Consider the following 48,584-nt stretch of genomic DNA (forward strand, 5'->3'; position numbering starts at 1 on the left):
ATCAAAAGCCCCTCACCCTAACCCTCTCCCAGAGGGAGAGGGGACTGATTGGGGGATGCTCAGGAGATGCATCGACCTGAGCGAATTCTGCCGAATCCAGAATCGATTTGGCGGGCTTCACCGAATCCATAATCGACTGGTTTTTTCAGGTCGGTGTATGGCGCCAGACACCTCGGTCGGCTCCCTCTCCCTCTGGGAGAGGGCTGGGGTGAGGGTTTGCTGTTAAAACTTCTCAATCGCTCGGAAATTCTGCTCGCGCACCACTTCTTTCGGCTTGTAAGCGCAATACCCCGGCCGCGGGCCGATTTTCGGGTGGTTGCGGCAGGTGTCCGGGCGCTTGTCATAAATGGTGCACAGGCGACTTTTACGATCGAGGTAATAGCAGTCGTTGTTGCTCATGCGCTGCAGGGTGAAGATCCCCGACTTCTGATTGAAGCGCTCGACCAGACCTTCCTTTTGCAGACGCTTGGCGATGTTCTTCGGCGGATCGCCCAGTTCGAACTCGTCGACCACACCGATGCGCACCAGATCCTTGATCTTGACCTCGACCGGCAGCGTGCAGCAGCTGGACATGCACGAGCCACACATCGGCGCAGAGTATTTGGCCCACGTATCGAGACGATCAATCTCGGCGGCGGCGATCAGGTTGGGCTTCATCATCGGGAGTTACCAGGGGTGTGTGCATCAGGGCGCGCGATCATACCGGGAGCGGTGGAATTTTGAACAACCTTTCGCCGGATATTTTCACCGCGATCGCATTTTGCCCGACAGGACGGCACGGCCCCTGCATTCATTGGCCCATCCGCCAAGGTTATGTCGCACCGGCGCACAGTCCGGGCAAATACTGCCGAACCAGAGCCGTAACCGCCGGTCAGACCGTCTAGGCTCAGAAATTTCCCGCTCGCTCGAGGTCCTGTTGATGACTCAAGAACCACTAGTTCGCGAAGCAGAGGTGGCCGCATTCCGCGACGCCGTCCTGACCAAACTCACCTATGCCGTGGGCAAAGACCCCGATCACGCCTTCGACCATGACTGGTTCGAAGCCATCGCTCTGGCGGCGCGTGATCACATGGTCGAACACTGGATGGACCACACCCGGCAGATCTACCGCAAAGGCCAGAAGCGCGTTTATTACCTCTCGCTGGAATTCCTGATCGGCCGCCTGCTCTACGACAGTCTGAGCAACCTCGGCCTGCTCGACGTCGCCCGTGAAGCGCTGACCGAACTGGGCGTCGACCTGGAGCGCATCCGCCTGCTGGAGCCCGACGCGGCGCTTGGTAACGGCGGCCTCGGTCGTCTGGCGGCGTGCTTCATGGAAAGCATGTCGACCCTCGGCATCGCCGGCCATGGCTATGGCATTCGTTATGAGCACGGCTTGTTCCGGCAGGCGATTGTCGATGGCTGGCAACAGGAACAGACCGAACACTGGCTGGATTTCGGCAACCCATGGGAGTTCGAACGGCCGGAAGTGGTGTACCCGATCGGTTTCGGCGGCAGCGTCGAAACCGTCACCGATGCCAACGGTAAAACCCGTCAGGTCTGGTCGCCGGCGGAAACCGTGCGTGCGATTGCCTACGACACGCCAGTGGTCGGCTGGCGCGGGGCGAGCGTCAACACCCTGCGTCTGTGGCGTGCCCGCGCCATGGAAGATCTGCACCTGGAGCGCTTCAACGCCGGTGACCACTTGGGCGCTGTGGCGGAAGTGGCCCGCGCCGAAAGTATCTCCCGTGTCCTCTACCCGGCAGACAGCACCGAAGCCGGCCAAGAGCTGCGTCTGCGCCAGGAATATTTCTTCGTTGCTGCTTCGCTGCAGGATCTGCTGCGCCGCCACCGCAATATGCACAGCTCGGTGCTGACCCTCGGTGATCACGCGGCGATCCAGCTCAACGACACTCACCCGTCGATCGCGGTGGCCGAACTGATGCGCCAACTGGTCGATGTCTACGACGTCGCATGGGACGCGGCGTGGCAAGTCACCGTCGATACTCTGTCGTACACCAACCACACGCTACTGCCGGAAGCGCTGGAAACCTGGCCGGTCGGCCTGATGGAGCGCATGCTGCCGCGGCACATGCAGATCATCTATCTGATCAACGCCCAGCACATCGACTCGCTGCGGGCCAAGGGCATTCACGACTTCGATGTATTGCGCGCCGTGTCGCTGATCGAAGAAGACAACGGCCGGCGGGTGCGCATGGGCAACCTCGCGTTCCTCGGTTCGCACAGCGTCAACGGCGTGTCCGGTCTGCATACGCAGCTGATGCGCAAAACCGTGTTCGCCGAACTGCACAAGCTCTATCCGGAGCGGATCAACAACAAAACCAACGGTATTACCTTCCGCCGCTGGCTGTATCAGGCCAACCCGGAACTGACCTCGATGCTGGTCGATGCCCTCGGCCCGGACGTGCTCGACCATCCCGAGGAGCGCCTGCTCGACCTTGAACCGTTCGCCGAGAAAACCGCGTTCCGCAAAGCCTTCGCCGAGCAGCGTTTGCACAGCAAGAAGGCGCTGGCCTATCTGATTCACGAGCGCCTGGGGATCGCAGTCAACCCGGCGGCGATGTTCGACGTGCAGGTCAAACGTATCCACGAATACAAACGCCAGTTGCTCAACCTGCTGCACACCGTGGCGCTGTACCAGGCGATTCGTGCCGAGCCGGAAGTCGACTGGGTGCCACGGGTGAAGATCTTCGCCGGTAAAGCGGCGGCGAGTTATCACCAGGCCAAACTGATCATCAAACTGACCAACGACATCGCTCGGGTGGTGAACAACGACCCGACCGTGCGCGGGCTGCTGAAAGTGGTGTTCCTGCCCAACTACAACGTCAGCCTGGCCGAGAGCATCATCCCGGCGGCGGACTTGTCCGAGCAGATTTCCACCGCCGGTTTCGAGGCGTCGGGCACCAGTAACATGAAGTTCGGCCTCAACGGCGCGCTGACCATCGGCACCCTCGACGGTGCCAACGTGGAAATGTGCGAGCGCATCGGAGCCGAGCACATGTTCATCTTCGGTCTCAGCGCGCAACAGGTTGAAGCGCGCAAGCAGAACCACGAGTTCAGCGCCGTGCCCGACATCGCCGCCTCGCATCGGTTGAACGATGTGCTGCAAGCGATTCGCAGCGGTGTGTTCTCGCCGGATGACACCTCGCGTTACACCGGCCTGATCGACTCGTTGATCGACTATGACCGCTTCCTGGTCTGCGCCGACTTCGACTCCTACTGGGAAGCGCAGAAGCGCGTCGATGCGCACTGGCATGACTCGCAGAACTGGTGGCGCTCGGCGGTGCTCAACACCTCGCGCATGGGCTGGTTCTCCTCGGACCGGACGATTCGCGAGTACGCCACGGATATCTGGAAAGCTTTGGAGTAACTTTCCCCGACAAATCTGCGCAAGGCCCGACGTTTGTTGGGCCGGATCGATATACTGAGCGCCGGTTACAAGGCATCAATCACCGCCGTACCCTGTGGGAGCGAGTCTGCTCGCGAAGCGATCGTCGACTTAAACAGAAATGTTGGCTGACAATCCGCCTTCGCGAGCAGGCTCGCTCCCACACGGTTTGTGCCTAGACTGAAGCCATCGCCGGACTCGCCTCGCCTCGGGGCTGCTTAGGGATATCGACCATGCAATGGATGTTCATGTTGATCGGGCTGGTGCTCGGTGGACTGTTTGACGAGTCATTCAGTGGCGCGCTGTTGGGGGCGCTGCTGGGACTGGTCATCGGCCAGACGCTACGCATTGCACGCCTTGGCGCGCAGGCGGCGGAGCAGCAGCGCCAACTCGAACAGGTGCGGGAAGCCTTGCAGGGCGTGGCTCAGCGGCTGTTTGTGCTGGAGGGCTCGCCCTCGCATGCGCCAACCCCGCCACCTGAAGTCGAGCCGGTCGCCGAACGCTTCGACGTGGCTGAGCAGGCCGCCCCGACCCCTGAGCTGATCTGGGAGCTGCCTCCCGAGCTCGAACCGATCCCAGCCGCCGCCCGCGAAACCAGTCAGCCGCTACCGGCTGATGTCTGGAGCGCCGAGCCGGCGCCTGCTGCCTCTCCGCAACAACCAGCCGAACCCCGTGGCCCTAACCTGATCGAACGCGGCATCAGCGCGGCGCGCAACTGGCTGTTCGGCGGCAATACCGTGCTGCGCGTCGGCGTGGTGCTGCTGTTTTTCGGTCTGGCGTTTTTGCTGCGTTACGCCACCGAAGGCATGGTGGTACCGATCGAGTTGCGTTACGCCGGGGTCGCGGCAGCGGCATTGGCCCTGCTGGCGCTGGGCTGGTGGCTGCGCCGGCGCAACAGCCACTATGCGTTGATGCTGCAAGGCACCGGGATCGCGGTGTTGTACCTGACGGTGTTTGCGGCGATGCGTCTGCATCCGTTGCTTGATCCCTCCGCCGCACTCGGCCTGCTGGTGGCCGTCACGGTGTTCTCGGCGATTCTGGCGATCACTCAGGATGCGCTGGGGCTGGCGGCAGCGGCGGCACTCGGCGGTTTCGCCGCGCCGATTCTGACGTCTACCGGCGAAGGCAATCACGTCGCGCTGTTCAGCTATTTCGCCTTGCTCAATGCCGGCATTCTCGCCATCGCCTGGTTCAAGGCCTGGCGCCTGCTCAACCTGATCGGCTTCGTCGGCACCTTCGGCATCGGTTTCGCCTGGGGCCTGCGTTCATACACCCCGGAACTGCTATGGAGCACCGAGCCGTTCCTGATTTTGTTTTTCCTCATGTACCTCGCCATTGGCCTGCTGTTCGCCCGGCGCAAATTGCGCGAGATGGCGGATGCCCCGGCGGATGCTGACCGTGAGGCGTTGCTGCAGTGGTCGGCACGCAAGGGCGATTACGTCGACGGAACGATGCTGTTCGGCCCGCCGATCATTGGCTTTGGTTTGCAGTTCGCGCTGGTCCAGCACCTCGAATTTGCCGCGGCTTTCAGCGCGTTGGCGCTGGGCATGATCTATATGGCGCTGGCCAGAGTGCTGATGGGCGGGCGGGCGATGCTGCTCGGTGAAACCTGCCTGGCCCTGGGGGTGATTTTTGCCAGCCTGGCGATTCCGCTGGGGCTCGATGCACGCTGGACGTCAGCGGCGTGGGCCGTCGAAGGCACGGGGATTTTCTGGCTGGGGTTGCGTCAGCATCGACCGTTCGCTCGGGCCTTTGCTTTGTTGTTGCAACTGGGATCGGCGTTGGCGTTTCTCGGTCAATTGCAGCTCGGCGAGAGCAGCCTGCTCGACGGCGCACCGCTGGGCGCGCTGATGCTCGGGATTGCGTTGCTGTTCAGCTTCCATCAATTGCGCAAAGCCACGCCGGAGCAAAGTTCGCCGTGGGAGCGCCAAGGTCTTCCGCTGCTGGCTTGTCTGGGCCTGACGTTCCTTTATCTGCTGGCACCGTTGTTCCTGTTCATCCAGGGCACGGCGATCAGTTGGGCCCTGGCCGGGTTGGCGACATTATTTGTCGGGCTGCGGATTCAATCGCGCACGTTCCTGTTTACCGCGTTCGCCGTGCAGTTGCTGGGCGGCGCGTTGTTCCTGTTGCGGCTGCAAGGCGCCGGTGAAGATTCGGCGGCGGTATTGAGCGCGGGCTGGAGTGGTTTGCTCAGTGCGTCCTTGATCGGTCTGGCGTTGATCGCCGGCATGCTCCTGGCGGCGCGGGATGAAATGGTGCGCGGCGATGTGCGCCTGCTGCGTGGCTTGTCGGTGGTGCTGCTGGCCGGGCTGGTGCTGATCAATCTGGCGGTGCTCTTTGTCTTGCCGTGGCAGACCGCGAGTGCGGTGTGGGCGGCCAGCGGCTTGCTGATCATCTGGCTGAGCCTGTACCTGCAGCAGCGTCTGAGTTTCGTCTTCGGGTTGCTGTTGCAGGTGATCGGCGGCGCCGCGTTTTTGCTCGCCGGTCCGGAATTGCTCGGGCCATTGTCCAGCGAAGGCCTACGGCCTCTGGGCCATTGCGGCTTCTGGACGCCGCTGGTGCTCGGGCTGGCGGCGCTGATCGGCGCGTGGCGCCTGCAACTGGGCAACCCTGCCAGTGCTTTCGATGCGTTGAGTTTGCAACGCTTGTCGCAAGTGCTGCTGGTCTGGGGCGCCGCGTGGTGGGCGCTGGCGTGGATCAGCGAAGTGCTGCGGTTTGCTTCGCCGAATCTGCAGGGCACGTTGTTGCTGTTGGTGGCGGCGATCAGTGTGGCGCTGTGGACGCTGTTGTCGTTGCGTCTGAGATGGCCGGCGCTGGGTTTGCTCTGCACCTTGCTGATTCCGGCGGCGGCGCTGGTCTTGCTCGGTGCGTGGCATGCGCGTTATCACCCGGCCGCCGACTTCGGCTGGCTGGCGTGGCCGCTGCTGTTCGCGGTGCATTTCTTCAGCCTGCGCCGCCTGGCGTCGATGTTGCCGGCGCGTGCGTTGAGCGCGGCCCATGTGCTGGGTTGCTGGCTGCTGATCGGCGTGCTGGCGCTGGAGTTGCGTTACGGCCTGCTGCTGATGTCCGAGCAATACAACGCCTGGCGCTGGCTGGGCTGGGCGATTCTGCCGAGCGTTTATCTGTTGCTGATGGCGGCACCGCGCGACTGGCCGTGGCCGGTCGCCGCGTTCACCCGCGAGTACCGCTTGTATGCGGCGGCACCGTTGGCGGTGCTGATGCTGGCGTGGTTCTGGCTGGCCAATGGCGTCAGCGATGGTAATCCCGAACCGTTGCCCTACGTGCCGCTGCTCAACCCATTGGAGTTGGGGCTGCTGTTTGCGTTGTTCGGTGTTTATGTCTGGTCGCGCAGCGCCGTTACGCAGTTGTCGGTCCGCCAGGATTACGCCGACCACGCCACGCAACTGATCGCCGGGGTCTCGCTGTTCGCTTTCTGTACCGCGCTGGTCACTCGCGCTGCGCATCACTGGGCCGGCATTCCGTTCGAGCTTGATCAACTGCTCGCTTCGATGCTGGTGCAGGCCGGTCTGTCGATCGTCTGGACGTTGATGGCGCTGGGGCTGATGATCGGCGGCCATCTGCGCCATCGCCGCGAAGTGTGGCTGATCGGCGCGGCCCTGATTGCGCTGGTGGTGGCCAAACTGATTTTTGTCGAACTGAGCAACCGTGGCGGCCTCGCCCGGATCGTCTCGTTTATCGGTGTTGGCGTGTTGCTGCTGGTGGTCGGCTACTTTGCACCGCTGCCGCCCAAACGCGTCGAGGCTGAACCGGCGGCGGACAAACCCGCGCCGGAAACCGAAGGAGTTGCATCTTGAGTCGCATGCTGAATCTGGGGTGGTTGGCGCTGGGCGTGGTGATGGTGGCCGGCGCTCAGGAAAAACCGGCGGACTTCGCCTCGCAGGTGCCATTGTCGGTGAGTGGCAACGGCCCGTGGTATCGCCTCGACCTGCCGCTGAGTGCGCAATTGCAGGCGCGCCAGACCGATCTCAGCGACCTGCGCGTATTCAACGCTGCCGGCGAAGCGCAGGCTTACGCCTTGGCTCGCGAGTCGGCGCAGACCCGCGACGACGGCAAGCTGCACGAGGTCAAGTGGTTCCCGCTGTACAACGCCGCCGACGCCAGCGAGCGTGCGCCGAATGTGCGCGTGCAGTCGACCACCAACGGCACGCTGGTGGAAGTGCAGCCGTCCTCGCAACTGGAAGCGGGCGAAGAAGTGCTGCGCGGCTGGTTGCTCGATGCCAGCGCGATCAAGGCGCCGTTGCAGCAACTCATCCTCGACTGGACCAGCGAACGCGACGGTTTCCAGCGTTTCAGCATCGAGGCCAGCGACGATCTGCAGCACTGGCAATCCTGGGGCGAGGGCCAGGTGGCACGCCTGACCTTTTCCGATGAGCGCATCGAACAGCACGAAGTAACCCTTCCGCGACAGACTGCGCGCTATGTGCGCCTGCTGTGGGAGTCGCCGGGCTCGGCACCGATCCTCACCTCGGCGCAACTGAAAAGCAACGACCCGCGCAACCTGCCGCTGCCCTTGGTCTGGTCGCCAAACGTGGCCGGCAGCAGCGCCAAATCAGGGGAATACAGCTGGCAGCTGCCGATGGGGCTGAATGTGGAGCGGGTGCAGGTGGAGCTGAAACAGCCGAACAGCCTGGCGCCGGTCACGTTGGCTGGCCGGCGCGAAAGCAACTTGCCCTGGCAGACAATCAGCAGTGGCTTGCTGTATCGCCTGACCCAGAACAATCAGGACGTGGTGCAGAACGAAATCGCGCTTTCCGGGCAGACCGTGCAGCAACTCAAGCTGACGGTGGATGAGCGCGGCGGCGGTCTGGGTGAGCAGGCGCCGGACCTGAAATATGCGGTGCGCGCCACGCAGGTGATTTTCCTCGCCCGGGGCGAAGGGCCGTACAGCCTGGCGCTGGGCAACTCCAATGTGAGAGCGGCGAACCTGCCGCTGGCAACGCTTATTCCGGATTTCAAACCGCAGATGCTGGCCACGCTGGGCAAGGCCACGGTGCAAGACGAGGCGCTGGTTACGCAGACCTCGACGGCGACGACGGCTGCGGTGGCCGGGACCAACTGGAAGAAGATCGGCTTGTGGGCGGTGTTGCTGCTCAGCGTGGTGTTTCTCGGGGCGATGGCGTTCAGCCTGTTGCGCAAGCCCCCGACCAGCACCTGACAAGGCGGATGCTGCGCATCCGATCGCGAGCAGGCTCACTCCTACAATGGACCGCATTTCCCCTGTAGGAGTGAGCCTGCTCGCGATAGCGGTCTGCCTGCCGACAAAAATCCTGAAACCGTCGCTTCGCCTAACCACCACCCGGCCCATTTCCAACTACGCTCAATCCGACACCTGAACTCTCCACCGACAATCACGTCTCATACAGGCAAATAAACCCAGGCGCACGTTAGCCGGCGTCTTTGCTCGCTAGGTTTTCAGACTCCCTGTAAACTGCGCGGGTTTTCCGCCCCCCATTCCACCGGAGCCGTCCATGTCCCGCGTTACCTTGAGTCGCTATTTGATTGAGCAGACCCGCAGCAACAACACTCCTGCCGATCTGCGCTTTTTGATCGAAGTGGTGGCGCGTGCCTGCAAGGAGATCAGCCACGCCGTATCCAAAGGCGCCCTTGGTGGTGTTCTGGGCAGCATGGGCACCGAGAACGTACAAGGCGAAGTGCAGAAGAAGCTCGACGTGCTGTCGAACGAAATCCTCCTTGAAGCCAACGAATGGGGCGGTCACCTGGCCGGCATGGCGTCCGAAGAAATGGACAATGCCTACCAGATCCCGGGCAAATATCCGAAGGGCGCCTATCTGCTGGTATTCGACCCACTGGACGGCTCGTCGAACATCGACATCAATGCCCCGGTTGGCACGATCTTCTCGGTATTGCGTTGCCCGAACGAATACCTCAGCCAGAACGAGCCGCTGAACGAAAAAGCTTTCCTGCAGCCAGGCACCCAGCAAGTGGCCGCCGGCTACGCGATCTACGGCCCGCAGACCATGCTGGTGCTGACCTTGGGCGACGGCGTCAAAGGCTTCACCCTGGATCGTGAAATGGGCAGCTTCGTCCTCACTCACGAAGACATCACCATTCCTGAAACCACTCAGGAATTCGCCATCAATATGTCCAACCAGCGTCACTGGGAAGCCCCGGTGCAGCGCTACGTCGGTGAACTGCTGGCCGGTGAAGAAGGCCCGTTGAAGAAGAACTACAACATGCGCTGGGTCGCGGCGATGGTCGCCGACGTGCATCGCATCCTGACCCGTGGCGGTCTGTTCATGTACCCGCGCGACAGCCGCGAGCCGTCCAAGCCGGGCAAGCTGCGCCTGATGTACGAAGCCAACCCGATGTCGTTCCTCGTTGAGCAAGCCGGCGGCGCGTCCACCGACGGTCATCAGCGCATTCTCGACATCCAGCCGGAAGGCCTGCACCAGCGCGTTGCGGTATTCCTCGGCTCGAAAGAAGAAGTCGCCCGCGCCACGGCCTACCACAAGGAATAAACCATGCACGCGCCCTGGCAGCCGTTGCTCGACTGGTGGTTCGGACACGCCGAATCAGCCAGCGCAGTAGCGGCCGAAAAGGGCAAGTTGTGGTTCGGTAAGCGAAACAGCCAGGACCTCGAAGCGCAGACGCGTTTCGGGGTCTTTGTCGATCAGGCCCTGGCCGGTGAATTGACCGAGTGGACGCAATGTCCCGAAGGTTGGCTGGCGGTTGTGCTGTTGCTCGATCAACTGCCGCGCATGATCTATCGCGACACCCCCAAAGCATTTTCCGGCGATTTACGTGCGCAGAAGCTTGTCGCGCAGGGCGTTTCGGCGGATTTTGATCGGCAGTTGAAGCCGGTTCAGCGCGTGTTCATTTATCTGGTGTTCGAACACTGCGAAAACCTCGCGGTGCAGAACGAAGCCGTATCGCGCTTCATGGCGCTGCTGGCTGAACAGCCGGAGGCGGAGCGCGCGGTGTTTGCCGATAACCTGGATTATGCCGAGCGGCATCGGAAGGTGATTGCGCAGTTTGGAAGGTTTCCGCATCGCAATGCGGTGTTGGGGCGGGAGTCTACGGATGGAGAGTTGGTATTTCTTTCCAAACCCGGGTCGCGGTTCTGACCGCAGAAAAGATCGCAGCCTTCGGCAGCTCCTACATGAGTAAAGCATTCATTCTGTAGGAGCTGCCGAAGGCTGCGATCTTTTGATCTTTATATACGGAAGCTACCAACCAGTTGCTTGAGACGTGCCGCCTGCTGCTCCAGATCCGAACACGCGCGCAACGTCGCCTGCAAGTTTTCCACGCCTTCCTGATTCAGTGTGTTGATCTCGTTGATATCAACGTTGATCGACTCGACCACGGCCGTTTGTTCCTCGGTCGCAGTGGCTACCGACTGGTTCATGCCGTCGATTTCGCCGATGCGCTGGGTCACGCTGCCCAGACGCTCGCCGGCCTGGTTGGCGATGCCGACGCTGCTTTCACTCTCGCGCTGGCTCTCGGTCATGATGGTCACCGCCTGGCGTGCGCCGACTTGCAGCTCTTCGATCATCTTCTGCACTTGCTGCGCCGAGTCCTGGGTGCGATGCGCGAGGTTGCGCACCTCGTCGGCCACCACGGCGAAACCGCGCCCAGCCTCACCGGCACGCGCAGCTTCGATGGCGGCGTTGAGTGCGAGCAGATTGGTCTGCTGGGAAATGCTGGTGATCACTTCGAGAATCTGGCCGATGTTCACCGTGTTGCTATTCAGCGTTTCGATGTTGCCACAGGAATCGCTGATCTTCGCCGACAGTTGCTGCATGGCTTGAATGGTTTTATCCACAACCTGCTGGCCGTCGACCGCAAGGCTGCGCGCATCGCTGGAATGCTGCGAGGCGAGGGCGGCGTTCTGTGCGATTTCCTGGGCGGCAGCGCCGAGCTGATTGATCGCGGCGGCGACGCTGTTGGTACGGTTGGCCTGCTGGTCGGAGTTGTACATCGAGGAGTTCGAGGCGGCGACCACGCGCAGGGCGACTTCGTTGACCTGGCCGGTGGCCGAGGACACTTCGCGGATCGAGGTGTGAATGCGTTCGACGAAGCGGTTGAACGAAGTGCCCAGTGCGCCGAATTCATCGTTGCCGTGGATCACCAGACGTTTGGTCAGGTCGCCTTCGCCTTCAGCGATGTCATGCATCGCACGGCCCATGGTCAGCAGCGGCTGCATCAGCACGCGAATGAGCATGCCGAGCAGGCCGATGATGATCAGCACGGCGATCACCATGGCGATCAGCGCCGAGGTGCGGAATTCGCTGAGCATAGAGAACGCGGTGTCTTTGTCGAGCACCAGCGCCACGTACCAGTCGGCCGACGGCACGCCGTTGACGCGAGTGAAGGAAATCAACTGGGTCTTGCCATCAAACTCGACTTCTTTCAGGCCCGGACTGACTTGAGGCGCACCGTTCGGATAGGCCTCGGCGAGGGTTTTGAGCACCAGTTTGCTGTCCGGGTGAATCAGGATCTTGCCTTCGGCGCTGACGATGAACGCGTGCCCGTGGCCGCCGAAGTTCAGCGAGTTGATGATTGCGCTGACACTGGTCAGGTCGATGTCAGCACCGGCGACGCCGAGCATCTGGCCCTGGCGCTGCACCGGCGTCGCTACTGTAATGACCAGTTTGCCCGACGAAGCGGCGATATACGGTTCGGTGACGATAGTCTGTTGCGCGCTGTTCGCCGCTTTGTACCAGCCACGCGCACGTGGATCGTAATCCGGCGCGCGGTTGCCGGCGGGCACGGAAAACATCACGCCGTCAGCGCCACCGAAATAGCTGAGCTGGAAATTGCCGGTGTAGGCGGGCAGGTCGATGATGCGTTTGAGGCTGGCGGGGGCATTGCCGTCAACGGCGACTTGCTGCGACAGCGATTGCAGCAATTGAATGCGGCTTTCCAGCCAGGTCTGGATGTTGCTGGTGGTCAGGCTTCCCAGTTCCTGCATGGTGGCTTCGGTGCTGCTGCTCAAGGCCTGACGCTGGCGATAGTCGTTGAACAAGATGAAACAGGCGAACGCAACGGCCACTACGAGGGCGGCAGCCAGCAGGATCTTGTGGCTGAATTTCATGTTTCTGGTCATCGAATGAACTACCGCGAAGGGGCTGGTCAGGAAAGGGCGGCAATTTGCCATATTCGGCAGCGTTGCGCTGCTCTTATTTCGACCGCGGCGCGCCAAAGATTAGGCGCTTGCGGGGAAAGTCGACGAAATGCTCGACAGTTTCACAAAGTTTTTGATTTACCGACAAAAGCCGGACGGGCGGGCTGATAAATAGGCGTTCGGCCACGGAACCAGATGACACTTTTCTCTTCTAAGCTTCTGGTTGGCACCATGCCATCCCCCCTCGTTCCAGGAGTTTCACCATGTCGCTGCGATCTATCGCCCTGCTGTCGTTTTGCGTGCTGTTGGCCGCATGCAGCAAGGTCAATCAGGAAAACTACTCGAAGCTCTCGGCCGGCATGGCCAAGTCCGACGTGGAAACCCTTCTCGGCAAGCCCACCGATTGCTCGGGCGCGCTCGGTATGTCCAGCTGCACCTGGGGCGACAAGAACAGCTTTATCAGCGTGCAATACGCCGGTGACAAAGTGCTGATGTTTTCCGGCCAAGGCCTGAAGTAAACCGGGGCTTCGCGCCCACGGAGAAAAAAATGAAGCGGTTATTGCTGATCCTTTTTGCTGGCCTGGTACTGGCTGGCTGCGCCACTTCCGGCGTCGACCCGTTGGCGCCGAGAACCGTCAACAGCGTCAACCTCAAGCGTTATCAGGGCACCTGGTATGAACTGGCACGCTTGCCGATGTACTTCCAGCGCCACTGCGCGCAATCCGAAGCCCACTACAGCCTCAAGCCGGACGGTAACGTCGGCGTGCTCAACCGCTGCCTGACCCCGGAGTGGCAGTGGGAAGAAGCCAAAGGCACGGCTTATCCACAGGTGCCGGGCAAGACCGACAAGCTCTGGGTCGAATTCGATAACTGGTTCTCGCGCCTGGTGCCAGGTGTGGCGAAGGGCGAGTACTGGGTGTTGTACGTCAGCGACGATTACAAGACCGCCATCGTCGGCGATCCGAGTCGCAAGTACCTGTGGCTGCTGTCACGCACGCCGACCGTCAACGGTGTAGTGCGTGAAGAATTGCTGAGCAAGGCGCGTCAACAGGGTTACGACACCACACGCCTGATCTGGCGCGCGTCGGATCGGCAGATGGCCAAGACCTCTAATTAAGTCTCGATACATATCAAATGTGGGAGCGAGCCTGCTCGCGAAGATGGTGTGTCAGTCGACATGAATATTGACTGATGCACCGCTTTCGCGAGCAGGCTCGCTCCCACAGTTTGTTTTGCGTCAGCCTAAAAGATCACGCAGTACCTGGGTGAACGCTCGGGCGCTTTGCTCTTCGCCGGCATGCCGGCCATCGCGCACCACCCACTGACCATTGACCAGCACATCGCGCACCTGCCGATCGCCGCCGGCGAACAGCCAGCGATTCAGAATCCCGTCCCCCGACGCTGTCGCCAGATACGGATCGTTGCCATCGAGCACGATCCAGTCCGCGCGCTTGCCCACTTTCAGCGCGCCGATCGGCTGCCCCAACGCCTGCGCGCCGCCGTCCAGCGCCGCGTCATACAGCGTGCGGCCGACCATCGGCTGGTCCGCGCCGTACAAGCGATTGCGCCGCTGATCGCGCAAACGCTGGCCGTATTCCAGCCAGCGTAATTCTTCCACCACGCTCAGCGACACATGGCTGTCGGAGCCAATGCCCATGCGCCCGCCCTGGGCGAGAAAATCAACCGCCGGGAAAATTCCGTCACCCAGATTCGCTTCAGTGGTCAGGCAAAGCCCGGCGATCGCGCGACTGTTGGCCATCAGCGAGACTTCTTCCGGGTTGGCGTGGGTCGCGTGAACCAGGCACCAGCGCTGATCTACTTGGGTATTTTCGTACAGCCATTGCAGCGGCCGCCGACCGCTCCAGCTCAGGCAGTCGTCGACTTCTTTCTGCTGTTCTGCGATGTGGATATGCACCGGAATCTGCTTGTCACTGGCGGCGAGCACTTCGCTGATCTGCTGCGGCGTCACCGCGCGTAGCGAGTGGAAACACAGGCCCAGCGATTGCGCCTTTTGCTGTGCCAGTAATGGCTGCAACCGCGCGTGCAGATTCAAGTAGTTTTCGGTGCTGTTGATAAACCGGCGCTGGCCGTCATTCGGCGTCTGCCCACCGAAACCGGAATGGCTGTAAAGCACCGGCAGCAGGGTCAGACCGATACCGCTTTCACTGGCGGCCTGGCTGATGCGCAAGGCCAGTTCGGCCGGATCGGCATACGGCTGGCCGCTGCTGTCGTGGTGCACGTAGTGGAATTCAGCGACCGAGGTGTACCCGGCCTTGAGCATTTCGATGTACAGCTGACGGGCGATGATGCCGAGCTGATCCGGGCTGATTTTTCCGACGAGGCGATACATCATATCGCGCCAGGTCCAGAAGCTGTCGTTCGGGTTGCCGGCCACTTCGGCCAAACCAGCCATTGCGCGCTGGAAGGCGTGGGAGTGCAGATTGGGCATCCCCGGCAGCAGCGGCCCGTTCAGCCGCTCGGCGCCGTCTGCGGTGGAATCGGCCTGGATTCGGGTCAGCAGGCCATCGGCGCTGACCTCGAGACGTACTTTGTTGGCCCATCCGTTAGGCAGCAGTGCGCGTTCGGCAAAGAAGGCGGACATCGTTCGGCACCCCATCGTGTGTTATTTGTATATACATATACAGACGTTTGCCTGCCCGGTAAACTCCGGCAAGCTAGTCACTTTCATCCAATGAACAGGGATCAACCGTGCCGACTCCGCCTCCAGTCTCTCCGTTGGCCGCGAACATGGGCGACAGTCCGGCGCCCTTGTACGCCCGCGTCAAACAGATGATCACCCAGCAGATCGACAGCGGTAACTGGCCGCCGCACTACCGCGTGCCGTCCGAAAGCGAACTGGTCAGCCAGCTCGGCTTCAGCCGCATGACCATCAACCGCGCCCTGCGCGAGATGACCGCCGATGGTTTGCTGGTGCGCATGCAAGGCGTCGGCACCTTTGTCGCCGAACCGAAGAGCCAGTCCGCGCTGTTCGAAGTGCACAACATCGCCGACGAAATAGCCTCGCGCGGTCATCGCCACACCTGCCAGGTCATCACCCTCGAGGAAGAGGCCGCCGGCTCCGAGCGTGCGCTGGCACTGGATATGCGCGAAGGGCAGAAGGTCTTCCACTCGCTGATCGTGCATTACGAAAACGACATTCCGGTGCAAATCGAAGACCGGTTCGTCAACGCCCTGGTCGCCCCGGAGTACCTCAAGCAGGACTTCACCCTGCAGACACCTTATGCCTACCTCAACCAGGTCGCGCCGCTGACCGAAGGCGAGCACGTGGTCGAAGCGATTCTTGCTGAGCCGTCAGAGTGCAAATTGCTGCAGATTGAAAAGGGCGAGCCGTGCTTGCTGATCCGTCGGCGTACCTGGTCGGGGCGTCAGCCAGTGACGGCGGCGCGTTTGATCCATCCGGGTTCCCGTCATCGTCTCGAAGGGCGGTTCCATAAATGAATGCACTCAAGGTCCTACGCGCCGAAGGCTACCCGCGCATGCCGTGGAAAAACGGCGGCGGCAGCACCGAAGAAATCACTCGCGATGCGGGTGCTGGCCTGGACGGTTTCGGCTGGCGCCTGTCGATTGCCGACATCACTGAGTCGGGTGGGTTCTCGACGTTCGCCGGTTACCAGCGAGTCATCACCGTGTTGCAGGGGGACGGCATGACCCTGTGCGTCGACGGTGACGATACCCGCCCACTGTTACCCCTCGACCCGTATGCTTTCAGCGGCGAAAGTCAGGTGTCCTGCACGTTGCTCGGCGGTGCGATTCGCGACTTCAATCTGATCTACGCGCCGCAACGTTACAGCGCGCGGTTGCAGTGGCTGGACGGTGAGCAGCGCTTCTTCAGCTCGGCGAGGACGGTGTTGGTGTTCAGTGTAAGTGACTTGCTGCAAGTGCAAGTCGGTGAAACCGCAGCGCAACTCGGTCGCCATGATTGTCTGCAACTGGACGGTAACGCCGGACTGGTTGAAGTCGCCACCAATGCCGCTTGCTGCGTCATCGAACTCCTCCAAAACTGAACACAATCCCCCTGTGGCGAAGGAACCTGGTCCCGCTGGAGGCCGAAGGACTCCCAATTCCGGTGAACACCGATTTGGGGCTGCTTCGCAGCCCAGCGGGAGCAAGCTCCCTCGCCACACTTGCATTCACACTTCCTGTTTCCATCCTCGCACCAACTTGTTACCGAACGCCCCAGCGTGGCGCAAAACCTTGCTTTCGAAACAATCCCCAACCCCTTCCATTAATACTCTCGAAATATTTCATCCACGCCTGACCCCTTGATTCAGGCGCTCTCCAGCCCTGTCCGCACTTTTTCTTGAACACCTCTCCAACAAGTTGGCCGCTTGATTGCATATGCTTGTATGTACAAGTAAAGACGTATGCGTATGAGTCGTCCGAGACTCTCCGCAGCGTCCACTGATTCGCTTGTCGCGCAGAAAAGCGCGCAGGCTGCTGCCCACTGCCAGGGTTGGTTTGAATTGATCGCTGAGGAGTCTTTTTCGTGACTGACAATACCCAGAACAGCAACAAGTTTCGTGACGTGCAGATTCGCGCCGCCCGCGGTAACACACTGACCGCCAAGAGCTGGCTGACCGAAGCGCCGCTGCGCATGTTGATGAACAACCTCGACCCGGAAGTCGCCGAGAACCCGAAAGAGCTGGTGGTCTACGGTGGCATCGGCCGCGCTGCGCGGAACTGGGAGTGCTACGACAAGATCGTCGAGAGCTTGACTCACCTGAACGACGACGAAACCCTGCTGGTGCAATCGGGCAAACCGGTCGGCGTGTTCAAGACTCATAGCAACGCGCCGCGCGTGCTGATCGCCAACTCCAACCTCGTGCCGCACTGGGCGAGCTGGGAACACTTCAACGAACTCGACGCCAAAGGCCTGGCCATGTACGGCCAGATGACCGCCGGTAGCTGGATCTACATCGGCAGCCAGGGCATCGTTCAGGGCACCTACGAAACCTTCGTCGAAGCCGGTCGCCAGCATTACAACGCTGACCTCAAGGGGCGCTGGGTGCTGACCGCGGGCCTCGGTGGCATGGGCGGCGCGCAACCGCTGGCCGCCACCCTGGCCGGCGCCTGCTCGCTGAACATCGAATGCCAGCAGGTCAGCATCGATTTCCGCCTGAAAAGCCGTTACGTCGACGAGCAAGCCAAAGACCTCGACGACGCCCTGGCACGCATCGACAAATACACCAAGGAAGGCAAAGCGATCTCCATCGCTCTGCTCGGCAACGCGGCGGAAATCCTGCCGGAACTGGTCAAGCGCGGCGTGCGCCCGGACATGGTCACCGACCAGACCAGCGCCCACGACCCGCTCAACGGTTACTTGCCGGCCGGCTGGAGCTGGGACGAATACCGCGCCCGCGCCAAGACCGAACCGGCCGCTGTGATCAAAGCCGCCAAGCAATCGATGGCCGTGCACGTCAAGGCCATGCTGGAATTCCAGAAGCAAGGCATTCCGACCTTCGACTACGGCAACAACATCCGTCAGATGGCGCAGGAAGAGGGCGTCGAAAATGCTTTCGATTTCCCGGGCTTCGTGCCGGCGTACATCCGTCCGCTGTTCTGCCGTGGCATCGGCCCGTTCCGTTGGGCGGCGCTGTCGGGTGATCCGCAGGACATCTACAAAACCGACGCCAAGGTCAAAGAGTTGATCCCGGACGACGCACACCTGCACAACTGGCTGGACATGGCCCGCGAGCGCATCAGCTTCCAGGGTCTGCCGGCACGTATCTGCTGGGTCGGTCTGGGCCAGCGCGCCAGGCTCGGTCTGGCATTCAACGAAATGGTGCGTAGCGGTGAGCTGTCGGCACCGGTGGTGATCGGTCGCGACCACCTCGATTCCGGCTCGGTCGCCAGTCCCAACCGCGAAACCGAATCGATGCAGGACGGTTCCGACGCCGTGTCCGACTGGCCACTGCTCAACGCGCTGCTGAACACTGCGAGCGGCGCGACCTGGGTATCCCTGCACCATGGCGGCGGTGTCGGCATGGGCTTCTCGCAGCATTCGGGAATGGTGATTGTCTGCGATGGTACCGATGAGGCCGCCGAGCGCATCGCCCGCGTGCTGCACAACGACCCGGCCACCGGCGTCATGCGCCACGCCGACGCCGGCTACCAGATTGCGATCGACTGCGCGAAAGAGCAGGGGCTGAATCTGCCGATGATCACCGGCAAATAATGCTTTCCCCCTGTAGGAGTGAGCCTGCTCGCGATAGCGGTGTGTCAGCCAGCACATTTGCTGAATGTGCTGGCCTTATCGCGAGCAGGCTCACTCCTACAAAAGCGAAACAATCGATATCCAGAACAATCCACAGAGGTTGAATCATGGCGGTTAACAACGAACGTGCAGGCAGTACTCCGTTGATCGAAAGGCGTTCGATCGACTACATCCCGGAAGCGGAAAGACACGGTCGTCTGTTCAGTCAGTTCACCCTGTGGATGGGCGCCAACCTGCAGATCACCGCGATCGTCACCGGGGCCTTGGCCGTGGTGCTCGGCGGTGATGTGTTCTGGTCGTTGATCGGTTTGTTGATCGGTCAATTGCTCGGCGGTGGCGTGATGGCGCTGCATGCCGCGCAAGGGCCGAAACTGGGCTTGCCGCAGATGATCTCCAGCCGCGTGCAGTTCGGCGTTTATGGCGCGGCGATTCCGATCGTGCTGGTGTGCCTGATGTACCTCGGCTTCACCGCCACCGGGACGGTGCTGTCCGGGCAGGCGCTGGGTCAGTTGTTTGGTGTCAGCGATAGCGTTGGCATCCTGATTTTCGCCAGTGTCATCGTGCTGGTCACGGTGCTCGGCTATCGGGTGATTCACTGGATCGGCCGCGTCGCCAGTGTCATTGGCGTGATCGCGTTCGTGTTCCTGTTCTGGCGGCTGATGAGCCAGACCGACGTCGGCGCACTCCTGCAGATTCGCCATTTCAGCTGGAGCAGTTTCCTGTTGGCGGTGTCCCTGGCGGCTTCCTGGCAGATCGCGTTCGGTCCTTATGTGGCGGACTATTCTCGCTACCTGCCGAGCGCCACTTCGTCGGTGAAAACCTTTTTCGCCGCTGGCGCAGGTTCGGTGATCGGCGCGCAAGTGGCGATGATCCTCGGCGTGTTTGCTGCCGCCTCGGCCAACGGTCAATTCGCAGGCCATGAAGTCGCCTACATCGTCGGGCTCGGCGGTACCGGCGCCACCGCCGCGCTGCTGTATTTCAGCATCGCGTTCGGCAAGGTGACCATTTCGACGCTGAACTCCTACGGCAGCTTCATGTGCATTGCGACCATCATCAGTGGCTTCAAAGGACACCTGACGGTTACCCGTATGCAGCGGCTGGTGTTCGTGCTGTTCATCGTCGGCGCGGCGACGCTGATCGCCCTGCTCGGACAGCACTCATTCCTCGGTGCGTTCAAGTCGTTCATCCTGTTTCTGCTGGCCTTCTTCACCCCGTGGAGCGCGATCAATCTGGTCGACTACTACTGCATCACCCGCGAGCGCTACGACGTGCCGGCGCTGGCCGATCCGAACGGTCGCTACGGCCGCTGGAACCTGCTCGGTATCAGCGTCTATGTGTTCGGCGTACTGGTACAGCTGCCGTTCATCTCGACCAAGTTCTACACCGGCCCGTTGGTAGCAGCTCTTGGTGATGTCGACATTTCCTGGATCATCGGCCTGGTGCTGCCGGCCGCCGTCTATTACTTCTGCGCGAAAAAATGGCACAGCGCAGTGCCCGATCAGCTGATTCTGCCGGTCGAGCAGAACAGCGTCGTACAAGCAAAAACCAGCGGGACCGGTCGCGCTGCGGCGCAGGCCTGATCTGGACGTGGACCAGGCTGGATGCCTCTTGAACTGCCGTAAGCCCATTCATGATTAGGAGCGTCACGACAATGAAATCGAACAAGACCCTGCTGACCACATTGCTGTCCATGGGCCTGCTGGCCAGTGCCGGTGCGACCCAAGCCGCCGGCTGGTGCGAATCGGGCAAACCGGTGAAATTCGCCGGGCTGAACTGGGAAAGCGGCATGCTCCTGACCGACGTGCTGCAAGTGGTGCTGGAGAAAGGTTACGGCTGCAAGACCGACAGTCTGCCGGGCAATTCCATCACCATGGAAAACGCCCTGAGCAGCAACGATATTCAAGTGTTCGCCGAAGAGTGGGTCGGCCGCAGCGAGGTCTGGAACAAGGCCGAGAAGGCCGGCAAGGTCGTCGGTGTCGGCGCGCCGGTAGTGGGCGCTGTCGAAGGCTGGTACGTGCCGCGTTACGTGATCGAAGGCGACGCCAAGCGCAAGCTCGAGGCGAAAGCCCCGGACCTGAAAAACATCGCTGATCTGGGCAAATATTCCGCCGTGTTCAAGGATGCCGAAGAGCCGTCCAAGGGCCGCTTCTATAACTGCCCGGCCGGCTGGACCTGCGAGCTCGACAACAGCGAGATGCTCAAGAGCTACGGCCTGGAAAACAGCTACACCAACTTCCGCCCGGGCACCGGACCTGCACTGGATGCAGCGGTGCTGTCGAGCTACAAGCGTGGCGAGCCGATTCTCTTCTACTACTGGTCGCCGACCCCGCTGATGGGCCAGATCGACGCGGTCAAACTCGAAGAGAAACCGGGCGTCGACAAGACCGTGACCATCAAGGTCGGCCTGTCGAAAACCTTCCACGACGAAGCCCCGGAACTGGTCGCCGTGCTGGAAAAGGTCAACCTGCCGATCGACCTGCTCAACCAGAACCTCGGGCGCATGGCCAAGGAACGCATCGAGTCGGCAAAACTGGCGAAAATCTTCCTCAAGGAACATCCTGAAGTCTGGCACGCATGGGTGAGCGACGACGCAGCCAGGAAAATCGACGCGGCCTTGTAGGTCAGGTTTACCCGGCTGCCAGCCACGGCAGCCGGACGCTTGATCGCAACCCCTTGATTGAGAGTCCCTTATGTTTCCCGAAAGCTTTACTTTTTCCATCGCCGACTGGGTCAACGGTTGGGTCGATTCGCTGGTCACCAACTACGGCGACGTGTTCCGCCACATCTCCGACACGCTGTTGTGGGCCATCGTCAGTCTCGAAGGTCTGCTACGTGCGGCGCCGTGGTGGCTGATGCTGGCGATCGTCGGCGTAATCGCCTGGCACGCCACGCGCAAAGTCGTCACCACCGCGGTGATTGTCGGTCTGCTGTTTCTGGTGGGCGCGGTCGGCCTCTGGGACAAACTCATGCAGACCCTGGCGCTGATGATGGTCGCGACGATCATTTCGGTGCTGATCGGCATTCCGCTGGGGATTCTCTCGGCGCGCAGCAATCGCCTGCGTTCGGTGCTGATGCCGCTACTCGACATCATGCAGACCATGCCGAGTTTCGTGTACCTGATCCCGGTGCTGATGCTGTTCGGCCTGGGCAAGGTGCCGGCAATTTTTGCCACGGTGATCTACGCCGCGCCACCGCTGATTCGCCTGACTGACTTGGGCATTCGCCAGGTCGACGGCGAAGTCATGGAGGCGATCAACGCCTTCGGCGCCAACCGCTGGCAGCAACTGTTCGGCGTGCAATTGCCGCTGGCGTTGCCGAGCATCATGGCTGGCATCAACCAGACCACGATGATGGCCCTGTCGATGGTGGTCATTGCTTCGATGATCGGCGCCCGTGGCCTCGGTGAAGACGTGCTGGTGGGCATTCAGACACTCAACGTCGGTCGTGGCCTCGAAGCCGGGCTGGCGATCGTGATTCTCGCTGTGGTCATCGACCGCATCACTCAAGCGTACGGTCGGCCACGCCACGAGGTGAGCAAATGAGCAACGCAAGCGTGAGCAAGATCGAAGTGCGCAACGTCTTCAAGATTTTCGGCAACCGCGCCAAGGATGCGCTGGCCATGGTCGGCCAGGGCAAGAGCAAGGATCAGGTGCTCAACGAAACCGGTTGCGTGGTCGGCGTGAACGACTTGTCGCTGAGCATCGGCACCGGCGAAATCTTCGTGATCATGGGCCTGTCCGGCTCCGGAAAATCCACCCTGGTGCGCCACTTCAATCGGCTGATCGACCCCACCAGCGGCGCGATTCTGGTGGATGGTGAGGACATCCTGCAGTACGACATGGACGCCCTGCGCGAATTTCGTCGACACAAGATCAGCATGGTGTTCCAGAGCTTCGGCCTGCTGCCGCACAAGAGCGTGCTCGACAACGTCGCCTATGGCCTGAAAGTGCGTGGCGAGAGCAAGCAGGTCTGCGCCGAACGCGCGCTGCACTGGATCAACACTGTGGGCCTCAAAGGCTACGAAAACAAATACCCGCACCAGCTCTCCGGCGGCATGCGTCAGCGCGTCGGCCTGGCTCGGGCGTTGGCGGCGGACACCGACATCATTCTGATGGACGAAGCCTTCAGCGCGCTGGATCCGCTGATCCGCGCGGAGATGCAGGATCAGTTGCTGGAACTGCAAAAGACCCTGCACAAGACCATCGTCTTCATCACCCACGACCTCGACGAGGCCGTGCGCATCGGCAATCGCATCGCGATTCTCAAGGATGGCCGCCTGATTCAGGTCGGCACGCCACGGGAAATCCTGCATTCGCCAGCGGATGAATATGTCGACCGGTTTGTGCAGCGGCGGGCGGCGGTGGTTTAGAAAGATTCGCGGTGAGACAGCTTTTGTGGCGAGGGAGCTTGCTCCCGCTCGAGCGCGCAGCGGTCGCAGAATTTCGGGCCTGCTTCGCAGTCCAGCGGGAGCAAGCTCCCTCGCCAAAGGAATTCATGCAGCAACAGAATTTGTATGAGGCTTCAGATGTCCCAGGCTGAAAAAATCGTCATCACCGGTGCTCATCTGCGTTGGCAGGACGTGGTCGCGGTCGCGCGTCACGGTGCGCTGCTGGAACTGTCCAGCGACACTTGGGCGCGCATCGACAACGCTCAGGCGATCGTCCAGCGCATCGTCGCCAGCGGCGAGCGCGCCTATGGCGTCAATACCGGTCTGGGCGGCCTGTCCAACGTTTCGTTGCAGGACGAACAGCTCAGCCAGCTCTCGCGCAACACCTTGCTCAGCCACGCTTGCGGGGTCGGCCCGGTTCTCAGTGATGAGCAGACCCGCGCAATCATCTGCGCCGCGATCCACAACTACAGCCACGGTAAATCCGGCCTGCATCGGCGCGTGGTCGAGGGTCTGCTGGCGCTGCTCAATCGCGGCATCACCCCGCAAGTGCCGGCGCAGGGTTCGGTGGGTTATCTGACGCACATGGCGCACGTCGGTATCACGCTGCTCGGCGTTGGTCATGTCAGCTATCGCGGTCAGATCATGCCGGCGCAGCAGGCACTGGCCGAAGAAGGCTTGAAACCTGTGCAATTGGGCGCGAAGGACGGTTTGTGTCTGGTCAACGGCACGCCGTGCATGACCGGCCTCAGCTGTCTGGCGATTGCCGATGCCACGCGCCTGTTGCAATGGGCCGATGTCATCGGTGCGATGAGCTTCGAAGCCCAGCGCGGCCAGATCGATGCCTTCGATGCCGAGATCATCGCGCTCAAGCCGCATCCGGGCATGCAGCAGGTCGGCAACAACCTGCGCGCCTTGCTCGATGGCAGCGAAGTGATCGCCGCGAGCAAAGGCATTCGCACTCAGGACGCGCTGAGCATCCGCTCGATCCCGCAGGTGCACGGCGCCGCGCGTGATCAACTGGAGCACGCAATCAAACAGGTCGAAGCCGAGCTCAACGGCTGCACCGACAATCCGCTGCTGCTCGGCACCCCGGACGATTTCCGGGTGATGTCGCAGGCCAACCCGCACGGCCAGTCGGTGGCGATGGCCGCCGATCTGCTGGCGATTGCCATGGCCGAGATCGGCTCGATTGCCGAGCGTCGTCTCGACCGTCTGGTCAACCCGCACGTCAGCGGTCTGCCAGCGTTTCTGGTGGCCAACCCCGGGGTCAACTCGGGGATGATGATCGTGCAGTACGTCGCCGCTTCGCTGTGTGCGGAAAACCGCCAGTTGGCGCAACCGGCGGTACTCGACAACTACATCACCTCGGGCCTGCAGGAAGACCACCTGAGCATGGGCACCAACGCCGCGCTGAAGCTGCACCGCGCCCTGGAAAACTGCACGCAGATCCTCGCGATTGAATATCTGCTGGCGGCGCAGGCGTTTGAGTTCCTCAAGGAACAGCGCTTTGGGGCTGGCACCGATGTCGCCTGGCGCCTGCTGCGCGAAACCGTCCCTGCCTACGATCAGGATCGCTGGCTGGCGCCGGATATTGCTGCCGCTGCGAGCGTCTTGAAAGTCCCGAATCTGCCGCTCAACGTTTTACCGAATTTGCACTGACAACTGCCCATACCAGCGTGCCAAGGCGTGGATCGTTCACAAGACGAGAAACGACGGATAACGGAATGCTCCGGAGCGACTGGTAGTTAATAACAATGCCTAACAGGAGCATTTTAATGACTGCGCTGAACCTGATCCCCGGCCAACTGAGCCTGGCCCAACTGCGTGACGTCTACCAGAACCCGGTCACACTGACCCTCGACAACAGCGCCAGCGCGCAGATCGAAGCCAGCGTCGCCTGCGTCGAGCAGATCCTCGCCGAGAACCGCACCGCCTATGGCATCAACACCGGTTTCGGCCTGCTGGCCTCGACGCGCATCGCCAGCGAAGACCTGGAGAACCTGCAGCGTTCGCTGGTGCTCTCGCATGCTGCCGGCGTCGGCCAGCCGATCAGCGACGACCTTGTGCGACTGATCATGGTGCTCAAGGTCAACAGCCTCAGCCGCGGTTTCTCCGGTATCCGTCGGCAGGTCATCGATGCGCTGATTGCGCTGATCAATGCCGAGGTCTATCCGCACATTCCGCTGAAAGGTTCGGTCGGCGCGTCGGGGGATCTGGCGCCGTTGGCGCACATGTCGCTGGTGCTGCTCGGCGAGGGCAAGGCGCGCTACAAGGGCGAATGGCTGGGGGCGACCGAAGCGCTGAAAGTCGCCGGCCTGACACCGCTGACCCTGGCGGCGAAAGAAGGTCTGGCGCTGCTCAACGGTACTCAGGTTTCCGCCGCGTTTGCGCTGCGCGGTTTGTTCGAAGGCGAAGATCTGTTTGCCGGTGCATTGGCGCTCGGCAGTCTCACCGTTGAAGCCGTGCTCGGTTCGCGCTCGCCGTTCGACGCGCGCATTCACGCCGCACGTGGGCAGAAAGGTCAGATCGATGCCGCCGCTGCTTATCGTGACCTGCTCGGTGAGCGCAGCGAAGTCTCCGCCTCGCACCAGAACTGCGACAAGGTCCAGGACCCGTATTCGCTGCGCTGCCAGCCACAAGTCATGGGCGCCTGCCTGACCCAGTTCCGGCAGGCCGCTGAAGTGCTGGCGGTCGAAGCCAACGCGGTTTCCGACAACCCGTTGGTATTCGCCGCTGAAGGCGATGTGATTTCCGGCGGCAACTTCCACGCCGAACCGGTGGCCATGGCCGCTGACAATCTGGCTCTGGCCATCGCCGAAATCGGCTCGCTGAGCGAACGGCGCATCTCGCTGATGATGGACAAGCACATGTCGCAACTGCCGCCGTTCCTCGTCGCCAACGGCGGGGTGAACTCCGGTTTCATGATCGCCCAGGTGACCGCAGCGGCACTGGCCAGCGAGAACAAGGCGCTGGCCCATCCGCATTCGGTGGACAGCCTGCCGACCTCGGCCAACCAGGAAGACCACGTGTCGATGGCCCCGGCTGCCGGCAAACGCCTGTGGGAAATGGCCGAGAACACCCGCGGGATTCTCGCCGTGGAGTGGCTGGCGGCGGTCCAGGGCCTGGATCTGCGCAACGGCCTGAAGACCTCGCCGAAGCTGGAACAGGCGCGGGCGATCCTGCGCAGGGAAGTGCCGTTTTATGAGAAGGACCGGTTTTTTGCGCCGGATATCAATGCGGCGACTGAATTGCTGGCTTCGCGGTGTTTGACCGAGCTGGTTTCGGTGAAGCTTTTGCCGAGCCTGTAAAAACCAGCCCTCACCCCAGCCCTCTCCCGGAGGGAGAGGGAGCCGATCTCTGCGAGCTTCAAGACCTGAGCTCGGCTCAAGACTCTCTGGTCGATGTAGCTCGACAGAACAACCCAGTCAGTCCCCTCTCCCTCCGGGAGAGGGCTAGGGTGAGGGGCTTTTGAGGCTGCTCACCATACCAACCCAAACGGAGGCCAACAGTGAAAACCCTCTGGCAACACTGCCACGTCGCAACCATGGCCAACGGCGTCTATTCGATCATCGAGGATGCCGCGATCGTGACCACCGGCACGCTGATCGAGTGGATCGGCCCGCGCACTCAACTGCCGCCCGGCGAATACCCGGCGGTCAATGACCTGCAAGGCGCGTGGGTCACGCCCGGGCTGATCGACTGCCACACCCACACCGTGTTCGGCGGCAACCGCAGCGGCGAGTTCGAGCAGCGTCTGCAAGGCGTCAGCTACGCCGAGATCGCCGCGCAGGGCGGTGGTATCGCCAGCACCGTGCGCGCTACGCGCGAAGCCACTGAAGACGAGCTGTTCGCCAGCGCCGCCAAACGCCTGAAAAGCCTGATGCGCGATGGCGTGACCACGGTGGAAATGAAATCCGGCTACGGCCTCGATCTGACCAACGAGCGCAAGCTTCTGCGAGTCATCCGGCGCCTGGCCGAGGAACTGCCGATCAGCGTACGCAGCACTTGCCTGGCGGCGCACGCGTTGCCGCCGGAGTACAAGGATCGCGCCGACGACTACATCGATCTGGTCTGCAGCGAGATGCTCCCGGCCCTCGCCGCCGAAGGTCTGGTGGATGCCGTGGATGCGTTCTGCGAATACCTGGCGTTCTCGCCGGAGCAGGTCGAACGGGTGTTCGTCGCGGCGCAGCAACTCGGCCTGCCGGTAAAACTGCACGCCGAACAATTGTCCTCGCTGCACGGCTCGAGCCTTGCCGCGCGCTATAAAGCCTTGTCCGCCGATCACCTTGAATTCATGGACGAGGACGACGCCATCGCCATGGCCGCTGCCGGCACCGTCGCCGTGCTGTTGCCCGGCGCCTTCTACTTCCTGCGCGAAACCCGGTTGCCGCCGATGGAAGCGCTGCGCAAGCACAAGGTGAAGATCGCGATCGCCAGCGACCTCAACCCCGGCACCTCGCCGGCGCTGTCGTTGCGTCTGATGCTGAACATGGCCTGCACCTGTTTCCGCATGACTCCGGAAGAAGCTCTTGCCGGGGCGACCCTCCATGCCGCGCAGGCATTGGGCATGGCTGACACACACGGCTCGCTGGAGGTCGGCAAGGTCGCCGACTTTGTCGCGTGGGACATTGAGCGTCCGGCGGATCTGGCTTATTGGCTCGGGGGCGATCTGGACAAGCGCGTCGTGCGTCACGGCGTTGAATCGAATTTCTAGGAGGGCGGTTGTGAACAAGGTTCTGAAATTCAAACAAGGCCGCGTGCCGTTGCTGATCAGCATGCCCCACGCGGGTGTGCGTCTGACCCCAGCGGTCGAAGCCGGGTTGATCCCCGCCGCGAAGAGTTTGCCGGACACCGACTGGCATATCCCGCAACTCTACGATTTCGCCGAGGAGCTGGGCGCCAGCACCCTGGCCGCTGAGTATTCGCGCTTCGTCATCGACCTCAACCGGCCGTCCGACGACAAGCCGTTGTACGCCGGGGCGACGACAGGGTTGTATCCGGCGACGTTGTTCGACGGCATTGCGTTGTTTCAGGAGGGGCTGGAGCCTTCGCAGCAAGAACGCGCGACTTATTTGCAGCAGATCTGGACGCCATACCATCGCACCTTGCAGCAAGAGCTGGCGCGGCTGAAGGCTGAATTTGGCTACGCACTGCTGTTCGATGCGCACTCGATCCGCTCGATCATCCCGCACCTGTTCGACGGCAAACTGCCAGACTTCAACCTCGGCACGTTCAATGGCGCCAGTTGTGATCCGCAACTGGCCGCTGAGCTGGAAGCGATCTGCGCACGGCACGAGCAGTTCACTCATGTGCTCAACGGTCGCTTCAAGGGCGGGCACATCACCCGCCAGTACGGCGCCCCGATGCAGAACATTCACGCGGTGCAGCTGGAATTGTGCCAGTCCACCTACATGGAAGAGTTCGAACCGTTCCGCTACCGCGCCGACCTGGCCGAACCGACGCGGGTGGTGCTCCGGGAATTGCTGCAGGGCTATCTGGCCTGGGCAAAATCTCACTACAGCGCATAACCCCTGTGGGAGCGAGCCTGCTCGCGAAAGCGGCCTTTCAGCCAAAATCCAGGTTGAATGACACACCGCGTTCGCGAGCAGGCTCGCTCCCACAGGATCGCGTTCAGACCGTGAAGGTGATGGCTGACAAACGGTGACAGCGCACAGGCATGCTCATTGACGCAAATCGGGTTTATGATGCCCAACGGCAGAATAATACGAGTCCCCCCAGGGATGACCTCGACCCCTTACGGAGCGCGCAATGCAGACTTTGTTTCCGCAGATCAAACCCCACGCTCGGCACGATCTGGCTGTCGATGACACCCATACGCTGTACGTCGATGAAAGCGGCTCGCCGGAAGGATTGCCGGTCGTATTCATCCACGGTGGCCCCGGCGCAGGTTGCGACGCCCAGAGCCGGCGCTATTTCGATCCGAATCTATATCGCATCGTCACGTTCGACCAGCGCGGCTGCGGTCGCTCCACCCCGCATGCCAGCCTGGAAAACAACACCACCTGGGATCTGGTCGAGGATCTCGAGCGCATCCGCAAACACCTGGGCATTGAAAAATGGGTGCTGTTCGGCGGCTCCTGGGGCTCGACCCTGGCGCTGGCCTACGCACAAACCCACCCGGAGCGAGTACACGGTCTGATCCTGCGCGGGATCTTTCTCTGCCGTCCGCAGGAAATCGAATGGTTCTACCAGGCCGGCGCCAGCCGTCTGTTCCCTGATTACTGGCAGGACTACATCGCGCCGATCCCGCTGGACGAGCGCGACGACCTGCTCACCGCTTTCCACAAACGTCTGATCGGCAACGACCAGATTGCCCAGATGCATGCGGCCAAGGCGTGGTCGACCTGGGAAGGGCGCACCGCGACCCTGCGCCCGAACCCGCTAGTCGTCGATCGTTTCTCCGAGCCGCAGCGCGCACTGTCGATCGCGCGGATCGAATGCCATTACTTCACCAACAATGCCTTCCTTGAGCCCAACCAGTTGATCCGCGACATGGGCAAGATCGCCCATCTCCCCGGCGTGATCATTCACGGTCGCTACGACGTGATCTGCCCGCTCGACAACGCCTGGGAATTGCACCAGGCCTGGCCGAACAGCGAATTGCAGGTGATCCGCGATGCCGGCCACGCCGCGTCCGAGCCGGGCATCACCGATGCGCTGGTGCGCGCTGCGAGCAAAATGGCCCAGCGCCTGCTCGACCTGCCACTCGAAGAAGCATGAAGGCGCTGTTGCAGCGCGTACGCGGTGCGCGGGTCGAGGTCGCTGGCGAGGTGGTCGGCGCGGTCGATCAGGGTCTGCTCGTGCTGGTGGCGGTAGAACCCGACGACACGCGTACCAACGCCGACAAACTTCTGCATAAGCTGCTTAACTATCGGGTATTCAGTGACGCCGAGGGCAAGATGAATCTGTCCCTGGCGGATGTGGATGGCGGGTTGCTGCTGGTCTCGCAGTTCACCCTTGCCGCCGACACCAGAAGCGGCCTGCGTCCGAGCTTTTCCACGGCCGCACCGCCGGCGCTGGCGGAGGAATTGTTCGACTATTTATTGAGCCAGGCGAAACAGGTGCATGGCACTGTGGCATCAGGTAGATTCGGCGCCGATATGCAGGTGCACCTGGTCAACGATGGCCCGGTTACCTTTTTGTTACAGACCTGACAGTGCCTGAAACGCCTTTTTCGGAAATTTCGACGGTTTTTAGGCTGTTTTCGCGATAAATACTTTGTTACCCCTGATGCGTTGTCATCCGGGCTACTAGATAATCGCGCGCTGCGGGGATCGACATTCGTTGATCCGTTTTGACTTAGGTAGAGACTTGTCTGGATCCGATTGGGGAATCATTTTGCCCCGGCGGAGTCGGAACAATGCTCGCCAACTTGGCAAGGGTGCCCTGAAAGGTCGGTTTTTCACTGCCGAAAACCCTAAAGGCACTTCATCTGGCCGTTGGTTTATTGATCTGTTTTCGGCGAGGGTTGCTCGTGATTGTTAGTCCCTGTAATGCAGCAAAAATGTCTGCCAAACGCATGCGAAGTGCTCTGGTAGCGGGTTCGGCGCTCCTGTGCCTGCTCAGCGCCGGTCAGCTTTGGGCGTTCAATCTTGACGACGTATCGGCCAAGGCCAAAGAGCTGGCCGGGCAGAAGTTCGAAGCCCCGCGCAGCAACCTGCCGAACGAATTCCGCGAAATGAAGTTCGCGGACTACCAGAAGATCCGCTTCCTCACCGAAAAGGCTGAGTGGGCCGATCAGAAGACGCCGTTCAAACTCTCCTTCTATCACCAGGGTATGCACTTCGATACGCCGGTGAAAATCAACGAAATCACCGCGAACACCGTCTCGGAAATCAAATACGATCCGAGCCGCTTCGATTTCGGCGACCTGAAATTCGATCCGAAAGCCACCGAACAACTGGGCTATGCCGGTTTCCGTGTGCTGTACCCGATCAACAAGGCCGACAAGCAAGACGAGATCATGACCATGCTCGGCGCGAGCTACTTCCGCGTCGTCGGTAAGGGCCACACCTATGGTCTGTCGGCCCGTGGTCTGGCGATCGATACCGCGCTGCCGTCCGGTGAGGAATTCCCGCGTTTCCGCGAGTTCTGGATCCAGCAGCCCAAGCCGGGCGACAAGCACCTGGTGATCTTCGCCCTGCTCGATTCGCCGCGTGCCACCGGTGCCTATCGTCTGATCCTGCGTCCGGGCAGCGACACCATCGTCGACGTCAAGGCGCAGATGTTCCTGCGTGACAAGGTCGGCAAACTGGGCATCGCGCCGCTGACCAGCATGTTCCTGTTCGGCGCCAACCAGCCGTCGAAAGTCCTCAACTACCGTCGTGAACTGCACGACTCCAGCGGTCTGTCGATCCATGCCGGCAACGGCGAGTGGATCTGGCGTCCGCTGAACAACCCGAAACATCTGGCCGTGAGCAACTTCAGCGTCGAGAACCCGCGTGGTTTCGGTCTGCTGCAGCGTGGCCGGGACTTCAGCCACTACGAAGACCTCGACGATCGCTATGACAAGCGCCCAAGCGCATGGATCGAGCCGAAGGGCGAGTGGGGCAAAGGCACCGTTGATCTGGTAGAGATTCCGACCGCCGACGAAACCAACGACAACATCGTTGCGTTCTGGAGCCCGGAAAAAATGCCGGAGCCAGGCCAGCCGCTGGACTTCGCCTACCGCATGCACTGGACCATGGACGAAGCAGCGATCCACGCGCCGGACAGCGCCTGGGTGGCGCAGACCCTGCGTTCGACCGGTGACGTCAAGCAATCGAACCTGATCCGTCAGCCGGATGGCAGCGTTGCCTATCTGGTCGACTTCGAAGGCCCGTCTCTGGCGGCCCTGACGCCGGACGCCGACGTGCGCAGTCAGGTCAGCGTCGGCGACAACGCCGAGCTGGTCGAGAACAGTGTGCGCTACAACCCGGAAACCAAGGGCTGGCGCTTGACCCTGCGGATGAAGATCAAGGACGCCAGCAAGGCGACCGAGATGCGCGCTGCACTGGTTCAGCCAGTGGTCACCGCGGATCTGGCCAAATCGGTACCGGCCTCCAATTCGTCGGTCGCCAAGGCTGACAAGGTTGCCGCCAAGCAGCAGGAGAAGCTCGACAAGGAAGCCAAGGCCGCCGAAGCCAAACAGGCTGAAGCCAAGCCTGCAGCCGATGCCAAGGACAAGGCCAACAAAGACGCCAAGCAGCCAGTCGCTGCCGACGCGGCCCCAGCCACACCGGAATCGGCGCCGACTGAAGAAGTCCTGACCGAGACCTGGAGCTATCAGTTGCCTGCCGATGAGTAACTCACAAGTACAGCCAGAGACTCTGTCCGAGTATCTGGCGCATCTGCCGATGACCGACGAGCAACGCGCGGAACTCGCGGGTTGCCAGTCGTTCAGCGAGCTGCATGAACGCCTGTCGTCCTCGACATTCGACGCCCCTGCCGAAGCCGCCCAGGCCTCGGTGGGCAAGCGCCTGACCCTGAGCACCGCCGAAGAACTGGCCGAAGCGGAAATGCTGGTGCTGGACGCCAGCGGCCGGGTCAGCCTCAAGGCGACCCCGCCGATCCGCCGTACCAAGGTTGTGCCAGAGCCATGGCGCACCAATATTCTGGTGCGTGGCTGGCGTCGTCTGACCGGGCGCACCAACCCGCCGCAGCCGCCGAAGGACGCCAATGTCCTGCCGGCCGCGCGCTGGCGCACTGTCGGTTCGATCCGTCGCTACATCCTGTTGCTGCTGATGCTCGGCCAGACCATCGTTGCCGGCTGGTACATGAAAGGCATCATGCCGTATCAGGGCTGGTCGTTCGTCGATCTCGATGAAGTGCTGCATCAACCGCTGCTGCAGACCGCCACGCAAGTGCTGCCGTATGCGCTGCAAACCAGCATCCTGATTCTGTTCGGGATTCTGTTCTGCTGGGTGTCCGCCGGTTTCTGGACCGCGCTGATGGGCTTCCTTGAGCTGCTCACCGGTCATGATAAATACCGAATCTCCGGGAAAAGCGCCGGTAACGAGCCGATCCCGAAAGATGCGCGTACTGCGCTGGTGATGCCGATCTGCAACGAAGACGTGCCGCGTGTATTCGCCGGTCTGCGTGCGACGTTCGAATCGGTCGCCGCCACCGGTGACCTGGATCGTTTCGACTTCTTCGTTCTCAGCGACAGTAACGACACCGATATCTGCGTTGCCGAGCAGCAGGCCTGGCTGGACGTCTGCCGCGAAGCCAAGGGCTTCGGCAAGATCTTCTATCGCCGCCGCCGCCGCCGTGTGAAGCGCAAGAGCGGCAACCTCGACGACTTCTGCCGTCGTTGGGGCGGTGACTACAAGTACATGGTCGTGCTCGACGCCGACTCGGTGATGAGCGGCGAATGCCTGACCAGTCTGGTGCGCCTGATGGAAGCCACGCCGGACGCCGGGATCATCCAGACCGCGCCGCGTGCGTCGGGCATGGACACCCTGTATGCGCGCATGCAGCAGTTCGCTACCCGCGTGTACGGTCCACTGTTCACTGCCGGCCTGCACTTCTGGCAGTTGGGTGAATCCCACTACTGGGGTCACAACGCGATCATCCGCATGAAGCCGTTCATCGACCACTGCGCCCTCGCGCCGTTGCCGGGCAAGGGCGCGTTTTCCGGTGCGATCCTTTCCCACGACTTCGTTGAAGCTGCGCTGATGCGCCGTGCCGGCTGGGGCGTGTGGATTGCCTACGATCTGCCGGGCAGTTACGAAGAGTTGCCGCCGAACCTGCTCGACGAACTCAAGCGTGACCGTCGCTGGTGCCACGGCAACCTGATGAACTTCCGCCTGTTCCTGGTAAAAGGGATGCACCCGGTGCACCGCGCGGTGTTCCTCACTGGCGTGATGTCCTACCTGTCGGCGCCGTTGTGGTTCTTCTTCCTCGTGTTGTCGACCGCGCTGTTGGCGGTGAACACGCTTATGGAACCGCAGTACTTCCTCGAACCGCGTCAGCTCTATCCACTGTGGCCACAATGGCACCCGGACAAGGCGATTGCGCTGTTCTCGACGACCATCGTGCTGCTGTTCCTGCCGAAACTGTTGAGCATCATCCTGATCTGGGCCAAAGGCGCGAAAGAGTTCGGCGGCAAGTTCAAGGTGACCCTGTCGATGCTGCTGGAGATGCTGTTCTCCATGCTGCTGGCGCCGGTGCGGATGATTTTCCACACGCGTTTCGTCCTTGCCGCTTTCCTCGGCTGGGCCGCGACCTGGAACTCGCCGCAGCGTGACGACGACTCGACCCCGTGGAGCGAAGCGGTCAAGCGCCACGGCCCGCAGACCTTGCTGGGCTTCTGCTGGGCGCTGCTGGTGATCTGGCTGAACCCGAGCTTCCTCTGGTGGCTGGTGCCGATCGTCGGTTCGCTGATGCTGTCGATCCCGGTGTCGGTGATCTCCAGCCGCGTCGGTCTGGGCCTGAAATCCCGTGACGAGAGCCTGTTCCTCATCCCTGAGGAATACAATCCGCCACAGGCCTTGCTGGCAACTGATCAGTACACCCACGAAAACCGTTATCACGCCCTCAACGACGGCTTCGTCCGCGCCGTGGTCGACCCGCAGCAGAACGCCCTGGCGTGCTCGCTGGCGACCTCGCGTCACGGCCAGGCCGAGCCGATCGAGTGGCTGCGTCAGGAGCGTGTGCGTCACGCGATCAAGGTCGGCCCGTCCGGGCTGAACAACCACGATCGCCTGCAACTGCTCAGCGACCCTGTTGCACTGGCACGCCTGCATGAGCAGGTCTGGGCCGAAGGTCTCGCCGAGTGGCTGGACGCCTGGCGCGCCTCGGTGAAAGCCGATCCGCATGCGCCGTTGCTGCCGCTGCGACCGGTGAGCCTGCAGGCTCAGCCGGCTTGATAAAGGAACCCCGCGATGTTGCGGGGTTTTTTTTGGCCTGCTGAAAAGCCCCTCACCCTAACCCTCTCCCGGAGGGAGAGGGGACTGACCGGGTTGGATATTCGAGATACGCCGACCTGAGATATCGAGTCGACCTCGGACTTGAACAGCATGAAGATCGGCTCCCTTTCCCCCTCGCCCCCTTGGGGGAGAGGGTTGGGGCGAGGGGGGAGCTCTTGATTGTTAAACAAATCGTCCATTAAACCTTGTGCAAAAAAACGAGTGCGTTAGCATCCGTCCCCGAATTGGCGCACCCGGGCTTTTTTGCCTGTGACTGTTGGTTTTCGCGCCGCACACGCAATGGTTTTGGGGACTTGAAGATGAAGAAGTATCTGTCGATGCTGCTGGTCGGCGTCACGGCACTGGTTGCAGTCAATGCGGCGCAGGCCGGCGCTATCGATGACGCGGTCAAGCGCGGTTCGCTGAAAGTCGGCATGGACCCGACCTATATGCCGTTCGAGATGACCAACAAACGCGGCGAAATCATCGGTTTCGAAGTCGATATCCTCAAAGCCATGACCAAGGCCATGGGCGTCAAGCTCGAGCTGGTCTCGACCGGTTACGACGGCATCATCCCGGCGCTGATGACCGACAAGTTCGACATGATCGGCAGCGGCATGACCCTGACCCAGGAGCGCAATCTGCGCCTGAACTTCAGCGATCCGTTCATCGTCGTCGGCCAGACCCTGCTGATCCGCAAGGAGCTGGAAGGCACCATCAAGTCCTACAAGGACCTGAACACCGCCGACTACCGCATCACCTCCAAGCTCGGCACGACTGGCGAAATGGTCGCCAGGAAACTGATCTCCAAAGCCAAGTACCACGGCTACGACAACGAGCAGGAGGCTGTACTCGACGTGGTCAATGGCAAGGCTGACGCCTTCATCTACGACGCGCCGTACAACGTCGTTGCCCTGAACAAAGTGGGTGCCGGCAAGCTGGTGTTCCTCGACAAGCCGTTCACCTACGAGCCGCTGGCCTTCGGTCTGAAGAAGGGCGACTTCGACAGCCTCAACTTCATCAACAACTTCCTGCACCAGATCCACGAAGACGGCACCTACGATCGCATCCATGACAAGTGGTTCAAGAGCACCGAGTGGCTCAAGGACATGGAATAAGCCCGGTCACCTGTGGCGAGGGAGCTTGCTCCCACTCGGCTGCGAGGCAGTCGTAAACCCGTTGACTGGTTTTGCCCGACGTTGCGCGGTGGCTGATTTCAGGGCCGCTTCGCAACCCAGCGGGAGCAAGCTCCCTCGCCACAGAGGCAGCGGGCACCCTGATCGTTATGGATTTAGCTCTTGATGAAACAGAAAAAAGCCCAATGGCCCTGGCACGTCCTCACCGTGCTGGTGCTGGTCGGCCTGGCGGGCGCGTTGTATTACGCGACGTCGCTGATGTCCTACGAATGGCGCTGGAATCGCGTGCCGCAGTACTTCGCTTATCAAGCTGAAGAAACCCAGCGCGCCGCGGATATTTCCACCGTCACCGACCTGGTGCGCAAGGGCGGCAGTGCCGAGGTCACCCTGCGCAACGACGCCGGTGACGAGCAGAAGCTGACAGTCGACGAGAACAGCCTGCAATTCGCGCAGGGCGACGATGTCGCCGAAGGCGATGTTGTGGGCGTGACCCGGCACTGGGCGGCAGGGCCGCTGTTGTGGGGCCTGTGGACGACGTTGTGGCTGTCGCTGGTATCCGGCGTGCTCGGCTTGCTGATCGGTCTGGTCACTGGCCTGTGCCGGCTGTCGAGCAACCCCACCCTGCGCGATCTGTCGACCATCTACGTCGAACTGGTTCGGGGCACGCCGCTGTTGGTGCAGATTTTCATTTTCTACTTCTTCATCGGCACGGTGATGAACCTGTCCCGCGAGTTCGCCGGGATCGCTGCGTTGTCGCTGTTCACCGGCGCTTACGTGGCGGAGATCATCCGTTCCGGCGTGCAATCGATCGCCCGTGGTCAGAACGAGGCGGCGCGCTCGCTCGGTCTGAGCGCCGGCCAGTCGATGCGCCACGTGGTCCTGCCGCAGGCGTTCAAGCGGGTGCTGCCGCCGCTGGCCGGGCAGTTCATCAGTCTGGTCAAGGACACGTCGCTGGTGTCGGTGATCGCCATCACCGAGCTGCTGAAAAGCGGTCGGGAAGTCATCACCACCTCATTTTCGCCGTTCGAAATCCTGTTCTGCGTCGCCGGTCTGTACCTGTTGATCAACCTGCCGCTGTCGAAAATCGCCAGTCGGCTTGAGCGGAGGCTCGCGCAAAGTGATTGAAGTCCGCGATCTGGTAAAAGTCTTCGACACCCGTGGGCAAGTGGTGCGCGCGGTGGACAACGTCAGCACCACGGTGGCCAAGGGCGAAGTGCTGGTGGTGATCGGCCCGTCCGGTTCCGGCAAGTCGACCTTCCTGCGTTGCCTCAATGGCCTTGAGGAATTCGATTCCGGTTCAGTAAGCATCGACGGCCTGCAACTGGCCGACGCGAAAACCGACGTCAATGCTTACCGCCGCGAAGTCGGCATGGTCTTCCAGCATTTCAATCTGTTCCCGCACATGACCGTGCTGGAAAACCTCTGTCTGGCGCAGAAAGTCGTGCGCAAGCGCGGCAAGAAAGAACGCGAAGCCAAGGCCATGGCGTTGCTGGAAAAGGTCGGCATTGCACAGAAGGCCCACGAGTTTCCGTCACGCTTGTCCGGCGGTCAGCAGCAACGGGTGGCGATTGCCCGGGCGCTGGCAATGGAGCCGAAAGTCATGCTGTTCGACGAACCGACCTCGGCCCTCGACCCGGAAATGGTCGGCGAAGTGCTCGACGTGATGAAAAACCTGGCCGTGGAAGGCATGACCATGGTCTGCGTCACCCATGAGATGGGCTTCGCCCGGGAAGTGGCGGATCGGGTGCTGTTCTTCGATCACGGCAAATTGCTCGAAGATGCAGCGCCGGCGGAGTTCTTCGATGCACCGAAGGATCCGCGGGCTCAGGCCTTTCTAAGACAGGTTCTTTAACGGCAAAAAAGATCGCAGCCTTCGGCAGCTCCTACAGGGTTTTGTGTACACCTGTAGGAGCTGCCGAAGGCTGCGATCTTTTGTTTTTGGGCTGTTAAACCTTGAAGCGGCCCACCAGCATCTGCAGATGCGTGCCCAGCCGCGCCAGCTCAACGCTGGAGGCCGCGGTCTCTTCACTCGCCGCTGAGGTCTGATCCGATACATCGCGCACGTTCAGCACGCTGCGGTTGATCTCTTCGGCCACGGCGCTCTGCTGCTCGGCGGCTGCGGCGATCTGCTGGTTCATTGCCTGAATCGCGGAGACGGTGCGGGTGATGCTTTCCAGTGAGCCACCGGCACGCCGGGTCAGTTCGACGCTGCTGTCGGTGAGGCTGCGGCTGTTGTCCATGATCGTCGCCACTTGCTGAGTGCCGTTTTGCAGGCCGACGATCAGCTCTTCGATCTCTTCCGTGGACTTCTGCGTGCGCTGGGCAAGGCTGCGCACTTCGTCGGCAACCACCGCGAAACCACGACCCGCTTCACCGGCACGGGCAGCCTCGATGGCGGCGTTGAGCGCCAGCAGGTTGGTTTGCTGGGCAACCGACTTGATCACGTCGAGCACGCTGCCGATCTTGTCGCTTTCGCGCTTGAGCTCGCCCATGGCTTCGGTGGAATGACCGACCTCGACCGCCAGGCGCTCGATCTGGGCGATGGCTTCGCCGACGACTTTGTCGCCCTCACGGGCCTGTTGGTCGGCGGCGACAGCGGCTTCCGAAGCTTCTTCAGCGTTGCGCGCGACTTCCTGCACGGTGGCGGCCATTTCGTTCATGGCGGTGGCGACCTGATCGGTCTCGACCTTCTGATTGTTGACCCCGGCGCTGGTCTGCTCGGTCACGGCCGAGAGTTCTTCGGCGGCGCTGGCGATCTGCGTGACGCCGTCGCTGATGCCACCGATCAATTCGCGCAGGCCCTGGGTCATGCTTTGCATCGAGCGTTGCAACTGGCCGAGTTCGTCGCGACGCAGGGAGACCAGATTGTGAGTCAGGTCGCCGGCCGCCACGCGTTCGGCCACTTTCAGGGTCTGGGTCAGCGGAATGATGATTTGCCGAGTGATGATCCACGCTGCCAGCAGACCGAACACCAGCGCCAGCACGGTGGCGATCAGCAGCATGTTCTTGGCGTGGGCAGCGTCAGTGTCGCGCACCACGGTTTGCGATTCGGTGAGTTTCTTGCTGAGCGCCATGAGGATGTCGCCCTGAGCCGCCATGTTCGCCAGTGCGGCAGTGTTTTTCACCTGCGAGTCACGGAACTGAGCCACGGCTGCACGATAAGCCTTGAGCGAGTCGGTGGCTTGCTGCAGGTTGGCGATGTGCTGCTCCGGCACTCGAGTCGGCAGGCTTTCGAGGTTTTTCAGGGCGTTGTCGATGGCGGTCAGCGCCGGTTGCTCAGCGTCGGCCTTGCCGCTGTAGGTGTAGCCGCGCACTTGATAGCGCGCTTGCTGGAGCAATTTGCTCAGCTCGATCACCGCGTTGTACTGCGCGACGCTGTCGCCCTGCAGCAGTGCACTTTCGACTTCGCCGACCCTGGCCACGGCATTGTCGGCGTTGGCGCCCAGCTTGCTGCGCGCATCTTCACGCTGCACGGTGGCCTGGGTCATTTCGCCGAAGGCGCGTTTGTATTCGGCAACCGCAGCCAATTGCTGGTCGACCATCGCCACATCGGACGGCTGCTCGATCATGCCGCGTGCCGATTGCAGACCGCTTTCGAGTTTGTTGAGGAATTCGTTGACCGCGCCCGGGCCCTGTTCGCCACGGCGCATGTCGTAGTCCATGCGCGCCAGGCGCAGGTCTTTGGTCAGCTCATTGAGGCTCGAGATGAAGCCGAGCTTGTCGCCGCGGCTGATGATGCCGCTCATGCCGGTCCAGCCGGTGAAAGTGATCAACAGCGTCAGTAACAGCACCAGGCCGAAACCGATGCCCAGCTTGCGTTTGACGCTGACGTTTCCAAGACTCTCGGCTAACCAACGGTACATGCGACCACTCCCTTCGGACCACTAAAATTGGACTTATAGGGGCTGTATCGGCTGGCTGATGGCAATCTGTAACGCCGCTTGTCCGTGGTTGTCGCGATTCTGTGGCGAGGGAGCTTGCTCCCGCTCGACGGCGCAGCCGTCGTAACAGCGGCAAGTGCGTTGCTCGTGAGAGAAAGAGCGATGGCCGCTTCGCGCCCAAGCGGGAGCAAGCTCCCTCGCCACAAAAGTTGCTTGGCTCAGAACAGGCGCGCGAGCAGTGCGGTGACGGCGGTTTCGACGCGCAGGATGCGCTCGCCCAGTTGCACCGGTTGCAGGCCGGACTTGGCCAGCAGATCGATTTCGTAGGGAATCCAGCCACCCTCGGGGCCGATGGCCAATGTCACCGGTTCGCTGAGGGCGCGGGGGCAGGGCGGGTAGTTGCCGGGATGGCCGACCAGACCGAGGGTGCCGTCGGTGATTGCCGGCAGTCGATCTTCAACGAAAGGCTTGAAGCGTTTCTCGATGACGATCTCGGGCAACACCGTATCGCGGGCCTGTTCGAGGCCAAGAATCAATTGCTCACGAATCGCTTCCGGCTCCAGAAACGGTGTCTGCCAGAAGCTTTTCTCCACGCGGTAACTGTTGACCAGAATCACCTTGGCCACGCCCATGGTCGCAACGGTCTGGAACACCCGGCGAAGCATTTTCGGCCGGGGCAGTGCCAGTACCAGGGTCAGCGGCAGCTTGGCCGGCGGAGGCTGATCGAGGCTGACACGCAGTTCCGCTTCGCCCGCCTCCAGGCGCAGCAACTCGGCCGAACCCATCAGCCCGTTGATGCGCCCGACACGCAAGCTGTCGCCCACTTCCGAGCGATGGACTTCCTGCATATGGGTCAGGCGGCGATCGCGCAGGACCACGCGGTCCGCCGCAATGAAATCGGCCTCTTCGAGCAGCAGCAGGTTCATGCCTGGGTCGCTGGCGGCTGATCGTTGTGATCGTCGGCCGGCGTTTCGTCCGGGCGTTCGCGCTTGCTGACCAGCGCGCCGAAGAGGATGCCGATCTCGAACAGCATCCACATCGGCACGGCCAGCAGGGTCTGCGAGAAGATGTCCGGCGGCGTCAGGATCATCCCGACCACGAAGCAGCCGATGATCACGTACGGACGGATCTTCTTCAGGTATTTGACGTCGACCACGCCGATCCACACCAGCAGCACCACGGCCACCGGAATCTCGAACGCCACGCCGAAGGCGAAGAACAGCGTCATGACGAAATCGAGGTAGCTGGCGATGTCGGTCATCATTTCCACGCCGGCCGGGGTAGCGGCGGCGAAGAACTTGAAGATCAGCGGAAAGACGAAGTAATAGGCGAACGCCATGCCGATGTAGAACAGCAGGATGCTGGAGATCAGCAGCGGTACCGCAACGCGTTTTTCATGCTTGTACAGGCCTGGCGCAATAAAGCCCCAGATCTGGTGCAGGATCACCGGGATCGCAAGAAACAGCGAAACCATCATCGTCAGCTTCAGCGGCGTCAGGAATGGCGACGACACGTCGGTGGCGATCATCGTCGCGCCGACCGGCAGGTACTGGCGCAGCGGCGTCGAGACGAAGGTGTAGATCTGCTGGGTAAAGGCGAACAGCCCGGCAAAGATAATGAAGATCGCCGCCACGCAACGCAGCAGGCGGGTGCGCAACTCGGTGAGGTGCGAAACCAGCGGCATGTGCTGGTCGTTTTCCGGAAGATCGCTCATGGGGCTCGCGGCGGCAAAGTGGTGTCGTGAGGCGCAGGTGTAGTCGGCGCGGCGGTGGGAGCTACGTGTTCAACCGATGTGTGCGCGGCAACCGGCGCCGGTGCTGGCGGTGTTACAACCGGTGCAGGTGCAGGTGCAGTCGGAGCGGAAGCGCTGTGAATTGTCTGCTCGCCCACAGGCTCGACCGGCGTCGGCTCCTGTTGGCTAGGATTGAAAATCTTCCGCGCCTCTTGCTCCAGCGACAGAATATGTTCGTTGTGCAGTTGCCGACGGATCTCGTCGGCGCCGATTTCACGTTCAACTTCCTGCTTGATCGCGTTGAAGCTGCGCTTCAGGCGGCCGACCCACAGACCGGCGGTGCGCGCAGCGCCCGGCAGACGCTCGGGGCCAAGCACCAGCAGGGCAACGAGGCCGACGAGCAGCAGTTCAGAGAAGCTGATACCAAACATTAGTCAGTGCTCACACGTCTTTGCGGATCGGCTCTTCGACTTTCTGCGCCTGCACGTCGATGGTGTGCGGCGGGTTGGCCTGAGCGGTGGTTTGCGGCTGCACCGGTGGCACTGGCTGCGCCGGCGGGGTTACGTTCGGCTCGGTCGGTTTTTCGTCGTCATTCATGGCTTTGCGGAAGCCCTTGATTGATTCACCAACGTCAGTACCGAGGTTTTTCAGTTTCTTGGTACCGAACACCAGCACCACGACAATCAGAATGACGACCCAGTGTTTCCAGTCAAAAATGCCCATGTGGCGATTCCTCTCTAAAAATTGTTCAGGCGGACGGACGCGAGGCTTTCTCGACGTGTCCGGACAGGCCGAAGCGACGGTCCAGTTCATCCAGCACGGCCTGCGGATGCTGCCCCAGTTGGGCGAGCATGACCATGCTGTGGAACCACAGGTCGGCGGTCTCGTAGATCACATCACTGCAGTCGCCGCTGATCGCGGCATCCTTGGCGGCAATAATGGTTTCGACCGACTCTTCGCCGACTTTCTCCAGAATCTTGTTCAGCCCCTTGTGATACAGGCTGGCGACATACGAACTGTCGGCGGCTGCACCTTTGCGCTCTTCGAGCACTTCAGCCAGACGGGTCAGGGTGTCACTCATGTGTGTGTCCTGCGGAGTAGATGGCATGCGGGTCTTTCAGAACCGGGTCGACCGTTTTCCAGTCGCCGTTTTCGAAGACTCGGTAAAAGCAGCTTTGACGGCCGGTGTGGCAGGCGATGTCGCCGATCTGTTCAACCATCAGGATGATCACGTCGGCGTCACAGTCCAGACGCATTTCATGCAGAGTCTGCACATGGCCGGACTCTTCGCCCTTGCGCCACAGCTTGCCACGGGAACGTGACCAGTAGATTGCACGATTCTCCGCTGCGGTCAGTTCCAGCGCTTCGCGGTTCATCCAGGCCATCATCAATACGCGCCCGGTCTTGTGATCCTGAGCGATCGCCGGCACCAGGCCGTCAGCATCCCACTTGATCTCGTCCAGCCAGTTTTTCATCTTCAGTTCCTGAAAAGCAGCTTCGAGTTTCAAGCTTCAAGCTGCAAGTAAAAGCAGGTTGCGGTGTACCTGTGTCGTCAAGCTTGCAGCTCGCAGCTTATAACTTGCAGCCGATTCGTGCTATCGGCGAACGACCAGATACAAGCCGACCGCCACCATGATCCCGGCGGGCCAGTGCGCCCAATCGGTCAGCGGGCCACCAGCGGCGAGGGTCGCGCCGCCGGCCAGATGCGCGCAGCCGAGCAGGCGCAGGAACCAGTCGTCCTTGCGTTTGTGCCACGGCGGCGGCGGGTCTTTGGCATGGGGTTGCGACATGCGCTCGAGCAGGTCGCGGGCCATGTTCGACAGGTGCGGAATCTGCTCCAGCTGGCTCTGCACGTTGCCCAGCAAGGCTTTCGGGCTGACGCGCTCGCGCATCCAGCGCTCGAGAAACGGCTGCGCGGTGTTCCACAGATCCAGATCCGGATACAGCTGGCGCCCGAGGCCTTCGATGTTCAGCAGAGTCTTCTGCAACAGCACCAGTTGGGGCTGCACCTCCATGTTGAAGCGGCGCGCGGTCTGGAACAGGCGCATCAGCACCTGGCCAAATGAAATATCTTTTAACGGTTTTTCGAAGATCGGTTCGCAGACGGTACGGATCGCCGCTTCGAATTCATTGAGTTTGGTTTCCGCCGGCACCCAGCCCGAGTCGATGTGCAACTGCGCGACACGGCGGTAGTCACGCTTGAAGAAGGCGAACAGATTGCGCGCCAGATAATCCTGGTCTTCCGGGGTCAGGCTGCCGACGATGCCGCAGTCGATCGCAATGTACTGCGGGCTCCACGGGTTGACGGTGCTGACGAAGATGTTGCCCGGGTGCATGTCGGCGTGGAAGAAACTGTCGCGGAACACCTGCGTGAAGAAGATCTCCACACCGCGCTCGGCGAGCATTTTCATGTCGGTGCGCTGGTCGGCGAGGGTCGCCAGGTCAGTGACCTGAATCCCGTAGATGCGCTCCATCACCAGCACTTTCGGCCGGCACCAGTCCCAGTAGACTTGCGGCACGTACAGCAGCTGCGAGCCCTCGAAGTTGCGGCGCAACTGGCTGGCGTTGGCCGCCTCGCGCAACAGGTCGAGTTCGTCGTAAATGGTTTTTTCGTAATCCTGCACCACGTCGACCGGGTGCAGCAGGCGCGCGTCAGCGGAGAACTTCTCGGCGGCGCGGGCGAGGATGAACAGCCACGCCAGATCCTGCGCGATGATCGGTTTCAGGCCTGGGCGAATGACCTTGACCACCACTTCTTCGCCGCTTTTGAGCTGCGCCGCATGCACCTGCGCCACCGAGGCCGAGGCCAGCGGTTCAACGTCGAAACGGCTGAACACTTCGCTGATTTTCTTGCCCAGCTGTTCTTCGATCAGCTTGATCGACACCTGCGAATCGAACGGCGGCACGCGATCCTGCAAGAGCATGAGCTCATCGGCGATGTCTTCCGGCAACAGGTCGCGACGGGTCGAAAGGATCTGCCCGAACTTGATGAAGATCGGCCCCAGATCCTGCAACGCCAGACGCAAGCGCGCGCCACGGTTGAGCTCCAGCGGCTTGCGCGGCAGCCAGCGCCACGGCAGCAGAAAGCGCACGGCCAGGAGAAACCACGGCAGCGGCAGATCGAACAGCAGGTCATCGAGGCGGTAGCGGATCACGACGCGCTGGATGCGCAACAGACGGCGGACGGCAAGCAGCTTCATGCGTTATCGCTTGGGTCGAGGGATCGGGAAAGGCGCTCGAAACGCGCCTCGAGTCGTTCCAGATCAAGTTTGATCCGGTCCAGTTCGCTGAACCGCGCTTCGGCTTCGCGTTGCCCGACGAGGGTGCGCGATTCTTCGGCGAGGTATTCGGCAAGATTCTGGTTGAGGCTGGCAAATCCTTGTTGATACCAGCGCGCGCGGCTGCGCAGATGACCACCGAGCAACTGCGTGGCGACCGGACCGAGCCAGCGCGAGAGTTCGTACTCCCAGTCCAGCTCGAGGTCTTGCAGCACACCGGCCAGCTCCAGCAACACGCCGCTGTCGCCTTCGAGCTCGACCTCCGGAGCGTGCAGCACGGCTGTCTTGTCTTTGCTCAGGGCCAGTTTCACCAGGCTCGAGGCCGGTGCGCGCAATGTGCAATCGACGTCCGCCGCCCACTGTGAAGCCAGCATCAGGCCTTCGTCGCTGGGCAGAATGAACAGTTGCAGGGCCGGGCTGCGGCAATCGACGGCAATCACCTTGCCGGTCAGATGCGCCAGGCGCGGCAGCGCCGTGCTGTCGAGACGCAGCACCCGGTTGAGGCCGAGTTCGACGCTGGCGAGCAGCCCGGTCAGCAACATCAGGGCTTGATGCCGCGGTGCAGGGCGACGATACCTGCGGTCATGTTGTGATAGGTCACGCGGTCGAAACCGGCTTCGACCATCATCGACTTCAGGGTTTCCTGATTCGGGTGCATGCGGATCGATTCGGCCAGGTAGCGGTAGCTTTCCGAGTCATTGGTGATCAGCTTGCCCATCAGCGGCATGAAGGCGAACGAGTAGGCGTCGTAGGCTTTGGACATCAGCGCATTGGTCGGCTTGGAGAACTCCAGCACCAGCAGGCGTCCGCCGGGCTTGAGCACGCGCAGCATCGAACGCAGTGCGTCCTCTTTGTGCGTCACGTTGCGCAGGCCGAAGGCGATGGTTACGCAGTCGAAATGGTTGTCCGGGAACGGCAGCTTTTCTGCGTCGGCCTGGACGAATTCGACATTGCCGGCAACGCCGAGGTCGAGCAGGCGATCACGGCCGACCTTGAGCATCGATTCGTTGATGTCGGCCAACACCACTTGGCCAGTCGGGCCGACGAGGTGCGAGAACTTGCGGGTCAGGTCGCCGGTGCCGCCGGCGATGTCGAGCACGCGGTTGCCGCTGCGCACGCCGGAAAGCTCGATCGCGAAACGCTTCCACAGGCGGTGCATGCCGCCCGACAGAAGGTCGTTCATCAGGTCGTATTTCGCGGCTACGGAATGGAAAACCTCAGCGACTTTTTCCGCTTTCTGGCTTTCCGGAACGTTTTTGAAGCCGAAGTGAGTGGTGGGTTCGGCATCGCTGCCTTTGCGCTGATCAGTCATATCGCTGTCACCAAAAGAGAATGCGCGACATTCTAATCCCCAAGCCATGCTTTGTCTTGGAATGGCTAAAGGTAAGATGGGCAACCTTCGGGACGATTTGCCGCAGATGCGGTCAAGATTCCACGTCAGCCATTCAATCATCAGGAGTCATTCCATGGCCAAAATCAGTGTTGAGCGCGCCCACACCCTGGGCAAGGAAGCCGCCCGCGAGAAGGCCGACAAACTGGCCAGGAAACTCAATGAACAATACGGCCTGGAGCCGCAGTGGTCAGGCGACACCCTGAACCTCAAACGCTCGGGCGTGAAAGGCGCAGTGCATGTGGCGGACGATTCGATCAGGGTCGACGTCGAGCTGGGCCTGATGATGTCGGCCATGAGCGGCATGATCAAAGCCGAGATCGAAAAAGCCCTCGATAAAGCCCTGGCCTGAAACACGATCCCCTGTAGGAGTGAGCCTGCTCGCGATAGCGGTCTGTCAGTCAAATTATCTGTGACTGACAGACCGCTATCGCGAGCAGGCTCACTCCTACATTTGTTCTGGTGCGCCCACTGGTTAGGGTGCCCTTTCTAATTTTTCTACCTACTTTGTGCCTGAGCCCGACACTCGTCCGGCAGTTCCTCAAACCTTCTGCGCGTGAGGTGCACCATGGCCAAAGTCATTTTGAAGAAAAAAATCGACGCTCCGACTTCCACTCTGAGCGACGTCAAATCCTATGCCCGCAAGATCTGGCTGGCAGGCCTGGGCGCCTATACCAAGGTCGGCCAGGAGGGCAGCGAGTACTTCCAGGAACTCGTCGCCGCCGGTCAAACTGTTGAAAAGAAAGGCAAAAAAGCCGTCAGCGAAAAACTCCTCGCGGCCAACGCCGAGATCGATGATGCGGCCACTCAGGTCAGCTCGTTCAAGGGTCGTGTTGAAGTTCAGCTGGACAAGGTCGAGAAAGCCTTCGACAACCGTGTGGCCAGCGCCTTGAATCGGATCGGCATTCCGTCTAAACATGACGTTGAGGCACTCTCTGCTAAGCTCGATGAGCTGACGGCATTGCTCGAACGCGTCGCGCGAAAATCTTAAGGAGAACGGGATGGCTGGCAAAAAGAACACCGATAAAGAAAGCAGCTCGTGGGTCGGGAAGGTCGAGTCCTACTCCCGCAAGATCTGGCTGGCTGGTTTAGGCGTGTACTCGAAGATCGACACTGACGGCAGCAAACTCTTCGATGCATTGGTCAAAGACGGCGAGAAAGCCGAGAAGCTCACCAAGACAGCAGTCGGCAAGAAAGTCGAGGACTCGACCTCCTCGGCGAAGTCGCGCATCAGCGGCGTGAAAGACCGCGCACTGGGCAAATGGGACGAGCTGGAAGGCGCGTTCGACAAGCGCCTGAACAGCGCGATTTCGCGCCTGGGTGTGCCGAGCCGCAATGAGGTCAAGGCGCTCAACGCCAAGGTCGATACGCTGACCAGGCAGATCGAGAAACTCACCGGTCTGAAGGCTCAGCCCGTAGCGGCGAAAACCGCGGCGGCGAAACCGGCTAGCAAAACTGCGGCGGCCAAACCTGCGACGAAAGCCGCAGCCAAGCCACTGACCAAAGCGGCGGCAAAACCTGCTGCGAAAGCTGCGGCCAAGCCGGCCGCGAAAACGGCAGCCGCCAAGCCTGCGGCCAAAGCGGCCACCAAACCGGTTGCCGCCAAAGCCTCTGCCAAACCGGCAACCAAAGCAGCAGCAAAACCTGCGGCTAAAACTGCAGCGAAACCAGCGGCCAAGCCAGCAGCGAAGACCGCTGCCGCCAAACCTGCTGCGAAGCCTGCGGCCAAACCGGCTGCGGCGAAAAAGCCTGCAGTGAAAAAACCGGCCGCGCCGAAAGCCGCTGCACCGAAACCGGCCGCCGCGCCATCGACGGCTCCAACAGCTCCGGCCAACGCGGCAAATTCCGCTGCGGCACCCACGGCAGCAGCTACCCCGACTGCAGCATCGACTCCGTCGACGCCATCCAGTCAGTCCTGATTTCAGGGCAAATCAAAAACGCCCGGCCTGTGAAGGTCGGGCGTTTTTGTTTGTGCATTCCAAGCGGCCCCTCACCCCAGCCCTCTCCCCAAGGAGAGGGAGCCGACCGAGGTGTCCTGCGTCATACATCGACCTGAAAAAATCGAGTCGATTATGGATTCGAAAAAGCTCGCTCAGGTCGGCGTAGCTCTCGAACATCCCCCAATCAATCCCCTCTCCC

The 48,584-nt window shown here is 61.4% G+C and carries 41 protein-coding genes and 1 pseudogene; 28 read left to right on the top strand and 14 right to left on the bottom strand.

Going from position 1 to position 48,584, the window contains the following annotated elements; all coding sequences use genetic code 11:
- Window positions 1-222: 222 nt before the first annotated feature.
- Window positions 223-660 (bottom strand): YkgJ family cysteine cluster protein, encoded by a 438-nt coding sequence (locus QRN33_RS22360; protein WP_065615414.1) that lies wholly within the window; start codon window positions 658-660, stop codon window positions 223-225.
- 259 nt (window positions 661-919) lie between these two features.
- Here QRN33_RS22360 and QRN33_RS22365 point away from each other — a divergent pair, with 259 nt between their 5' ends.
- From QRN33_RS22365 to QRN33_RS22385, 5 genes are all read left to right on the top strand, one after another.
- Window positions 920-3,370 carry a glycogen/starch/alpha-glucan phosphorylase gene (locus QRN33_RS22365; protein ID WP_042608653.1) on the top strand — a complete coding sequence of 817 codons (2,451 nt, stop codon included), beginning with the start codon at window positions 920-922 and terminating at the stop codon, window positions 3,368-3,370.
- 251 nt (window positions 3,371-3,621) lie between these two features.
- Window positions 3,622-7,203 (top strand): DUF2339 domain-containing protein, encoded by a 3,582-nt coding sequence (locus QRN33_RS22370; protein WP_285410153.1) that lies wholly within the window; start codon window positions 3,622-3,624, stop codon window positions 7,201-7,203.
- Window positions 7,200-8,564 carry a DUF3999 domain-containing protein gene (locus QRN33_RS22375; protein ID WP_285410155.1) on the top strand — a complete coding sequence of 455 codons (1,365 nt, stop codon included), beginning with the start codon at window positions 7,200-7,202 and terminating at the stop codon, window positions 8,562-8,564. The genes QRN33_RS22370 and QRN33_RS22375 overlap by 4 nt, the downstream gene beginning before the upstream one ends.
- Before the next feature lie 313 nt (window positions 8,565-8,877).
- Window positions 8,878-9,888 carry a class 1 fructose-bisphosphatase gene (locus QRN33_RS22380; RefSeq protein ID WP_039756611.1) on the top strand — a complete coding sequence of 337 codons (1,011 nt, stop codon included), beginning with the start codon at window positions 8,878-8,880 and terminating at the stop codon, window positions 9,886-9,888.
- Window positions 9,889-9,891: 3 nt separating this feature from the next.
- Window positions 9,892-10,494 (top strand): DUF924 family protein, encoded by a 603-nt coding sequence (locus tag QRN33_RS22385; protein ID WP_285410157.1) that lies wholly within the window; start codon window positions 9,892-9,894, stop codon window positions 10,492-10,494.
- A gap of 89 nt (window positions 10,495-10,583) precedes the next feature.
- Here the strand turns inward: QRN33_RS22385 and QRN33_RS22390 are convergent, their stop codons facing one another.
- Window positions 10,584-12,476 (bottom strand): methyl-accepting chemotaxis protein, encoded by a 1,893-nt coding sequence (locus QRN33_RS22390; protein WP_216594664.1) that lies wholly within the window; start codon window positions 12,474-12,476, stop codon window positions 10,584-10,586.
- 281 nt (window positions 12,477-12,757) lie between these two features.
- Between QRN33_RS22390 and QRN33_RS22395 the strand changes: the two genes are divergently transcribed.
- Together QRN33_RS22395 and QRN33_RS22400 are read left to right on the top strand one after the other, a co-directional pair.
- A complete protein-coding gene (locus tag QRN33_RS22395; RefSeq protein WP_042608658.1) occupies window positions 12,758-13,012 on the top strand; it encodes a lipoprotein in 255 nt (84 codons plus the stop codon).
- Window positions 13,013-13,041: 29 nt separating this feature from the next.
- Entirely contained in the window at window positions 13,042-13,611 is a 570-nt protein-coding gene (locus QRN33_RS22400) for a lipocalin family protein (protein WP_123419809.1), read from the top strand.
- Window positions 13,612-13,731: 120 nt separating this feature from the next.
- Here QRN33_RS22400 and QRN33_RS22405 read toward each other — a convergent pair whose 3' ends face one another.
- Window positions 13,732-15,096 (bottom strand): formimidoylglutamate deiminase, encoded by a 1,365-nt coding sequence (locus QRN33_RS22405; RefSeq protein WP_285410159.1) that lies wholly within the window; start codon window positions 15,094-15,096, stop codon window positions 13,732-13,734.
- A gap of 146 nt (window positions 15,097-15,242) precedes the next feature.
- On the opposite strand from QRN33_RS22405, the gene hutC reads away from it, so the two are divergent.
- The 18 genes from hutC to QRN33_RS22495 all read left to right on the top strand — a co-directional run bounded on the left by hutC (window position 15,243) and on the right by QRN33_RS22495 (window position 38,016).
- On the top strand, window positions 15,243-15,953 hold the full coding sequence (gene hutC / locus QRN33_RS22410; protein WP_162803449.1) for a histidine utilization transcriptional repressor HutC: 711 nt from the start codon (window positions 15,243-15,245) through the stop codon (window positions 15,951-15,953).
- On the top strand, window positions 15,950-16,519 hold the full coding sequence (locus tag QRN33_RS22415; RefSeq protein WP_285410160.1) for a HutD/Ves family protein: 570 nt from the start codon (window positions 15,950-15,952) through the stop codon (window positions 16,517-16,519). The genes hutC and QRN33_RS22415 overlap by 4 nt, the downstream gene beginning before the upstream one ends.
- Before the next feature lie 482 nt (window positions 16,520-17,001).
- Window positions 17,002-18,690 (top strand): urocanate hydratase, encoded by a 1,689-nt coding sequence (gene hutU, locus QRN33_RS22420; protein ID WP_042608662.1) that lies wholly within the window; start codon window positions 17,002-17,004, stop codon window positions 18,688-18,690.
- 146 nt (window positions 18,691-18,836) lie between these two features.
- A complete protein-coding gene (locus tag QRN33_RS22425) occupies window positions 18,837-20,309 on the top strand; it encodes a purine-cytosine permease family protein (RefSeq protein ID WP_252875452.1) in 1,473 nt (490 codons plus the stop codon).
- Window positions 20,310-20,380: 71 nt separating this feature from the next.
- A complete protein-coding gene (locus QRN33_RS22430) occupies window positions 20,381-21,349 on the top strand; it encodes an ABC transporter substrate-binding protein (RefSeq protein ID WP_064363319.1) in 969 nt (322 codons plus the stop codon).
- A gap of 70 nt (window positions 21,350-21,419) precedes the next feature.
- Window positions 21,420-22,271, top strand: a complete 852-nt coding sequence (locus QRN33_RS22435) for an ABC transporter permease (RefSeq protein WP_016772087.1) — start codon at window positions 21,420-21,422, stop codon at window positions 22,269-22,271.
- The gene (locus QRN33_RS22440; RefSeq protein ID WP_083354014.1) at window positions 22,268-23,098 is read left to right on the top strand and encodes a quaternary amine ABC transporter ATP-binding protein; all 831 of its coding nucleotides are present in this window, start codon (window positions 22,268-22,270) and stop codon (window positions 23,096-23,098) included. The genes QRN33_RS22435 and QRN33_RS22440 overlap by 4 nt, the downstream gene beginning before the upstream one ends.
- A 156-nt stretch (window positions 23,099-23,254) precedes the next feature.
- Window positions 23,255-24,778 carry a histidine ammonia-lyase gene (gene hutH, locus QRN33_RS22445; protein ID WP_123419814.1) on the top strand — a complete coding sequence of 508 codons (1,524 nt, stop codon included), beginning with the start codon at window positions 23,255-23,257 and terminating at the stop codon, window positions 24,776-24,778.
- A gap of 116 nt (window positions 24,779-24,894) precedes the next feature.
- Window positions 24,895-26,427 (top strand): histidine ammonia-lyase, encoded by a 1,533-nt coding sequence (gene hutH, locus QRN33_RS22450; RefSeq protein WP_285410162.1) that lies wholly within the window; start codon window positions 24,895-24,897, stop codon window positions 26,425-26,427.
- Window positions 26,428-26,627: 200 nt separating this feature from the next.
- Window positions 26,628-27,833: an imidazolonepropionase gene (gene hutI / locus QRN33_RS22455; protein WP_285410163.1), complete on the top strand. Its 1,206-nt coding sequence runs from the start codon at window positions 26,628-26,630 to the stop codon at window positions 27,831-27,833.
- A gap of 10 nt (window positions 27,834-27,843) precedes the next feature.
- Complete coding sequence (gene hutG / locus QRN33_RS22460) at window positions 27,844-28,647, top strand: N-formylglutamate deformylase (protein WP_285410164.1); 804 nt, start codon at window positions 27,844-27,846, stop codon at window positions 28,645-28,647.
- Between the two features lie 241 nt (window positions 28,648-28,888).
- A complete protein-coding gene (gene pip, locus QRN33_RS22465; protein WP_041477549.1) occupies window positions 28,889-29,860 on the top strand; it encodes a prolyl aminopeptidase in 972 nt (323 codons plus the stop codon).
- Complete coding sequence (gene dtd, locus QRN33_RS22470) at window positions 29,857-30,294, top strand: D-aminoacyl-tRNA deacylase (protein WP_285410165.1); 438 nt, start codon at window positions 29,857-29,859, stop codon at window positions 30,292-30,294. The genes pip and dtd overlap by 4 nt, the downstream gene beginning before the upstream one ends.
- A 350-nt stretch (window positions 30,295-30,644) precedes the next feature.
- Window positions 30,645-32,426, top strand: a complete 1,782-nt coding sequence (locus QRN33_RS22475; RefSeq protein ID WP_161806073.1) for a glucan biosynthesis protein G — start codon at window positions 30,645-30,647, stop codon at window positions 32,424-32,426.
- A complete protein-coding gene (mdoH, locus tag QRN33_RS22480) occupies window positions 32,419-34,989 on the top strand; it encodes a glucans biosynthesis glucosyltransferase MdoH (RefSeq protein ID WP_065615427.1) in 2,571 nt (856 codons plus the stop codon). Before QRN33_RS22475 ends, mdoH begins: the two co-directional genes overlap by 8 nt.
- 359 nt (window positions 34,990-35,348) lie before the next feature.
- Window positions 35,349-36,146, top strand: a complete 798-nt coding sequence (locus QRN33_RS22485) for a transporter substrate-binding domain-containing protein (RefSeq protein ID WP_039756640.1) — start codon at window positions 35,349-35,351, stop codon at window positions 36,144-36,146.
- Between the two features lie 183 nt (window positions 36,147-36,329).
- Entirely contained in the window at window positions 36,330-37,289 is a 960-nt protein-coding gene (locus QRN33_RS22490; protein ID WP_083354022.1) for an amino acid ABC transporter permease, read from the top strand.
- Window positions 37,282-38,016: an amino acid ABC transporter ATP-binding protein gene (locus QRN33_RS22495; RefSeq protein WP_042608674.1), complete on the top strand. Its 735-nt coding sequence runs from the start codon at window positions 37,282-37,284 to the stop codon at window positions 38,014-38,016. The genes QRN33_RS22490 and QRN33_RS22495 overlap by 8 nt, the downstream gene beginning before the upstream one ends.
- A gap of 94 nt (window positions 38,017-38,110) precedes the next feature.
- Here the strand turns inward: QRN33_RS22495 and QRN33_RS26770 are convergent, their stop codons facing one another.
- The 11 genes and pseudogenes from QRN33_RS26770 to ubiE all read right to left on the bottom strand — a co-directional run bounded on the left by QRN33_RS26770 (window position 38,111) and on the right by ubiE (window position 46,367).
- Window positions 38,111-38,983, bottom strand: a complete 873-nt coding sequence (locus tag QRN33_RS26770) for a methyl-accepting chemotaxis protein (RefSeq protein WP_371915146.1) — start codon at window positions 38,981-38,983, stop codon at window positions 38,111-38,113.
- A pseudogene (locus QRN33_RS26775) lies at window positions 38,966-40,027 on the bottom strand (methyl-accepting chemotaxis protein); the annotation flags it as partial. The pseudogene QRN33_RS26775 and the gene QRN33_RS26770, both read right to left, overlap by 18 nt.
- A 236-nt stretch (window positions 40,028-40,263) precedes the next feature.
- Complete coding sequence (locus QRN33_RS22505) at window positions 40,264-40,971, bottom strand: 16S rRNA (uracil(1498)-N(3))-methyltransferase (protein ID WP_123419822.1); 708 nt, start codon at window positions 40,969-40,971, stop codon at window positions 40,264-40,266.
- The gene (gene tatC, locus QRN33_RS22510) at window positions 40,968-41,759 is read right to left on the bottom strand and encodes a twin-arginine translocase subunit TatC (protein ID WP_016772075.1); all 792 of its coding nucleotides are present in this window, start codon (window positions 41,757-41,759) and stop codon (window positions 40,968-40,970) included. Before tatC ends, QRN33_RS22505 begins: the two co-directional genes overlap by 4 nt.
- Entirely contained in the window at window positions 41,756-42,208 is a 453-nt protein-coding gene (tatB, locus tag QRN33_RS22515; protein WP_285410170.1) for a Sec-independent protein translocase protein TatB, read from the bottom strand. Before tatB ends, tatC begins: the two co-directional genes overlap by 4 nt.
- A 10-nt stretch (window positions 42,209-42,218) precedes the next feature.
- Window positions 42,219-42,500: a twin-arginine translocase TatA/TatE family subunit gene (locus tag QRN33_RS22520; RefSeq protein ID WP_039756649.1), complete on the bottom strand. Its 282-nt coding sequence runs from the start codon at window positions 42,498-42,500 to the stop codon at window positions 42,219-42,221.
- Window positions 42,501-42,525: 25 nt separating this feature from the next.
- Complete coding sequence (locus tag QRN33_RS22525; RefSeq protein WP_007909355.1) at window positions 42,526-42,858, bottom strand: phosphoribosyl-ATP diphosphatase; 333 nt, start codon at window positions 42,856-42,858, stop codon at window positions 42,526-42,528.
- Complete coding sequence (gene hisI, locus QRN33_RS22530) at window positions 42,851-43,252, bottom strand: phosphoribosyl-AMP cyclohydrolase (RefSeq protein WP_007899278.1); 402 nt, start codon at window positions 43,250-43,252, stop codon at window positions 42,851-42,853. Before hisI ends, QRN33_RS22525 begins: the two co-directional genes overlap by 8 nt.
- 120 nt (window positions 43,253-43,372) lie before the next feature.
- Complete coding sequence (gene ubiB, locus QRN33_RS22535; protein ID WP_285410174.1) at window positions 43,373-44,977, bottom strand: ubiquinone biosynthesis regulatory protein kinase UbiB; 1,605 nt, start codon at window positions 44,975-44,977, stop codon at window positions 43,373-43,375.
- Window positions 44,974-45,597: a ubiquinone biosynthesis accessory factor UbiJ gene (locus QRN33_RS22540; protein ID WP_227973492.1), complete on the bottom strand. Its 624-nt coding sequence runs from the start codon at window positions 45,595-45,597 to the stop codon at window positions 44,974-44,976. The genes ubiB and QRN33_RS22540 overlap by 4 nt, the downstream gene beginning before the upstream one ends.
- Entirely contained in the window at window positions 45,597-46,367 is a 771-nt protein-coding gene (gene ubiE, locus QRN33_RS22545) for a bifunctional demethylmenaquinone methyltransferase/2-methoxy-6-polyprenyl-1,4-benzoquinol methylase UbiE (protein ID WP_039756654.1), read from the bottom strand. Before ubiE ends, QRN33_RS22540 begins: the two co-directional genes overlap by 1 nt.
- A 154-nt stretch (window positions 46,368-46,521) precedes the next feature.
- On the opposite strand from ubiE, the gene QRN33_RS22550 reads away from it, so the two are divergent.
- From QRN33_RS22550 to QRN33_RS22560, 3 genes are all read left to right on the top strand, one after another.
- Window positions 46,522-46,797, top strand: coding sequence for a polyhydroxyalkanoic acid system family protein (locus QRN33_RS22550; protein ID WP_042608680.1), 276 nt, complete (start codon window positions 46,522-46,524; stop codon window positions 46,795-46,797).
- A gap of 216 nt (window positions 46,798-47,013) precedes the next feature.
- Window positions 47,014-47,436, top strand: a complete 423-nt coding sequence (locus tag QRN33_RS22555) for a phasin family protein (RefSeq protein ID WP_016772067.1) — start codon at window positions 47,014-47,016, stop codon at window positions 47,434-47,436.
- Window positions 47,437-47,446: 10 nt separating this feature from the next.
- Window positions 47,447-48,364, top strand: a complete 918-nt coding sequence (locus QRN33_RS22560; protein ID WP_285410175.1) for a phasin family protein — start codon at window positions 47,447-47,449, stop codon at window positions 48,362-48,364.
- Window positions 48,365-48,584 lie beyond the last annotated feature (220 nt).

It is taken from the genome of Pseudomonas sp. FR229a, from assembly GCF_030209115.1.
In the GTDB taxonomy this organism is placed as follows: Bacteria; Pseudomonadota; Gammaproteobacteria; order Pseudomonadales; family Pseudomonadaceae; genus Aquipseudomonas; species Aquipseudomonas moraviensis_A.

Excerpts from the sequence above, each read along its gene's own strand:
- QRN33_RS22360 (WP_065615414.1), bottom strand. The coding sequence starts at position 660 with ATGATGAAGCCCAACCTGATCGCCGCCGCCGAGATTGATCGTCTCGAT.
- QRN33_RS22365 (WP_042608653.1), top strand. The coding sequence starts at position 920 with ATGACTCAAGAACCACTAGTTCGCGAAGCAGAGGTGGCCGCATTCCGC.
- QRN33_RS22370 (WP_285410153.1), top strand. The coding sequence starts at position 3,622 with ATGCAATGGATGTTCATGTTGATCGGGCTGGTGCTCGGTGGACTGTTT.
- QRN33_RS22380 (WP_039756611.1), top strand. The coding sequence starts at position 8,878 with ATGTCCCGCGTTACCTTGAGTCGCTATTTGATTGAGCAGACCCGCAGC.
- QRN33_RS22385 (WP_285410157.1), top strand. The coding sequence starts at position 9,892 with ATGCACGCGCCCTGGCAGCCGTTGCTCGACTGGTGGTTCGGACACGCC.
- QRN33_RS22390 (WP_216594664.1), bottom strand. The coding sequence starts at position 12,476 with ATGACCAGAAACATGAAATTCAGCCACAAGATCCTGCTGGCTGCCGCC.
- QRN33_RS22395 (WP_042608658.1), top strand. The coding sequence starts at position 12,758 with ATGTCGCTGCGATCTATCGCCCTGCTGTCGTTTTGCGTGCTGTTGGCC.
- QRN33_RS22400 (WP_123419809.1), top strand. The coding sequence starts at position 13,042 with ATGAAGCGGTTATTGCTGATCCTTTTTGCTGGCCTGGTACTGGCTGGC.
- QRN33_RS22405 (WP_285410159.1), bottom strand. The coding sequence starts at position 15,096 with ATGTCCGCCTTCTTTGCCGAACGCGCACTGCTGCCTAACGGATGGGCC.
- hutC (WP_162803449.1), top strand. The coding sequence starts at position 15,243 with ATGGGCGACAGTCCGGCGCCCTTGTACGCCCGCGTCAAACAGATGATC.
- QRN33_RS22415 (WP_285410160.1), top strand. The coding sequence starts at position 15,950 with ATGAATGCACTCAAGGTCCTACGCGCCGAAGGCTACCCGCGCATGCCG.
- QRN33_RS22425 (WP_252875452.1), top strand. The coding sequence starts at position 18,837 with ATGGCGGTTAACAACGAACGTGCAGGCAGTACTCCGTTGATCGAAAGG.
- QRN33_RS22430 (WP_064363319.1), top strand. The coding sequence starts at position 20,381 with ATGAAATCGAACAAGACCCTGCTGACCACATTGCTGTCCATGGGCCTG.
- QRN33_RS22435 (WP_016772087.1), top strand. The coding sequence starts at position 21,420 with ATGTTTCCCGAAAGCTTTACTTTTTCCATCGCCGACTGGGTCAACGGT.
- QRN33_RS22440 (WP_083354014.1), top strand. The coding sequence starts at position 22,268 with ATGAGCAACGCAAGCGTGAGCAAGATCGAAGTGCGCAACGTCTTCAAG.
- hutH (WP_123419814.1), top strand. The coding sequence starts at position 23,255 with ATGTCCCAGGCTGAAAAAATCGTCATCACCGGTGCTCATCTGCGTTGG.
- hutH (WP_285410162.1), top strand. The coding sequence starts at position 24,895 with ATGACTGCGCTGAACCTGATCCCCGGCCAACTGAGCCTGGCCCAACTG.
- pip (WP_041477549.1), top strand. The coding sequence starts at position 28,889 with ATGCAGACTTTGTTTCCGCAGATCAAACCCCACGCTCGGCACGATCTG.
- dtd (WP_285410165.1), top strand. The coding sequence starts at position 29,857 with ATGAAGGCGCTGTTGCAGCGCGTACGCGGTGCGCGGGTCGAGGTCGCT.
- QRN33_RS22475 (WP_161806073.1), top strand. The coding sequence starts at position 30,645 with ATGTCTGCCAAACGCATGCGAAGTGCTCTGGTAGCGGGTTCGGCGCTC.
- mdoH (WP_065615427.1), top strand. The coding sequence starts at position 32,419 with ATGAGTAACTCACAAGTACAGCCAGAGACTCTGTCCGAGTATCTGGCG.
- QRN33_RS22485 (WP_039756640.1), top strand. The coding sequence starts at position 35,349 with ATGAAGAAGTATCTGTCGATGCTGCTGGTCGGCGTCACGGCACTGGTT.
- QRN33_RS22490 (WP_083354022.1), top strand. The coding sequence starts at position 36,330 with ATGAAACAGAAAAAAGCCCAATGGCCCTGGCACGTCCTCACCGTGCTG.
- QRN33_RS26770 (WP_371915146.1), bottom strand. The coding sequence starts at position 38,983 with ATGCAAAGCATGACCCAGGGCCTGCGCGAATTGATCGGTGGCATCAGC.
- QRN33_RS22505 (WP_123419822.1), bottom strand. The coding sequence starts at position 40,971 with ATGAACCTGCTGCTGCTCGAAGAGGCCGATTTCATTGCGGCGGACCGC.
- tatC (WP_016772075.1), bottom strand. The coding sequence starts at position 41,759 with ATGAGCGATCTTCCGGAAAACGACCAGCACATGCCGCTGGTTTCGCAC.
- tatB (WP_285410170.1), bottom strand. The coding sequence starts at position 42,208 with ATGTTTGGTATCAGCTTCTCTGAACTGCTGCTCGTCGGCCTCGTTGCC.
- QRN33_RS22520 (WP_039756649.1), bottom strand. The coding sequence starts at position 42,500 with ATGGGCATTTTTGACTGGAAACACTGGGTCGTCATTCTGATTGTCGTG.
- QRN33_RS22525 (WP_007909355.1), bottom strand. The coding sequence starts at position 42,858 with ATGAGTGACACCCTGACCCGTCTGGCTGAAGTGCTCGAAGAGCGCAAA.
- hisI (WP_007899278.1), bottom strand. The coding sequence starts at position 43,252 with ATGAAAAACTGGCTGGACGAGATCAAGTGGGATGCTGACGGCCTGGTG.
- ubiB (WP_285410174.1), bottom strand. The coding sequence starts at position 44,977 with ATGAAGCTGCTTGCCGTCCGCCGTCTGTTGCGCATCCAGCGCGTCGTG.
- QRN33_RS22540 (WP_227973492.1), bottom strand. The coding sequence starts at position 45,597 with ATGTTGCTGACCGGGCTGCTCGCCAGCGTCGAACTCGGCCTCAACCGG.
- ubiE (WP_039756654.1), bottom strand. The coding sequence starts at position 46,367 with ATGACTGATCAGCGCAAAGGCAGCGATGCCGAACCCACCACTCACTTC.
- QRN33_RS22550 (WP_042608680.1), top strand. The coding sequence starts at position 46,522 with ATGGCCAAAATCAGTGTTGAGCGCGCCCACACCCTGGGCAAGGAAGCC.
- QRN33_RS22555 (WP_016772067.1), top strand. The coding sequence starts at position 47,014 with ATGGCCAAAGTCATTTTGAAGAAAAAAATCGACGCTCCGACTTCCACT.
- QRN33_RS22560 (WP_285410175.1), top strand. The coding sequence starts at position 47,447 with ATGGCTGGCAAAAAGAACACCGATAAAGAAAGCAGCTCGTGGGTCGGG.